The sequence below is a fragment of the Kribbella sp. NPDC104218 genome, assembly GCF_055584105.1.
The window spans coordinates 742,038-797,790 of sequence record NZ_JBVJMQ010000002.1 but is presented as its reverse complement, the minus strand read 5'-3'; the positions used below and the strand labels follow the sequence as shown (position 1 = coordinate 797,790).

General features: G+C 69.5%; 56 protein-coding genes (1 of these 56 running past the window's edge). 35 read left to right on the top strand and 21 right to left on the bottom strand.

Features of this window, described 5'->3' with window-relative positions:
• A protein-coding gene (locus ACZ6ZD_RS19650; protein ID WP_465674019.1) for a hypothetical protein crosses the window boundary here: on the top strand, positions 1–464 show its 3' portion. Its footprint begins 532 nt before the window's first position; the window shows 464 of its 996 coding nt (coding positions 533–996); its start codon lies off the left edge, out of view; it ends in the stop codon at positions 462–464.
• A gap of 69 nt (positions 465–533) precedes the next feature.
• The gene (locus ACZ6ZD_RS19645) at positions 534–1,376 is read left to right on the top strand and encodes an isoprenyl transferase (protein ID WP_465674017.1); all 843 of its coding nucleotides are present in this window, start codon (positions 534–536) and stop codon (positions 1,374–1,376) included.
• Between the two features lies 1 nt (position 1,377).
• Here ACZ6ZD_RS19645 and ACZ6ZD_RS19640 read toward each other — a convergent pair whose 3' ends face one another.
• The 4 genes from ACZ6ZD_RS19640 to ACZ6ZD_RS19625 are packed head-to-tail and all read right to left on the bottom strand — an operon-like array spanning position 1,378 to position 4,927.
• A complete protein-coding gene (locus ACZ6ZD_RS19640) occupies positions 1,378–2,019 on the bottom strand; it encodes a response regulator (RefSeq protein ID WP_465674015.1) in 642 nt (213 codons plus the stop codon).
• Complete coding sequence (locus tag ACZ6ZD_RS19635; RefSeq protein ID WP_465674014.1) at positions 2,016–3,233, bottom strand: sensor histidine kinase; 1,218 nt, start codon at positions 3,231–3,233, stop codon at positions 2,016–2,018. Before ACZ6ZD_RS19635 ends, ACZ6ZD_RS19640 begins: the two co-directional genes overlap by 4 nt.
• Positions 3,234–3,251: 18 nt before the next feature.
• On the bottom strand, positions 3,252–4,058 hold the full coding sequence (locus ACZ6ZD_RS19630; protein WP_465674013.1) for an ABC transporter permease: 807 nt from the start codon (positions 4,056–4,058) through the stop codon (positions 3,252–3,254).
• A complete protein-coding gene (locus tag ACZ6ZD_RS19625) occupies positions 4,055–4,927 on the bottom strand; it encodes an ABC transporter ATP-binding protein (RefSeq protein WP_465674012.1) in 873 nt (290 codons plus the stop codon). Before ACZ6ZD_RS19625 ends, ACZ6ZD_RS19630 begins: the two co-directional genes overlap by 4 nt.
• 233 nt (positions 4,928–5,160) lie before the next feature.
• Between ACZ6ZD_RS19625 and ACZ6ZD_RS19620 the strand changes: the two genes are divergently transcribed.
• Positions 5,161–6,255, top strand: a complete 1,095-nt coding sequence (locus ACZ6ZD_RS19620) for an S-(hydroxymethyl)mycothiol dehydrogenase (protein WP_465674010.1) — start codon at positions 5,161–5,163, stop codon at positions 6,253–6,255.
• Here ACZ6ZD_RS19620 and ACZ6ZD_RS19615 read toward each other — a convergent pair.
• From ACZ6ZD_RS19615 to ACZ6ZD_RS19595, 5 genes are all read right to left on the bottom strand, one after another.
• Entirely contained in the window at positions 6,252–6,749 is a 498-nt protein-coding gene (locus ACZ6ZD_RS19615; protein ID WP_465674008.1) for a GNAT family N-acetyltransferase, read from the bottom strand. The two genes, ACZ6ZD_RS19620 and ACZ6ZD_RS19615, sit on opposite strands and share 4 nt — an antisense overlap.
• A complete protein-coding gene (locus tag ACZ6ZD_RS19610; protein WP_465674006.1) occupies positions 6,746–7,138 on the bottom strand; it encodes a Fur family transcriptional regulator in 393 nt (130 codons plus the stop codon). The genes ACZ6ZD_RS19615 and ACZ6ZD_RS19610 overlap by 4 nt, the downstream gene beginning before the upstream one ends.
• A 64-nt stretch (positions 7,139–7,202) precedes the next feature.
• Positions 7,203–8,207 carry a metal ABC transporter permease gene (locus tag ACZ6ZD_RS19605; RefSeq protein ID WP_465674004.1) on the bottom strand — a complete coding sequence of 335 codons (1,005 nt, stop codon included), beginning with the start codon at positions 8,205–8,207 and terminating at the stop codon, positions 7,203–7,205.
• Positions 8,204–8,971, bottom strand: coding sequence for a metal ABC transporter ATP-binding protein (locus ACZ6ZD_RS19600; RefSeq protein ID WP_465674002.1), 768 nt, complete (start codon positions 8,969–8,971; stop codon positions 8,204–8,206). Before ACZ6ZD_RS19600 ends, ACZ6ZD_RS19605 begins: the two co-directional genes overlap by 4 nt.
• On the bottom strand, positions 8,968–9,915 hold the full coding sequence (locus ACZ6ZD_RS19595) for a metal ABC transporter substrate-binding protein (RefSeq protein WP_465674000.1): 948 nt from the start codon (positions 9,913–9,915) through the stop codon (positions 8,968–8,970). The genes ACZ6ZD_RS19600 and ACZ6ZD_RS19595 overlap by 4 nt, the downstream gene beginning before the upstream one ends.
• A gap of 162 nt (positions 9,916–10,077) precedes the next feature.
• Between ACZ6ZD_RS19595 and ACZ6ZD_RS19590 the strand changes: the two genes are divergently transcribed.
• Both ACZ6ZD_RS19590 and eboE read left to right on the top strand, forming a co-directional pair.
• Positions 10,078–11,250: a YibE/F family protein gene (locus ACZ6ZD_RS19590; RefSeq protein WP_465673998.1), complete on the top strand. Its 1,173-nt coding sequence runs from the start codon at positions 10,078–10,080 to the stop codon at positions 11,248–11,250.
• A gap of 108 nt (positions 11,251–11,358) precedes the next feature.
• Positions 11,359–12,510, top strand: coding sequence for a metabolite traffic protein EboE (eboE, locus tag ACZ6ZD_RS19585; protein ID WP_465673997.1), 1,152 nt, complete (start codon positions 11,359–11,361; stop codon positions 12,508–12,510).
• A gap of 91 nt (positions 12,511–12,601) precedes the next feature.
• Here eboE and ACZ6ZD_RS19580 read toward each other — a convergent pair whose 3' ends face one another.
• Positions 12,602–13,600, bottom strand: a complete 999-nt coding sequence (locus ACZ6ZD_RS19580; RefSeq protein WP_465673995.1) for a LacI family DNA-binding transcriptional regulator — start codon at positions 13,598–13,600, stop codon at positions 12,602–12,604.
• Positions 13,601–13,732: 132 nt separating this feature from the next.
• On the opposite strand from ACZ6ZD_RS19580, the gene ACZ6ZD_RS19575 reads away from it, so the two are divergent.
• The 8 genes from ACZ6ZD_RS19575 (at position 13,733) to manD (ending at position 22,499) form a co-directional block, all read left to right on the top strand.
• Positions 13,733–15,448: a galactose-binding domain-containing protein gene (locus tag ACZ6ZD_RS19575; protein ID WP_465673993.1), complete on the top strand. Its 1,716-nt coding sequence runs from the start codon at positions 13,733–13,735 to the stop codon at positions 15,446–15,448.
• 11 nt (positions 15,449–15,459) lie between these two features.
• Positions 15,460–16,692, top strand: coding sequence for a DUF1996 domain-containing protein (locus ACZ6ZD_RS19570; RefSeq protein ID WP_465673991.1), 1,233 nt, complete (start codon positions 15,460–15,462; stop codon positions 16,690–16,692).
• The gene (locus ACZ6ZD_RS19565; protein ID WP_465673989.1) at positions 16,689–17,228 is read left to right on the top strand and encodes a DUF305 domain-containing protein; all 540 of its coding nucleotides are present in this window, start codon (positions 16,689–16,691) and stop codon (positions 17,226–17,228) included. The genes ACZ6ZD_RS19570 and ACZ6ZD_RS19565 overlap by 4 nt, the downstream gene beginning before the upstream one ends.
• 9 nt (positions 17,229–17,237) lie before the next feature.
• Positions 17,238–18,002, top strand: coding sequence for a FadR/GntR family transcriptional regulator (locus ACZ6ZD_RS19560; protein ID WP_465673987.1), 765 nt, complete (start codon positions 17,238–17,240; stop codon positions 18,000–18,002).
• A gap of 322 nt (positions 18,003–18,324) precedes the next feature.
• Entirely contained in the window at positions 18,325–19,617 is a 1,293-nt protein-coding gene (locus ACZ6ZD_RS19555; RefSeq protein WP_465673985.1) for an ABC transporter substrate-binding protein, read from the top strand.
• A complete protein-coding gene (locus tag ACZ6ZD_RS19550; RefSeq protein WP_465673983.1) occupies positions 19,617–20,489 on the top strand; it encodes a carbohydrate ABC transporter permease in 873 nt (290 codons plus the stop codon). The genes ACZ6ZD_RS19555 and ACZ6ZD_RS19550 overlap by 1 nt, the downstream gene beginning before the upstream one ends.
• Positions 20,486–21,283: a carbohydrate ABC transporter permease gene (locus tag ACZ6ZD_RS19545; RefSeq protein ID WP_465673981.1), complete on the top strand. Its 798-nt coding sequence runs from the start codon at positions 20,486–20,488 to the stop codon at positions 21,281–21,283. Before ACZ6ZD_RS19550 ends, ACZ6ZD_RS19545 begins: the two co-directional genes overlap by 4 nt.
• A gap of 10 nt (positions 21,284–21,293) precedes the next feature.
• Positions 21,294–22,499, top strand: a complete 1,206-nt coding sequence (gene manD, locus ACZ6ZD_RS19540; RefSeq protein ID WP_465673979.1) for a D-mannonate dehydratase ManD — start codon at positions 21,294–21,296, stop codon at positions 22,497–22,499.
• Between the two features lie 19 nt (positions 22,500–22,518).
• On the opposite strand, the gene ACZ6ZD_RS19535 is transcribed toward manD, so the two are convergent.
• Positions 22,519–22,827: a DUF6703 family protein gene (locus tag ACZ6ZD_RS19535; RefSeq protein ID WP_465673977.1), complete on the bottom strand. Its 309-nt coding sequence runs from the start codon at positions 22,825–22,827 to the stop codon at positions 22,519–22,521.
• 60 nt (positions 22,828–22,887) lie between these two features.
• Here ACZ6ZD_RS19535 and ACZ6ZD_RS19530 point away from each other — a divergent pair, with 60 nt between their 5' ends.
• From ACZ6ZD_RS19530 to dusB, 5 genes are all read left to right on the top strand, one after another.
• A complete protein-coding gene (locus ACZ6ZD_RS19530) occupies positions 22,888–23,769 on the top strand; it encodes a PhzF family phenazine biosynthesis protein (protein ID WP_465673975.1) in 882 nt (293 codons plus the stop codon).
• 5 nt (positions 23,770–23,774) lie between these two features.
• A complete protein-coding gene (locus tag ACZ6ZD_RS19525; RefSeq protein ID WP_465673973.1) occupies positions 23,775–24,062 on the top strand; it encodes an antibiotic biosynthesis monooxygenase family protein in 288 nt (95 codons plus the stop codon).
• 75 nt (positions 24,063–24,137) lie between these two features.
• Positions 24,138–25,523 (top strand): glycine--tRNA ligase, encoded by a 1,386-nt coding sequence (locus ACZ6ZD_RS19520; RefSeq protein ID WP_465673971.1) that lies wholly within the window; start codon positions 24,138–24,140, stop codon positions 25,521–25,523.
• Position 25,524: 1 nt separating this feature from the next.
• Entirely contained in the window at positions 25,525–26,205 is a 681-nt protein-coding gene (locus tag ACZ6ZD_RS19515; protein WP_465673969.1) for a hypothetical protein, read from the top strand.
• Positions 26,206–26,207: 2 nt separating this feature from the next.
• Entirely contained in the window at positions 26,208–27,329 is a 1,122-nt protein-coding gene (gene dusB, locus ACZ6ZD_RS19510) for a tRNA dihydrouridine synthase DusB (RefSeq protein WP_465673967.1), read from the top strand.
• Positions 27,330–27,609: 280 nt separating this feature from the next.
• Here the strand turns inward: dusB and ACZ6ZD_RS19505 are convergent, their stop codons facing one another.
• The 4 genes from ACZ6ZD_RS19505 to ACZ6ZD_RS19490 are packed head-to-tail and all read right to left on the bottom strand — an operon-like array spanning position 27,610 to position 30,247.
• Entirely contained in the window at positions 27,610–28,398 is a 789-nt protein-coding gene (locus ACZ6ZD_RS19505) for a phosphotransferase (protein WP_465673965.1), read from the bottom strand.
• A gap of 18 nt (positions 28,399–28,416) precedes the next feature.
• Positions 28,417–28,800 (bottom strand): PPOX class F420-dependent oxidoreductase, encoded by a 384-nt coding sequence (locus ACZ6ZD_RS19500; RefSeq protein WP_465673963.1) that lies wholly within the window; start codon positions 28,798–28,800, stop codon positions 28,417–28,419.
• 9 nt (positions 28,801–28,809) lie between these two features.
• Positions 28,810–29,412, bottom strand: a complete 603-nt coding sequence (locus ACZ6ZD_RS19495) for a dihydrofolate reductase family protein (protein ID WP_465673961.1) — start codon at positions 29,410–29,412, stop codon at positions 28,810–28,812.
• Positions 29,413–29,422: 10 nt separating this feature from the next.
• On the bottom strand, positions 29,423–30,247 hold the full coding sequence (locus tag ACZ6ZD_RS19490) for a DUF6597 domain-containing transcriptional factor (protein ID WP_465673959.1): 825 nt from the start codon (positions 30,245–30,247) through the stop codon (positions 29,423–29,425).
• A gap of 102 nt (positions 30,248–30,349) precedes the next feature.
• Here ACZ6ZD_RS19490 and ACZ6ZD_RS19485 point away from each other — a divergent pair, with 102 nt between their 5' ends.
• The 10 genes from ACZ6ZD_RS19485 (at position 30,350) to ACZ6ZD_RS19440 (ending at position 41,697) form a co-directional block, all read left to right on the top strand.
• Positions 30,350–31,705: a hypothetical protein gene (locus ACZ6ZD_RS19485; RefSeq protein ID WP_465673957.1), complete on the top strand. Its 1,356-nt coding sequence runs from the start codon at positions 30,350–30,352 to the stop codon at positions 31,703–31,705.
• Positions 31,678–33,006 carry an extracellular solute-binding protein gene (locus tag ACZ6ZD_RS19480; protein ID WP_465673955.1) on the top strand — a complete coding sequence of 443 codons (1,329 nt, stop codon included), beginning with the start codon at positions 31,678–31,680 and terminating at the stop codon, positions 33,004–33,006. Before ACZ6ZD_RS19485 ends, ACZ6ZD_RS19480 begins: the two co-directional genes overlap by 28 nt.
• A gap of 1 nt (position 33,007) precedes the next feature.
• Positions 33,008–33,913 carry a carbohydrate ABC transporter permease gene (locus ACZ6ZD_RS19475; protein ID WP_465673953.1) on the top strand — a complete coding sequence of 302 codons (906 nt, stop codon included), beginning with the start codon at positions 33,008–33,010 and terminating at the stop codon, positions 33,911–33,913.
• The gene (locus tag ACZ6ZD_RS19470; protein WP_465673951.1) at positions 33,910–34,803 is read left to right on the top strand and encodes a carbohydrate ABC transporter permease; all 894 of its coding nucleotides are present in this window, start codon (positions 33,910–33,912) and stop codon (positions 34,801–34,803) included. Before ACZ6ZD_RS19475 ends, ACZ6ZD_RS19470 begins: the two co-directional genes overlap by 4 nt.
• Before the next feature lie 4 nt (positions 34,804–34,807).
• On the top strand, positions 34,808–35,902 hold the full coding sequence (locus tag ACZ6ZD_RS19465) for an ABC transporter ATP-binding protein (RefSeq protein ID WP_465673949.1): 1,095 nt from the start codon (positions 34,808–34,810) through the stop codon (positions 35,900–35,902).
• A complete protein-coding gene (locus ACZ6ZD_RS19460; RefSeq protein WP_465673947.1) occupies positions 35,899–36,825 on the top strand; it encodes an acetylxylan esterase in 927 nt (308 codons plus the stop codon). The genes ACZ6ZD_RS19465 and ACZ6ZD_RS19460 overlap by 4 nt, the downstream gene beginning before the upstream one ends.
• Position 36,826: 1 nt before the next feature.
• On the top strand, positions 36,827–37,672 hold the full coding sequence (locus ACZ6ZD_RS19455; RefSeq protein ID WP_465673945.1) for an acetylxylan esterase: 846 nt from the start codon (positions 36,827–36,829) through the stop codon (positions 37,670–37,672).
• Positions 37,669–38,709, top strand: coding sequence for a hypothetical protein (locus tag ACZ6ZD_RS19450; protein ID WP_465673944.1), 1,041 nt, complete (start codon positions 37,669–37,671; stop codon positions 38,707–38,709). The genes ACZ6ZD_RS19455 and ACZ6ZD_RS19450 overlap by 4 nt, the downstream gene beginning before the upstream one ends.
• 121 nt (positions 38,710–38,830) lie before the next feature.
• The gene (locus ACZ6ZD_RS19445) at positions 38,831–39,793 is read left to right on the top strand and encodes a DNA polymerase domain-containing protein (protein ID WP_465673942.1); all 963 of its coding nucleotides are present in this window, start codon (positions 38,831–38,833) and stop codon (positions 39,791–39,793) included.
• Positions 39,794–39,870: 77 nt separating this feature from the next.
• Positions 39,871–41,697: an alpha-L-fucosidase gene (locus ACZ6ZD_RS19440; protein WP_465673940.1), complete on the top strand. Its 1,827-nt coding sequence runs from the start codon at positions 39,871–39,873 to the stop codon at positions 41,695–41,697.
• On the opposite strand, the gene ACZ6ZD_RS19435 is transcribed toward ACZ6ZD_RS19440, so the two are convergent.
• A complete protein-coding gene (locus tag ACZ6ZD_RS19435; protein WP_465673938.1) occupies positions 41,678–44,959 on the bottom strand; it encodes a hypothetical protein in 3,282 nt (1,093 codons plus the stop codon). The genes ACZ6ZD_RS19440 and ACZ6ZD_RS19435 overlap by 20 nt on opposite strands.
• Positions 44,960–44,984: 25 nt before the next feature.
• Positions 44,985–45,557 carry a TetR/AcrR family transcriptional regulator gene (locus ACZ6ZD_RS19430; RefSeq protein WP_465673936.1) on the bottom strand — a complete coding sequence of 191 codons (573 nt, stop codon included), beginning with the start codon at positions 45,555–45,557 and terminating at the stop codon, positions 44,985–44,987.
• A 118-nt stretch (positions 45,558–45,675) separates the two neighbouring features.
• On the opposite strand from ACZ6ZD_RS19430, the gene ACZ6ZD_RS19425 reads away from it, so the two are divergent.
• Positions 45,676–46,605, top strand: coding sequence for an alpha/beta hydrolase (locus tag ACZ6ZD_RS19425; protein WP_465673934.1), 930 nt, complete (start codon positions 45,676–45,678; stop codon positions 46,603–46,605).
• Here ACZ6ZD_RS19425 and mug read toward each other — a convergent pair.
• The 4 genes from mug to ACZ6ZD_RS19405 form a co-directional block, all read right to left on the bottom strand.
• Complete coding sequence (mug, locus tag ACZ6ZD_RS19420) at positions 46,598–47,098, bottom strand: G/U mismatch-specific DNA glycosylase (protein ID WP_465673932.1); 501 nt, start codon at positions 47,096–47,098, stop codon at positions 46,598–46,600. The two genes, ACZ6ZD_RS19425 and mug, sit on opposite strands and share 8 nt — an antisense overlap.
• Before the next feature lie 108 nt (positions 47,099–47,206).
• Positions 47,207–47,881, bottom strand: coding sequence for a hypothetical protein (locus ACZ6ZD_RS19415; RefSeq protein ID WP_465673930.1), 675 nt, complete (start codon positions 47,879–47,881; stop codon positions 47,207–47,209).
• A complete protein-coding gene (locus tag ACZ6ZD_RS19410; RefSeq protein WP_465673929.1) occupies positions 47,881–48,165 on the bottom strand; it encodes a hypothetical protein in 285 nt (94 codons plus the stop codon). The genes ACZ6ZD_RS19415 and ACZ6ZD_RS19410 overlap by 1 nt, the downstream gene beginning before the upstream one ends.
• On the bottom strand, positions 48,162–48,476 hold the full coding sequence (locus ACZ6ZD_RS19405; protein ID WP_465673927.1) for a hypothetical protein: 315 nt from the start codon (positions 48,474–48,476) through the stop codon (positions 48,162–48,164). The genes ACZ6ZD_RS19410 and ACZ6ZD_RS19405 overlap by 4 nt, the downstream gene beginning before the upstream one ends.
• Before the next feature lie 89 nt (positions 48,477–48,565).
• Between ACZ6ZD_RS19405 and ACZ6ZD_RS19400 the strand changes: the two genes are divergently transcribed.
• The 6 genes from ACZ6ZD_RS19400 to ACZ6ZD_RS19375 are packed head-to-tail and all read left to right on the top strand — an operon-like array spanning position 48,566 to position 55,685.
• Positions 48,566–49,096 carry a hypothetical protein gene (locus ACZ6ZD_RS19400; RefSeq protein ID WP_465673925.1) on the top strand — a complete coding sequence of 177 codons (531 nt, stop codon included), beginning with the start codon at positions 48,566–48,568 and terminating at the stop codon, positions 49,094–49,096.
• Between the two features lie 10 nt (positions 49,097–49,106).
• A complete protein-coding gene (locus tag ACZ6ZD_RS19395; protein WP_465673923.1) occupies positions 49,107–50,273 on the top strand; it encodes a serine/threonine protein kinase in 1,167 nt (388 codons plus the stop codon).
• 49 nt (positions 50,274–50,322) lie between these two features.
• A complete protein-coding gene (locus ACZ6ZD_RS19390; protein WP_465673922.1) occupies positions 50,323–51,024 on the top strand; it encodes a Clp protease N-terminal domain-containing protein in 702 nt (233 codons plus the stop codon).
• Positions 51,025–51,034: 10 nt separating this feature from the next.
• Positions 51,035–52,309, top strand: a complete 1,275-nt coding sequence (locus tag ACZ6ZD_RS19385) for a serine hydrolase domain-containing protein (RefSeq protein ID WP_465673920.1) — start codon at positions 51,035–51,037, stop codon at positions 52,307–52,309.
• 29 nt (positions 52,310–52,338) lie between these two features.
• Complete coding sequence (locus ACZ6ZD_RS19380) at positions 52,339–53,736, top strand: ATP-binding protein (RefSeq protein ID WP_465673918.1); 1,398 nt, start codon at positions 52,339–52,341, stop codon at positions 53,734–53,736.
• The gene (locus ACZ6ZD_RS19375) at positions 53,736–55,685 is read left to right on the top strand and encodes a vWA domain-containing protein (RefSeq protein WP_465673917.1); all 1,950 of its coding nucleotides are present in this window, start codon (positions 53,736–53,738) and stop codon (positions 55,683–55,685) included. Before ACZ6ZD_RS19380 ends, ACZ6ZD_RS19375 begins: the two co-directional genes overlap by 1 nt.
• Positions 55,686–55,753: the final 68 nt, after the last annotated feature.

Genomic DNA, 55,753 nt, shown 5'->3' with positions numbered 1-55,753 from the left:
AAGGCATTGTGAATGTGCCGATCTGGATGTGGGTTACGGATCCTGGGGTGAGTACTACTGGGCCGCAGACGAAGACGGCGACGCTTGGTGGGGTGACGATCACGGCTACGGGGACTGTGGATCGGATCGAGTGGGCGATGGGGGCCGGTGAGACCGTTACCTGTAAGGGGGCGGGGACGCCGTTTACGAAGGCGCAGGTGGTGGGGAAGGCTTTGAAGGATGTTGCGGAGTCGCCTACTTGTGGTTACAGGTATCGGACGACGTCGCGGTGTGTGCCGGGTGGGAGTTATCAGGTTTCGGCTACGGCGTACTGGAATGTGCGCTGGGCGGGCGGCGGTAGGGATGGGGTTATTCCGCTCGACTTCACGCGGTCGGTTCCGTTGCGGGTTGTTGAGCTTCGGCCGGTGCTGGTGGACGGCGATGGGCCGGCGGTGAAGGGGACGGCGCAGCCGCGGTCCTGCTGATCGGTTCGGGGTCGCGGCTGGGCGTGACGGGTCGGTGGTCACCCTCGGTGAGGGTGGGAGGATTGGGGTATGTCGCGTTTGGGTCTTCGTCGGGGTCGTGGGGTTGAGCGGGTGGGGGAGCGGGCGGTGGTGGCGCCGGAGGGGCATCCGAGTGGGGCTCGGGCGCCGGGGGTGCCTAGGGAGTTGGTGCCTGGGCATGTGGCGATCGTGATGGATGGGAACGGGCGGTGGGCGAAGCAGCGGGGGCTGGCGCGGACGGAGGGCCACAAGGCGGGGGAGGCTTCGCTGCTGGATGTGATCAAGGGCGGGATCGAGATCGGGGTGAAGTACATCTCGGCGTACGCGTTTTCGACGGAGAACTGGGCGCGGTCTCCGGAGGAGGTGCGGTTCTTGATGGGGTTCAACCGGGATGTGATCCATCGGCGGCGGGACGAGCTGGACGCGATGGGCGTGCGGGTCGTGTGGTCGGGGCGGCGGCCGCGGTTGTGGAAGAGCGTGATCGACGAGCTGGAGTACGCGCAGGAGCGGACGAAGGACAACGACGTGATCACGCTGCAGTTCTGCGTGAACTACGGCGGGCAGGCGGAGATCGCGGACGCGATGAAGTCGATCGCCCGCGAGGTTGCCGCGGGCAAGCTCAGCCCGGAGCGGATCACCGAGAAGACGATCGCGCGGCACCTTTACCACCCCGAGGTACCGCCGGTGGATCTGTTCGTCCGGTCGTCCGGCGAGCAGCGGACGTCGAACTTCCTGGTCTGGCAGCTCGCGTACGCCGAGATGGTGTTCCTCGACACCCTCTGGCCGGACTTCGATCGCCGCGACCTGTGGCGGGCGATCGAGCTCTACGCGCAGCGGGATCGCCGGTACGGCGGCGCCGTCCCGAACGAGGTCACCCAGGGGACCGCGGAGTAACTCAGCCGGAGCGGGGGTTGGGCAGCAGGCCGAGCTCCATCGCGACGGTGACGGCCCGGGTGCGGTCGTCGACGTCCAGCTTGGTGAAGAGGCGCTGCAGGTGCGTCTTCACGGTGGCTTCGCCGATGTAGAGCTCGCGCCCGATCTCGGCGTTGCTGAGCCCGCGGGCGACCGCGGCCAGCACCTGCAGTTCCCGCGGCGACGGCTGGACCGAAACCGCGGACGGCGTCCGCAGCCGGGACATCAGCCGCGCGGCGACCGGAGGCGCCAAGACTGTCTCGCCGCGCGCTGCGGCGCGGATGCCGTCGAGCAGCTCGGCGTGCGGGGTGTCCTTGAGCAGGTAGCCGGTGGCGCCGGCCTCGACCGCGTGCAGGATGTCGGTGTCCGTGTCGTACGTCGTCAGCACGAGCACCCGCGTCGCGGGGTATCCGGCCACGATCGCCCCGGTCGCCGTGACACCGTCGGTCCGCGGCATCCGCAGGTCCATCAGGACGACGTCCGGCGTGGTCGACTCGACCAGCGCGAGCGCCTCGGCCCCGTCACCCGCCTCACCGACGACGGTGATGTCGTCGGTCACGGACAGCATGCCGATCAACCCGGATCGCACGATTGGGTGGTCGTCGACCACCAGCACCCGAATCACAAAGTCTCCTGAGACGTAGGGATGAGGACCTGCACCGTCGTACCGCGGCCCGGCGAGCTCGAGACCTGGACCGTCCCGCCGGACTCCTCGACCCGCCCGCGCATCGCGGCCAGGCCGTACCCGGGGGACGGCGCCGCCGTCGAGAATCCGGTCCCGTCGTCGTGGACGGCGATCGAGACCCCGGCGTCCGTGATCCCGAGAGTGATCTGGACCTGCGTGGCCCGCGCATGCTTACGTACGTTCGCCAGCGCCTCCTGAGCCGACCGCAGCAACACGACCTGCTGCGCCTGCGTCAGGACGGCGACCTCGGCGTCATCCAGATCCAGCGCGACCGACACGTTCACCCCGGTCTCGGCGGCGAACCGCTCGGCCTGCCGCCGCAGTACTTCGGTCAACGTTGCCTCCGACAACGCAACTGGGGTGAACGCGGCAACCAGCGCGCGGGCCTCGGCCAGGTTCTCCCGGGCGGTCGCCTCGATCTGCGCCAGCCGCGCCGCGACCCCGGCGCCGTCCCGCGACAACTCGGCGGCCGCGGTCTGCGAGAGCATCACGATACTCGTCATCCCCTGGGCCAGCGTGTCGTGGATCTCGCGGGCCATCCGCTCCCGCTCGGCCATCACCCCGGCGCTGTGGTTGGCCTCGGCCAGCTCTTCCTGCGCGGCGTGCAGCTGGTCGATCAGAACCGCCCGCTGCTCGCTCTGCGCGATGACCCGCTCGATCCAGATCCCGAACACCAGACTGACCACCAGGCTGACCAGCATCCACGGCAGGATCGCCCAGAACGCCTCCCAGCCCCACCCGGCACTCCACAGCTGAGCCGTCCCGCAGCAGATCACCAGCAGCAGACTGAGCCCGGCGCCCTCCCGGATGTCCTCGCTCAGCAGCCAGATCTGCGCCGACGCGATGAACATCAGGAAGACCGCCTGCGGCAGCAGCGCGACCAGCACCATCAAGCAGGCGAGCAGCACCAACCGGTACGCGTACGCCGGGAACCGCCGCCGCGAGCCGATCGCCGGCCGCCCCACGAACTGGTACGCCGTACTCAGCGCGACCACTGCGCCGAGCGCGAAGTACCGCTGCCCGGGCGGGAGCGTGGAGACGAGGATGAGCACGGCGTTCATCGCCATCAGCACCCAGAAGACGACGTGCCACCCGATCAGTGTCCGGGCCCAGAACTGCTCGGACCGCTCGCTGGAAGCCTCCACGACCACCATCTTCCTCCACCCCCAGGATCAGCCGGCGTCCCGGCGGGTCCAGCGGAAGACCCGCTGGGCGATCACGAGCCCGACGACCAGCCAGACGCTGAGCACGATCGCGCCGGTCCCGAGCTGCCAGGAACCGCCCGGCTCGGCCGCCTCGAACCCGTCCGGCAGGAAGACCGATCGCATCCCCTGGGCGAGCCATTTCAGCGGGAAGACCTCCGAGACGGTCCGCATCCAGGCCGGCAGGCTGCTGTAGACGAAGTACACACCGGAGATGAACTGCAGCAGCAACACGATCGGCGTCACCACCGCGGACGCCGCCTTCCCGGACTTCGGGACGACGGAGAACGCGATCCCGAGCACCGAGCCGGACGCCGTCCCGAGAACGAAGATCCACAGGAAGTTCAGCCATTTGGCCGGCTCGGTCGGGATGCTGACGTCGAGCAGCAGCCCGGCGATCAGCAGCAGTAACGCGAACTGCATGATCGACGTGGTCAGGACCAGCCCGATCTTCCCGGCGAAGTAGGACTGCGGTGACATCGGCGTCCCGCGCAACCGTTTCAGGACGTCCTGGTCGCGCTCGATCGCGATCGTGATCGCGAGTGACTGGAAACTGGTCAGGAAGATGCCGGAGGCAATCATTCCGGGGGTGAAGTACGTCGCCGCGGTGACGCCGCCGGCGAAGTCGGTGCTGCTGAAGACGGCCGAGAAGATGCCGAGGAAGATGATCGGGAAGAAGAAGGTGAAGATCAGCTGCTCGCGCTCGCGGAAGAACTCCTTCACCTCCAGCTGCGTGCGGGCCAGCGTCACCTTGGCCGTGGACGGCAGGGCGGTCATCGCAGTGCTCCTTCGAGTTCCTTCGGGGTCGACCCGATCAGTTCCAGGTAGATGTCTTCCAGGCTCGGCCGCCGTACCTGCAGCTCCGGGACCTCACCGCCGTACTCCGCGAGCAGTCGGGAGACCTCGGCCGTCGGGGTGTCCGTGCGCACCTCGCGCATCCCGTCCGCCGCCAGCCAGGACACCCGGGCGGTCCGCGCGCCGCGGCCGCCGAGCGTCTCCGGGGTCGCGACCTCGATCATCCGGCCGTCGGCGATGACGCCGACCCGGTCGGCCAGCTGCTCGGCCTCGTCGAGGTAGTGGGTGGTCAGCAGGATCGTCGTCCCGGCCGTCCGGAGGTTCTCGATCAGCGTCCAGAACTGCCGCCGCGCCTCGGGGTCGAATCCGGTGGTCGGCTCGTCCAGGAACAGCAGCTCCGGGTTGCCGATCACGCCCAGTGCGACGTCCAGCCGCCGGCGCTGACCGCCGGACAGCTTGCGGCTGCGGGTCTTGCGCTTGTCTTCGAGCCCGACCGCGGCGATCACCTCGTCCGGGTCGCGCGGCGACGGGTAGTAGCCCGCGAAGTGCCGGACCAGCTCGCTCACCGTCAGCTCCGGCTCGTCCCGGGTCGTCTGCGAGACGATCCCGATCCGCGCCCGCCACTCCCGGTCGGCCCGCCCAGGGTTGCTGCCCAGGACGTCGATCTCACCCTCGTCGGCCCGGCGATACCCCTCCAGAATCTCCGTGGTCGTCGTCTTCCCGGCCCCGTTCGGCCCCAGGAGCGCGAACACCTCACCGCGGTAGATGTCGAGATCCACCCCCGCGACCGCCACCTTGTCCGGATACCGCTTCACCAGCCCCCGGACCCTTACCGCCGTCTCTGTTTCCATACCCCAACCTTCCCGTCCGGCCCCGGTCCCGCGGGAGCACCGCCCGGTTGACTCGCTGTCCCCCGACCGGTGGACACGACGCCAAGGACATGAGGTAGTGACTGATCCAGCCCAAGTACCGGGTCGGCTGAGCGTGCCGGGAGGGTGTACGTAGATGTCTACGTCCTGTCGTTACCGACGCCGCCACGCGCGAAGTACTGCCGGGACGGGGAAAATCCGGTTAGCGTCGGGGCATGGGACAGACCGTGCGTGGTGTGGTGGCGGCGGCCAAGGGTGCGCCGGTGACGATCGAGCAGATCACTATTCCGGATCCTGGGCCGGGCGAGGCGGTGGTGCAGGTCCAGGCGTGCGGGGTCTGTCATACCGATCTGCACTACCGGGAGGGCGGGATCAACGACGACTTCCCGTTCCTCCTCGGGCATGAGGCCGCGGGGATCGTCGAGAGCGTCGGGGACGGCGTCACCGACGTCGCGCCGGGCGACTTCGTCGTCCTGAACTGGCGCGCCGTGTGCGGCAGTTGCCGCGCCTGCCTGCGCGGCCGGCCCTGGTACTGCTTCAACACCCACAACGCCAAGCAAAAGATGACGCTGGCCGACGGCACCGAGCTCAGCCCGGCGCTCGGGATCGGCGCGTTCGCCGAGAAGACGCTGGTCGCGGCTGGTCAGTGCACCAAGGTCGATCCGGCGGCGAAGCCCGAGGTGGCCGGCCTGCTCGGTTGCGGCGTGATGGCCGGCCTCGGCGCGGCGATCAACACCGGGAATGTCGGCCGCGGCGACACCGTCGCGGTGATCGGCTCCGGCGGCGTCGGGACGGCGGCCGTCGTCGGCGCGCGCCTCGCCGGAGCGGCGAAGGTGATCGCGATCGACCTCGACGAGCGCAAGCTCACGACCGCGCGCGAGCTCGGCGCGACCCACGCGATCAACTCCAAGGACCTCGACCACGACGGCGTCGTCGAAGCGGTCCAGGAGCTGACCGGCGGTTTCGGCGCGGACGTCGTCATCGACGCCGTCGGCCGCCCGGAAACGTGGAAGCAGGCCTTCTACGCCCGCGACCTGGCCGGCACCGTCGTCCTGGTCGGCGTCCCCACGCCGGACATGCGCCTCGACATGCCGCTCCTTGACTTCTTCGGCCGCGGCGGCGCGCTCAAGTCCAGCTGGTACGGCGACTGCCTGCCGACCCGCGACTTCCCGCTGCTCATCGACCTGCACCTGCAGGGCCGGCTACCACTCGACCGCTTCGTCTCCGAGACCATCCAGCTCGAGGACGTCGAAGCGGCGTTCACCAAGATGCACCACGGCGACGTCCTCCGCTCGGTCGTCATGTTCTAGACAACGAACGAGATCCAGATGTCCGGCGGGGCATCGGGCCGTCCATGTACGGCACGATGCTCCTCGGTCCAGGCGTCGCCGGCGACCGCGGTCGCGACTCGGCGCCAGAACCGGACGGCGGTCTCGTTGTTGCCCTGGAACGCGACCTCACACGGGCCCGGGTGGTGTGCCAGCACCTCGCGGACGGCGCGCAGCCCGAGCCCGCTGCGGCGGACCGGCCGGACGACGAAGAAGCTGTTCAGCACGTGCACCGGTTGCTGCAGCGCCCGCATCAGGCAGTATCCGATCGGGTTCTCCCCGAGGTGGAAGACGTAGCCCGCCCACTCCGGATCGCCGGTCAGCGCCGACTCCAGCCATTCGCTGCGGTACGTGCCGTCCGGCCGCGGCAGCTGACCCTGGAACTCCGACAAGTCGTGCCGGAACATCAGATACAGCCGCTCCAGCAGCTCCCGGTCCGCGGCGTCGAAACGCCGGACCGTCAGCTCGGGAGTCACGCGTTCTGGCACTCCTGGCAGGTGCCGAAGATCTCGAGGGTGTGGCTGATGTCGGCGTAGCCGTGTTCGGCGGCGACCTTGTCGGCCCAGCGCTCGACGGCCGGGCCCTCGACCTCGACCGTGCGGCCGCAGTTGCGGCAGACGAGGTGGTGGTGGTGACCCTTCGAGCAGCGCCGGTACGCCGTCTCGCCGTCGGCCGTCCGCAGGACGTCGACCTCGCGGGAGTCGGCCAGCGCCTGCAGTGTCCGGTAGACCGTGGTCAGGCCGACGGCCTCGCCGGAGGTCCGCAACTGCGCGTGGATCTCCTGGGCAGTCCGGAAGTCGTCGAGGGTGTCGAGCGCGGACGCAACCGCTGCGCGCTGACGGGTCGAGCGTGTTCCGATGGCCACCGTTCCTCCTGTCCGCACCGGCTTTTCCGCGGCATCGCCAGTAATTGTCTCAGAAGTCAGCAAATCAGTGTTCATCCCAGTGGTCGCCGTGCGCTGCGTGCAGGTGACCGTCGTGGACGTAGTCGACGTGATCGCCGTGCTCGACCTTCTTGTGCCCGCACTCCGGGTTGTGCGCGTGCGGGTGCGACGGGCTGACGACGTGCGGCGCCGGAGCCGGTACGCCGACCTCGGGCTCCTCGTCGTCGAGCGGCGCGATCCGGCCGGAGCGGCGGCGCAGGAGCGTCCCGACCGCGGCCGCGATCACGAAACCGCCCAGCGCGAGGACGACGATGGTCGCGCCGGGGGCGACGTTGGCGTTGTACGAGGTGATGATCCCGGCCAGGCAGGCCGCGACGCCGATCGCGCACGCGGTGACGAACGTACTGCGGAACGATCGCGTGATCTGCTGTGCGGTCGCGACCGGAACCACCATCAACGCGCTGACCAGCAGCAACCCGACGGTCCGCATCGCGACGGTGACCGTCACGGCCGCCATCACGGCGATCAGCAGGTTCAGCAGCTGGACCCGCAGGCCGGTCACCCGGGCGAACTCCTCATCCTGGCAGACGGCGAACAGCTGCGGGCCGAGACCGATCGCGATCACCAGGACGGCGACGGCGAGCCCGACGACGACGTACAGATCGCTGGTCGAGACCGTCGTCAGCGAGCCGAACAGGTAGGTGTTGAGCGTCGCGGCGCCCTGACCGGCCAGACCGATCAGCAGGACGCCGCCGGCGATCCCGCCGTAGAAGAGCAGCGCGAGCGCGACGTCCCCACTCGCTTTACCGCGAGCCCGCACCAGCTCGATCGCGGTCGCGCCGACGATCGCCACGATGATCGCGGTGAGCACCGGCGCGGTGCCGGTGAGCAGACCGAGCGCGACGCCGGTGATCGCGATGTGGCCGATCCCGTCGCCCATCAGCGACAGCCGCCGCTGGACGAGGTACGTCCCGATCGCGGGCGCGGACAGGCCGGTCAGCAACCCCGCGATCAGCGCGCGCTGCATGAACTCGAGCTCGAACAGTGTCATGAGGTCAGCCACCCCGAGTCGTTGGAGTCGGTGTGGTGGACGTGCGCGTGGGTCTGGGAGGCGTGCGGCGGGCCGTCGTACACGATCCGGCCGCGGCGCAGGATCACCGAGCGGTCGATCAGTGCGTCCATCGGACCGAGGTCGTGGCTGACCATCACCACCGTGGTGCCGCGGGCGACCCGCTCCCGGATCGCGTCGGCGAAGATCTGCTGGCTGGCCAGGTCGACCCCGGCCGTCGGCTCGTCGAGGATCAGCAGCTCCGGATCGGAGACCAGGGCGCGGGCGATCAACACGCGCTGCTGCTGGCCGCCGGAGAGCTCGGCGACGGCGTCCTTGCGCCGGTCGGCCATGTCGACGACGCGCAGCGCGTCCTCGATCGCGGCCTTACCGGCGGCGCCGAGCGGCGCGAACAACCGCCGCCGGGACAGCAGCCCCGACGAGACGACCTCGTAGACGGTGGCCGGGACGCCGCCCGCCGCGGTGATCCGCTGCGGGACGTACCCGACGCGCTTCCACTGCCGGAACCGCGGGACCGGCGTCCCGAACAGCCGAACCTCCCCGCGGGCGGCCGGCAGTAGGCCGACCACGGTCTTGATCAGCGTGGACTTGCCGGAGCCGTTGGTGCCGAGGACGGCGACCACCTCGCCCTGGCGGATCTGCAGGTCGACGCCCCGCAGCACGGGACGACCGCCCAGGTCGACCGAGAGATCGGTGACCTGGACGGTCTTCGCGGCGGTGTCGTGGTCCGCGTTCTTGGGTGTCACGCGCAGCTGTTCGCCTTCCGGAGCTCTTGGAGGTTCTCCCGCATCAGGCTCAGGTAGGTCTCTTGGGAGTTGGCGTCCGACAGGCCCTCGATCGGGCTCAGGACAGCGGTCTTGACGCCGACGTCCTTCGCGATCGTCTCGGCGACCTTCGGGCTGACCAGCTCCTCGTAGAAGATCGTGGTGACGTGCTGGGACTTCACGATCTCCTGGACCTCCTTGATCCGAGTCGGGGTCGGCTCGGCGTCCGGGGTGAACCCGGCGATCCCGACCATCGTCAGACCGTACCGCTTCGCGAGGTAGGCGAAGGCCTCGTGACTCGTCACGAACGTCTTCAGTTTGCAGTCCGCCAGCCCGGTCTTGAACTCCGAGTCGAGTTTGCCGACCTCGTCGAGCAGCGTCTTGGCGCGCGCCTTGTACCCGTCCGCGTTCGCGCTGTCGGCGGCGACCAGCTTGTCGGTGACCGCGTTCACGACCTTGGTGTAGCGGACCGGGTCGAGCCAGAAGTGCGGGTCGAGGGCCTCGTCACTGTGGGCGGCGGCCTTCGCCTCGCCCTCCTCGTGCTCCTCGAAGTCCGCGCCGGTGGCCTCCAGCTCCGCGGCCGGGGCGACGTCGAAACCGGTCTCCTTGGCGTTCTGCTCGACGGCCTCGTCGACGGCCGGCTGCAGGCTCTTCTCGTAGACGACGACCTTCGCCTGGGCGATCTCGCCGACCTGCTTGGGCGTCAGCTCCAGGTCGTGCGGCTCCACGCCGGGCGCGGTCAGCGTGGTCACGTTCACCGCGTCACCCCCCACTGTGCGGGCGATGAACTCGAGCGGGTAGAACGAAGTCACGACGTCGAGCTTGTCGCCACCGGATCCACCGGACGACGATCCGCCGCATCCGGCCAGGGTGATGGCGGCCAGGGCGGCCACGCCGGCGACAACCGCGCGAGTACAAGATCTCATGACAATCATTTTCATTTAACGGGAGATGATTGTCAAAACAGGGAGTTCATCACGATGGCCAGCCGACCCGTGGGACGCCGCCGAGCCGACCGCCGCAGTCCCCGCCGGGAGCGGCTCGACGTGCCCGCCGGGCATGGGCACGGCCATGGACACGGTGATCATGTGGTGGACACCTCCGTGGTGGACGCCGACGCGATCGTCGCGCGCCGGGTCCGGATCGTCGTCGCCGCGATCCTCGCGCCGCTCATCACGGCCGCGGTGATCACGATGATCGTGCTCTGGCCGGGCGGCGGTGTGAAGGTCGCGTCGTACCAGACCGAGACCGCCCGCGGCGAGGTGACCAAACTGGTGGCCTGCCCGGAGAAGCGGGATCAGTGCGATCTGGCGACGGTCCAGCTCAGCGACGGGCCGGACAAGGGGCAGGCGGCGCCCGTCCAGGTTCCGCAGGCCGGTAAGGCGCCGATCCCGGTCAAGGTCGGCGACACGCTGATGCTCGGCGTCCAGAGCGACGCGACGGATATCGCCGATCGCTACCAGTACGTCGATCACGACCGGACGAAACCACTGCTGATCCTGGCCGGCGTCTTCGCGCTCGCGGTGGTCGCGCTGTCGCGCTGGCGTGGGCTGGCCGCGCTCGGGGCGCTCGCGGTGACCGCGGTGATGCTGACGCAGTTCATCCTGCCGGCCATCCTCAAGGGCTCGAATCCGTTGCTGGTCGCGGTGGTCGGCGGCACGGTGATCATGGCGGTCGCGTTGTTCCTGACGCACGGGATCAGCGCCGAGAGTTCGATCGCCTTGTCGGGCACGGTCGCCGCGCTGGGGCTGACCGTGCTGCTGGGCTGGTTCTTCACCAAGCTGACGCTGCTGACCGGGATCGCGCCCGAGGGCGCCTCGGCGGCCAAGCAGTTCTTCCCGAATCTCGATCTGACCGGCTTGCTGGTCGCGGGCATGGTGATCGGCGCGCTCGGCGTCCTGGACGACGTGACCGTCACCCAGGCGGCCGCGGTCTGGGAGCTGTCGGCCGCGAATCCGGCCGCGACTCGCGCCCAGCTGATCGGCGCCGGACTGCGGATCGGTCGGACGCATGTCGCCTCCGTCGTCAACACGCTGGTCCTCGCGTACGCCGGCGCCGCGATGCCGGTCCTGATCACGTTCGCGATCCAGGGCCTGCCCGGCCAGTACGTCGTCTCGACGGAGCTGGTCGCGATGGAGATCGTCCGCGGCCTGGTCGGCAGCCTCGGCATCATCGCCGCCGTCCCGCTCACGACCGCCCTCGCGGCGATGGCGGTGGCGGACCGGTCCCGAGATCTGGCCGGGACCGAAAACAACAACTGAACCACAGCTCTTCCACCGGGGGACCGGGCCTTCTACAGTGCAATTAGGTCACGGAGAGTCCGCCAATGACTACCTTCTGTGGCCGCCCTGACGGGGTGAGGAGCGCAGATGAGATTCCGCCATCGGGACGGCTCGATCGTCCATCTGGGATATGCGGGGACAGTCCATCCGGCTGCCGATCTGGACGAGCTGGTCCGCTGGCTCGACGGCTGTGCCGGTACGGCGCGCGCCGACCTCGGCGTACCGGTGCTCGGAGTCGGGCTCTGGCTGGTCAGCCCACTCGCCGACCGGCTGGCGAACTCGCCGGTCGCGCTGCGCCGGCTGCGGCGGGCCCTGGTCCGCAATCAGCTCGAGGTCGTCTCGCTGAACGGCGTCGCGCACTCGCTGTACACCGATCCGATCGTCGGCGCGAAGGTCTACTGCCCCGACTGGACGGACGCCGAGCGGCTGCGCTACACGGTCGACCTGGTCGACATCCTCGCCGAGCTGATGCCGGCGGACGCGGAGTACGGGTCGGTCTCGACGCTCCCACTGGCCTGGCGGGAGCCGTGGTCGAAGGCGCGGGACGCCGCCGCGCGGGTCGCGTTCGACCGGCTCGAGTTCCACCTCGACCGGACCGAACGCCGAACCGGGCGCAAGATCCGGATCGCGGTCGAGCCCGAGCCCGGCTGCGTGCTGGAGATGGTCGGGCAGGCCGCGGGCTGGCTGAGCCGCTACACCAGCCCGGACGCCGGGAGGTCGAAGATCGGCCTCGGGCTGGACTCGTGCCACCTCGCCGTCCAGTTCGAGGAGCCGGACGCTGCGTTCGAAACGCTCTGGCGGGACGGCGTCGACATCGTGAAGGCGCAGCTGTCGGCGGCGCCGCAGCTCGTCGACCCGTCGGACGGCGCCGGCCGGCAGGCGCTCGCCGATCTTGGCGATCCCAAGTATTTGCGGCAGGTGCGGGAGTGGTGTGGGCCTGGGGTCGACGACGTCGGCCTGTCGTATCAGCTGTCCGGGCATGCCTGCTGGCGGATGCACGCCCACATCGCCGCACATGTCGCGCCACCACCTCCGTTGACCGCGACGAACGCCGTCCTGGACGAGTGTCTGAAACGGTTGGTGGGCGGTGGGCATCCGCTCGCACATCACCTGGAGTCGGAGACCTACACCTGGCCGCGGCCGCCGCGCACCCGAGTGCAACTCGCCAAGCGCCTGGTCAAGGAGCTGGAGTGGATGCGGGACCGCCTGACCGCTCTCGGCTTGGTCGAGGTGCTTTAACGACAGGAGGTACAGGACGCCGCGGCCGGGCGGCACGCTTGGCGGTCGGCCGGAGCCGGCGTTGCGCCGGTTGTACCTCCTGTCCTTCGTGTCAGGCGGACTCGCGGATGATCAGCTCGGTGGGGAGGACGACCGGGGCGGCTTCGCCGGTGGTCAGCAAGTTGAGCAGGAGCTGCGTGGTCCGGACGGCCTGATCGGTCATGGGGGAGCGGATCGTGGTCAGGGCGGGCGCGGTGTAGCGGGCGGCCTCGATGTCGTCGAAGCCGATCACGGCGACGTCGTCCGGGACGCGGCGGCCGGCTTCGCGCAGGGTGCGCAGGGCGCCGATCGCCATCAGGTCGTTGGCCGCGAAGACGGCGTCCAGCTGCGGGTCATCGTCCAGGAGCTGCCGCATCGCCTCGGCGCCGGAGATCCGGGTGAAGTCGCCGAGCGCGACGATCGAGCGGCGTCCGGTGTCCTTGAGGGTGTCGCGGTACGCCGTCAGCCGCTCCTGGGCCGCGGTCATGTCGAGCGGGCCGGAGATCGTCGCGATCCGGCGCCGGCCCTGGTCGAGCAGGTGCCGCACGGCCTGGGTCGCGCCGCCGCGGTTGTCGTTGTCGACCCAGGGCATCAGACCCGGCGTCGCGAGCCGACCGTGGCTGACGATCGGCAGCCCCGTGCGGGACAGGGACGCCGGGAGCGGGTCGGAACCGTCCATCGAGACCAGGATCGCGCCGTCCACATGGCCGCCGGCCAGGTACTGCTCGACGCGGCGGCGGCTCTCGTCGGAGCCCGCGAGCACGAGGGACACCTGGAACCCGGTGCGCTCCAGCTCGCGGCTCGCGGCCCGGACCACCATCGCGAACATTGGGTCGTCAGAGACCAGGCCCTGCGGGGGATCGGAGACGATGATCGCGATCGTGTTCGTCCGCTGGGTGACCAGGTTGCGGGCCGCGCCGTTCGGTACGTAGCCGAGCTCGGCGACCGCGGCCAGCACGGTCTCGCGGATGGACGGCGCCACCGTCGGCTCCCCGTTGATCACCCGGGACACGCTCGACTTCGACACCCCCGCCCGCGCCGCCACCGCGTGCAACGTCGGCCGCCTCATCATGGCTCCCTCCCTGACGTCGAGGATCTCACGGTTCCGGAACCTGTCAACTCTTGACACCGTTCCCCCCAGCGCACAATCTCGCACTCAGGGAACGTTCCCTCAGATGTGTATCCGACTGCCCCGGAGACGCCCATGCCACATCTCACCCGCCCGAGAACCGCGGCCGCGCTGGCCGCCTTCTCCCTGCTCCTCGGCCTGCTCGTCGCGCTCCCCGCGCGGGCCGCCGACGTCCTGCTGTCCCAAGGCAAGACCGCCACCGCATCGTCCGCGGAGAACGCCGTCTTCGGCGCCGCCTCGGCCGTCGACGGCGACGCCGGCACCCGCTGGTCGAGCGCGTTCGGCGACCCGCAGTGGATCCAGGTCGACCTCGGCGCGTCGGCCGCGATCTCCCAGGTGCAGTTGTCCTGGGAAACGGCGTACGCGAGCGCCTTCCAGATCCAGGTCTCCGCGGACGCCGCCAATTGGACGACCGTCCACAGCACCACGAATGGTGCCGGAGGCAACCAAACTCTGAATGTCAGCGGGACCGGACGGTACGTCCGCGTACTCGGGACGCAGCGCGCGACCCAGTGGGGTTACTCGCTGTGGGAGTTCAAGGTGTTCGGCTCCGGGAGCGGCCCGGCTCCGGGCTCGAAACTCCTGTCATACAACAAGCCTGGGGTCGCCTCGTCGCAACAGCACGACTCGAACTGCTGGGAGTGCACGCCGGCCCGCGCGTTCGACCTCGACGCGGCCAGCCGCTGGGCGACCGCGACCGACAGCGGCTGGGTCGACCCGGGCTGGATCTACGTCGATCTCGGCGCGACCGCGCAGATCGACAAGGTCGTCCTGCAATGGGATCCGGCGTCCGCGAAGTCGTACCAGCTGCAGGTCTCGAACGACGCGCAGAACTGGTCGACGATCTACACGAACACCAACGGCCCCGGTTTCAAGGAGACGCTGACCGTCTCCGGGAGCGGCCGCTACGTCCGGATGTACGGCACGCAGCGGAACACGCCGTACGGGTACTCGCTGTGGGAGTTCCAGGTCTACGGCACCGGTGGTGCGCCCAACACGCCGCCGACCCCGCCGTCCGATCCGGCCAACCCGCCGCAGCTGGTCTGGCAGGACGAGTTCAACACCCGGGCTGGTGCGAAGCCGGACGCGACCAAGTGGCGTGCTGACCCCGGCACCGGTCAGAACAACGAGCTGCAGGTCTACACCAACCACGACAACGTCCAGACCGACGGTCAGGGCAACCTCGTCATCGAGGCACGCCGGCAGGCCACGCCTGGTACGACGTGTCCCGTCGACCCGGTCAGCGGCAGCACGACGTGCCAGTACACCTCCGGCCGGATCAACACCGGGACGAAGTTCGACACGACGTACGGCAAGATCGAGGCCCGGATCAAGGTGCCGAAGGGCAACGGGCTGTGGCCGGCGTTCTGGATGATGGGGTCGGACTTCCTGACCGGACGGCCGTGGCCGTACAACGGCGAGATCGACATCATGGAGATCCTCGGCCGCGAGACCACCAAGGGCTACTCGACGCTGCACGCTCCGGCGTACAACGGCGCGGGCGGTTATGGTGGCACCTACGGCCTGCCCGGCGGCGCCGACTTCTCGAACGACTTCCACACCTGGACGATGCTGTGGAACTCCACGAGCATCACCTACCAGGTCGACGGTACGACGGTCTTCACGGTCGACAAGGCGCAGCTCGAGGCGACCCGCGGCCCGTGGATCTTCGACCACCCGTTCTACCTGATCCTCAACGTCGCCGTCGGTGGTGACTTCCCCGGTCCGCCGAACAGCGCCACGCCGTTCCCGGCCCGGATGCTCGTCGACTACGTCCGCGTCTACCGCTGAGGAGGCCGGTGATGAAACGGACCGTTCTACTGACAGTGCTCGCGGTACTCGGCGCCTTCCTGGTGACGTCGGGCTCCGCGCAGGCAGCTGAAGCGTTGCTGTCCCAGGGCCGTCCAGTCCTCGCTTCGTCGACCGAGAACGCCGGTACGCCGGCCGCCGCGGCCGTCGACGGTGACAACGGCACACGCTGGGCCAGCACCTTCGCCGACAATCAGTGGCTCCGGATCGACCTCGGGTCCACGCAGTCCATCAACCGGGTCGCTCTGCGCTGGGAGGCGGCGTACGCGCGCGGCTTCCAGATCCAGACCTCGAACGATGGCAACGAGTGGAGCGCCGTCCACACCACGACCAACGGGACAGGCGGCGAGCAGAGCATCGCGCTGACCGGCTCCGGCCGCTACGTCCGCGTGCTCGTCACGGAGCGCGCGACACAGTGGGGTGCGTCGCTGTGGGAGTTCCAGGTGTACGGCGGCACCGGCGGACCGATCGTCCGGGTGGCGGAGTTCCTCGCCGACTGCCCGTACACGCACCGGCTGCCGGACGACCCGATCGTGTTCCCGAACATGCCGGGCGCCTCGCACATGCACAGCTTCTTCGGTGCGACCGTGACGAACGCCCACACGACGGTCGAGGATCTGGCGAACTCGCCGACCAGTTGCAACCCGGCGACCGACAAGTCGTCGTACTGGGTGCCGACGTTCTACTCCAACAATCAGCCGGTCGAGCCGACCGGGACGACGTTCTATTACCTGGGTGAAGGGGTTCGGGACGACGTCATCGCGCGGACCCAGCCGTTGCCGTTCGGGCTGCGGATCGTGGCCGGGAACGCGAAGGCCAGCGGGCCGAACGACAACACCATCTCCCGGTGGTCGTGTCTGCACGCCGGTGAAGCTGGCTCCGGGCACGACTTCATCACCTGCCCGGCCGGTTCGATGCTGGAGTCGTACCTGGACTTCCCGCAGTGCTGGAACGGGCGCGACCTCGACTCACCGGACCACAAGAGCCACATGTCCTATCCGGTGAACGGCGACTGCCCGGCGACTCATCCGGTTCCGGTGCCGAAGCTGCGGCAGGTGCTGCGCTACCCGGTGAACGGGTCGACGGCCGGCTTCCGGTTGTCGAGTGGCGGTGGGTTCACGATGCACGGCGACTTCTTCAACGCGTGGCCCGTCGCCGAGATGGCCCGCCGGGTCAACGACTGCATCCGCCCGATCATCAAGTGCGGGGCGGACGGACGTCCGTGACGAAGCTTCTCGTACTGGCGTTGGTCGCCGGTGTGCTCGGAGGATGCGGTTCGGCCCCGCAGCCTCCGGCCCCGGCGGCCTCCGTCGCGACCGTGAACCCGGCGTTCAATCCCACGGACGCCGCCTGGCTCGGACTGATGATCCCGATGGACGAGCAGTTCCTGCACATCCTCGGCCTGGCGCCGACCCACTCGACCGACCCCGCCGTACGCCGCCTGGCCGCGGACCTGACCACCGGACACCTAGCCGAGCTCGAACAGCTCGTCGCCACCCGCGACCGGGCCGGCCTCCCGACCGCCAATGCCCATGCCGGCCACGACATGCCGGGCATGATGCGCACCGACGAGGTGACCGCGCTCGAGAACCTGCGCGGACCCGCCTTCGACGCCGCCCTCCGCCGCGAGATCAAGGACCATCTGACCCAATCGGCGCTGGTCACCCGCAGCGTGCTAGCGGCCGGCCAGGACGCTGGGCTGAAAACTCTCGCGGCCACGATCGAGAAAGATCGCGCCGGCCAACTCAAGCTGGTGCGGTAGCTTCGTGCTGTGCCTGCCGACGCCTTCGAACCGCCTGCTCATCGGGGACTGCTGACCGAGAGCATCGCCCGGCGGCTGCAGAACGAGATCCGCTCCGGCGCGCTCCCGGTCGGCGCCAAGCTGCCGTCCGAGCGCGAGCTCGCCGCGCAGTTCGGCGCCAGCCGCAACGTGCTCCGCGAAGTCCTGCGCCGCCTCGAGGCCCAGCACCTGATCGAGGTCGCCCCCGGCCGCGGCTCGTTCGTCATCGACCAGTCCACCGCGGACGCCCGCTCGTACGACGCCCTCTACCGCGCCGCCCGCCCCACCGTCCGCCAACTCATCGAGGCCCGCATCCCCCTCGAGGTCGAGCTCGCCGGCCTCGCCGCCGAACGCGCCACCGCCGCCCAGCTCGCCGAGCTGCGCACGATCAACGACGCGATGATCGCCGCCACCGACCCGATCATCAAAGCCCGCGCCGACCTCGAGTTCCACGACAAGATCGCCCTCGCCGCCGCCAACCCCGTCCTGTGGACCATGCTCTCCTCGATCAGCGGCATGATGTTCGAGATGATGCTCCGCTCCAACTCCGACCCCTCCATCGCCCGCCCCGGCGTCCCCCACCACCCCGAGATCCTCACCGCCCTCGAGTCCCACGACGCCCCCCAAGCCCGCCACCACATGCGCGAACACCTCTCCCTGGCCCTCCGCACCTACGGCCCCGACCTAGACGTCCCCCTGGACCTAATGGCCGCCCGCCACATCGAAACCCTCCTCCACCCCAACCCCACCCCCTGACCCACCCGCCCGGCTCACGTCCGCCACAGCGGCCGGACACTTCGCCCGGCTCGCCCAGCCAGCGGCCGCGGGGTAGTTGTCGGAGGTGTCGTACCTGAGGCTGGGTTGTGGGTTGGCCTCGGCGGCTGAGGAGTGGTCCGGCTCGGGAGATGCTCGGGCTCGCTTCGCTCTGGCCGCCGGGAGGAAGCGGGCCCCGGGGGAACAACATCGCGGCCGGTGGGTAGTTGAGCCAGACGAAGTTGGCGGCCGCTTCGGCGGACTTGAGGGAATGGGTGTGTTATGGTCCAACTGGTAGGACCAGTTGGACCGGCTGGAGGTTGGTGTGGCGGCGGTTGAGCGGGTGATGAGTCGGCGGTCGTTCGGTGGGTTGGCTGCTGGGGTTGTGGGTGGAGTCGCGCTGGGCGGGTGCGGGGCAGGGGCGCCGACGGCGAGTACGACGTTGCGGGTTGCGGCGGTGAATCATGTGTGGACTCGGGCGGTTCGGGAGCGGTTGCCGGAGTTCGAGGCGTTGGTGGGGCGGCGGGTTTCGATGTCGTTGCTGACCGGGGATCAGTTGTCGAGTAGTTACAACGTGAAGCTGAATGCTTCGGCGACTGATATCGACGTGATGATGGTGCGGCCGCTGCAGGAGCAGTTGTTGTTCGCGCACAACGACTGGCTGGCTGATCTGAGTGATCGGGTCAAGGATGCCGCGTTCGAGTGGGGTGACTTTCAAGCGCCGCCGCGGGAGGCGTCGACGACCGGCGGTCGGGTGTTGAGTGTGCCGGTGGTGACTGAGCGGCCGGTGCTCTACTACCGCAAGGACTTGGTGCCGACGCCGCCGAAAACTCTGGCGGAGTTGAAGGTTGCGGCTGCTGGTCTGACCGATCGCGGTGCGGGCCGGTTCGGGTATGTGGGTCGCGGGCAGCGCAGTGGCGCGGTCACGCAGTGGTCGAGTTTCCTGTACTCGTACGGCGGGGACTTCACCGTGGACGGGCGGTCGGCGATCGCGACGTCCGAGGCGATCGCGGCGTACGAGTACTACGGCGAGCTGCTCGGGCGATCGGGCCCGCCGGGGGCGACGAATATGAGTCTCGAACAGGCGATGCCGATCTTCGCGCAAGGCAAGGCGGCCTTCTACATCGACGCCGACGCGATCTACACCGGGCTGATCGACCCGAAGGTCTCCGCGGTCGGCAAGACGATCGGGTACGCGCCGTTCCCGACCGGCCCGGCCGGCTCCAAGCCGTACAACATCCCCTCCTGGAGCCTCGGCATCAACCGGTTCTCCCAGCTCCAGGACGACGCCTGGGAGTTCATCCGCTGGGCGGCCGGCGTCCAGCTGGTCACCGCGCTGCAGACCGCGGGGATTCCGGGCGCCCGCGAGTCCGTCTGGGCGAACCCGGCCGCCGCGGCCGGGTTCCCGCCGGAGCTGAGTGCGGCGATGCAGGTGAACGCGCGGAACGGCGTCGGCCACGACCGGCCGCAGGTGCTTCAGGTCGGCCGGGCCCGCGACATCGTCGGCCGGCCGCTGGTGTCGGCCGTCCTGCAGGAGCAGGTCGCGCCGGTCGCCCGGGACGCGGACGCCGAGTTCGCCGACTTCCTCGTCCGCGACAACCGTCACCGGGAGTCCTGATGGCCAACCGGCACCTGAAATGGCTGATGCTCTCGCCGGCGCTGCTCTTCGTCGGCGCGATGATCATCTTCCCGCTGCTGTTCACACTCAACCTGAGCACCACCGACGCGTTCGGCGCGGTGAACGCCGGTGCCGACCGCATCGGCCTGCAGAACTTCGCCGACGCGTTCGGCGACAACCGACGCTTCTGGCCGGCCGTCTGGCGGACGATCGGGTTCACCGTCGCCGCGGTCCTGCTGGAGACGGTCTTCGGGCTCGCGCTCGCGATGCTGATGCGCCGGGCCTTCCGCGGCATCCGCTGGGTGCGAACGATTCTCATCATCCCGCTGCTCGCGACTCCGGTCGCGATCGGCATTCTCTGGCTGCTCATCCTCGACCCGACCACCGGCATCGCGAACCACCTGCTCGGCGCCCTCGGCATCCCGCCGCAGGAGTTCCTCGGCTCGGTCCGCGCTTCGCTGCCGACGCTGGTCCTGATCGACGTCTGGCAGTGGACGCCGATGATGACGCTGCTGTTGCTGGCCGGGCTGTCGACACTCTCGGAGGAGCCCGAGGAGGCCGCGAGTATGGACGGCGCCAACGCCTGGCAACGGTTCCGGTACGTCGTCCTGCCGATGCTCGGCCCGACGCTGACCACCGCGCTCGTCCTGCGGGCCGTCGACGGGCTGAAGACGTTCGACATCATCTACGCGACGAAGGGCGCCGGCGGCGGATCGTCGTTCGAGGCGGAGACGCTGAACGTCTACGCCTACGGGCTCACCTTCGACTACCAGGAGTACGGTCTGGCCGCGGCGGTGCTGGTGCTGTTCACCTTGTTCATCATCGGCGTGGTCCTGGTACTGCGCCGCCGCTCGGCCGGGAGTGCGGCATGAAGACGCTTCGTGGGGTCGCGATCACCGTCGTCGCGCTGTTCTTCAGCCTGCCGATCGTCTGGATGTTCGCGGCGGCGTTCAAGACCAACGTCCAGGTGACCGATCCGTCGATCGGCCTGATCTTCCGGCCGACGCTGGACAACTTCCGCGCGGTGCTGGCCGACGAGCGGATCCTGCCCTCGATGGCGAACTCGCTGATCGTCGGCGTCACCTCGACCGTGCTGTCCGCGATCATCGCCGTCCCGGCGGCCTGGGCGGTGGGCCGGTTCCGGATGCATCGGGCCGGGTCGCTGGTGCTGGTCGCGCGGATCGTGCCGGCCATCTCGCTGCTCGTGCCCTGGTACTACCTGTTCGCGCAGGCCGGGCTCGTCGGCAGCTACACGGTGCTGATCCTGAGCCACATGTTCGTCTCGGTGCCGTTGATCCTCTGGATCATGATCGGCTTCTTCGAAGGCCTGCCGATCGAGCTCGAGGAAGCGGCCCGGGTCGACGGGCTGAGCGCCTTCGGGGCGTTCCGCCGGATCGCGCTGCCGCTCGCCGCACCGGGGACGGCGACGGCGTCCGTGCTGGCCTTCGTGGCCAGCTGGAACAACTTCATGTTCGCGCTGATCCTGTCCGACGAGCACACGATGACCGTGCCGGTCGCGCTGTTCTCGTTCATCTCGTACGCCGGTACCGACTGGGGCGGCCTGATGGCGGCCTCGACCGTGATGACGATCCCGGTCGTCGCGGTTGCCGTACTCGCCCAGAAACATCTCGTCGCCGGTCTGACCGCCGGCGCCACCAAAGGCTAGGAGCCACTCGATGAAGATCGTCGACGCGTCCGTCGTCGTCACCAGCCCGGGCCGCAACTTCGTCACCTTGCGGATCACCACCGACGACGGCGTCACCGGCCTCGGGGACGCGACGCTGAACGGCCGCGAGCTGGCCGTGGTCAGCTATCTGCGCGATCACGTCGCGCCGCTGCTGATCGGCCTCGACCCGCACCGGATCGAAGACACCTGGCAGCTGCTCTACCGCGGCGCGTACTGGCGGCGCGGCCCGGTCACGATGGCGGCGATCGCGGCCGTCGACGTCGCGCTGTGGGACATCAAGGCCAAAGTCGCGAACCTGCCGCTCTACCAGCTGCTCGGCGGCGCGAGCCGCGACCGCGTCCGCACTTACGGGCACGCGAACGGGCGCGACCTGCCGGAGCTGTTCGACTCGGTCCGGGAGCGGTTGGAGCAGGGCTACAAGTCGATCCGGATCCAGACCGGCGTCCCGGGGCTGAAACGCGTGTACGGCGTCCACGGTGAGCCGGAGGTGACGCCGAGCGGGCATCCGCGTCCGCTCGTCGAGGACTGGGACACCGCGGCGTACCTGCGGCACATCCCGACTGTGTTCGAGGCCGTGCGGAGCGAGTTCGGCGCGGAGCTGCCGCTCCTGCACGACTCGCACCACCGGCTCACCCCGCAGCAGGCGGCGCGGCTCGGCAAGGAGCTGGAGCCCTTCGACCTCTTCTGGCTCGAGGACTGCACCCCCGCCGAGAACCAGGAGGGCCTGCGCCTCGTCCGCAGTCACACGACGACGCCGCTCGCGATCGGCGAGGTCTTCAACACGATCCACGACTTCCGCACCCTGGTGAACGAGCAGCTGATCGACTACGTCCGCGCCGCGGTCACTCACTTCGGCGGGGTCTCGCCGCTCAAGAAGCTCTTCGACTTCGCCGCCCAGCAGCAGATCAAGTCCGCGATCCACGGCCCTGAGGACATCTCCCCGGTGGGTATGGCCGCCGCGATCCACCTGGATCTGGCGATCCACAACTTCGGCATCCAGGAGTACGCCGGCTACACCCCCGCCACCGAACAGGTCTTCCGGCACGAGTTCACCTTCACCGACGGCTACCTGCACCCAGGCGAAGCCCCCGGTCTGGGCATCGAGCTGGACGACGAGCTGGCCGCCGCCCACCCCTACAAACCCGCCTACCTACCGGTCAACCGCTTGGCCGACGGCACCGTCCACGACTGGTAACCCCGGACGCCGGTGCGGGTCAGTTTCCGGCCAGGCGGGAGACGGCGAACAGGAGGATGACGAGGATCGAGAAGACGCGGAGGAACTTGGCGCCGCCGGCGACCGCGGGCCAGGAGAGGAACGCGAGCCAGCCGAGCACGAGCGCCAGCAGGACGAGCGCCGGGATGCCGACCGGGATCGGAGCGAAGACTCCGACGATGGCCAGGACGAAGGTGATCGCGGGCAGGGTCAGCTTCGGGGCGGCGTGCAGCCGCGCGACGTACGGGTAGCTGATCTTGGTGATTCGCTGCCGCAGCGGGCTCACCGGCTGACTGCTGGAGGAACTCATAGCGCCATTGTTCCAGGTCATAGGGTGGTGAGATCCGGATGTGATGGAGGTAGGCGGCCGATGGACCCGAAGACGTGGGTGGTTCGGGTGTTTCCGGAGGGGCCGGGCGGTGGGAATCCGGCGCCGATCGTGCTCGCGGCGGCGGGGATGACGGACGCGGACATGCAGGCGGTGGCGCGGGTGTCGGGGCATGAGAGCGGGTTCGTGGTGTCGGCGTCCGCGGAGTCCGGGGGTGACCTCGGGCTGCGGTTCTGGGTGCCGAACCATGAGATGTCGATGTGCGGGCATGCGACGGTCGGAGCGGTCTGGCTGCTGGACCGGGAAGGGCTGCTGCCCGGCGACGAGGTTCGGGTCGAGACGTTGAGCGGGCTGGTGGATGCTCGGGTTGACGGGCCGGCGGGGGAGCGGCGGGTGCAGGTTTCCCAGCCTGCTGGGGTGGTCGAGGCGGTGCCGGACGACGTGGCGGCCGCGGTCGTCGACGTCCTGGGGATCACGGCGGCCGAGCTGGGTGCGGCGCCGATCCGGAACGCGCGGACGAGCCGGGTGAAGACGCTGGTGCCGCTGACGAGCGTCGAGGTTCTCGACAGACTGCAGCCGGACTTCGGGCGGGTGGCGGCCGTGTGCGACGCGCTCGGCTCGACCGGGCTGTATCCGTACGCCGTCGGCGACCGGGCCGCGCAGGTCTTCCACGCGCGCCAGTTCCCCCGCTCCTCGGGATACCCGGAGGACGCCGCGACCGGGATCGCCGCCGCGGCGCTCGCCTTCGGCCTGCTGGCGAACGGCTGGGTCCGCGCCGACGAGACGCCGATCCATGTTCGCCAAGGTCAGGCCATGGGTCGCCCGTCCCGGATCACGCTCCGCTTCCGGCTGTCCGGGGAGCAGATCGCCGGCATCTGGCTGGGTGGGCGCGTCGAGCTGTCACCGGGCGACGCCGTACGCTGACGGGTGTGTTCGTGGTGATCAGGTTTCGGGTCGGCGAGGCCGAGCAGGCGGAGTTCGTGGTCCGGTTGGACGCGGCGGTCGAGGTGCTGAGCCGGCAGAAGGGGTTCGTCGCGGCGCGGACCGGGCGCAACGTCGACGATCCCGAGCTGCTCGCGCTGACGCTGGAGTTCGAGAACGTGGGCAGCTACCGCCGCGCGCTGTCGCCGTACGAGGTGAAACTGGCCGCGGTTCCGCTGCTGTCGCAGGCAATCGACGAGCCCACGGCGTACGAGAGTCCGTTCGAGCTGCGCTGATGCGACTTTGACCACCAACGCCGGTTAGCCTGGACCTTTCCGTACCTCACCTGTGCCCGTTTCTGGAGTTCAAAAGTGCCCGTGGAAACCGTCGATGCCGTCGTCAGCCTCAGTAAGCGAAGGGGCTTCGTCTATCCGTGCGGCGAGATCTACGGCGGTACCAAGTCGGCGTGGGACTACGGGCCCCTCGGCGTCGAGCTGAAGAACAACGTCCGCACCCAGTGGTGGCGGTCGATGGTGACGAGCCGGGACGACGTCGTCGGGCTGGACTCGTCGGTCATCCTGCCGACCAAGGTCTGGGAGGCGTCCGGCCATCTGTCGGAGTTCGTCGACCCGCTGACCGAGTGCCAGTCGTGCCACAAGCGGTTCCGCGACGACCACCTGCGCGAGGACTACGCCCGCCGCAAGAACAAGGACGCCGACACCGTCGAGCTGGCCGAGATCGCCTGCCCGAACTGCGGGAACAAAGGCACCTTCACGCCGCCGCGGATGTTCAACGGGCTGCTCAAGACCTACCTCGGCCCGGTCGAGTCCGAGGAGGGGCTGCACTACCTGCGGCCCGAGACCGCGCAGGGCATCTTCGTGAACTTCGCGAACGTGATGGGCACCGCCCGGAAGAAGCCGCCGTTCGGGATCGCCCAGGTCGGCAAGAGCTTCCGCAACGAGATCACGCCCGGCAACTTCATCTTCCGGACCCGGGAGTTCGAGCAGATGGAGATGGAGTTCTTCGTCGCGCCGGGCGCCGACGAGGAGTGGCACGAGTACTGGCTGAAGGCCCGCTGGGACTGGTACGTCGGCCTCGGCCTGAACCCGGACAACATGCGGTTCTACGAGCACCCGAAGGAGAAGCTGAGCCACTACTCGAAGCGCACCGTCGACATCGAGTACAAGTTCAACTTCGGCGGCAAGGAGTTCGACGAGCTGGAGGGGATCGCCAACCGGACGGACTTCGACCTGTCCACGCACTCCAAGCACTCCGGCGCCGACCTGTCCTACTTCGACCAGGAGAAGGGCGAGCGCTGGACGCCGTACGTCATCGAGCCCGCGGCCGGCCTGACCCGGAACGTGCTCGCCTTCCTGCTCGACGCCTACACCGAGGACGAGGCGCCGAACGCGAAGGGCGGCGTCGACAAGCGGACCGTACTGCGCTTCGACCCGCGGATCGCGCCGGTGAAGGCCGCCGTCCTGCCGCTGTCGCGGAACGCCGACCTCTCGCCGAAGGCTCGCGACCTGGCGACCGAGCTGCGGCGGAACTGGAACGTCGACTTCGACGACGCCGGCGCGATCGGCCGCCGCTACCGCCGCCAGGACGAGATCGGCACGCCGTTCTGCATCACCGTCGACTTCGACACCCTCGAGGACCACGCGGTCACGATCCGCGAGCGCGACTCGATGAAGCAGGAGCGGGTCGCGCTCAGCGAGGTCACCGGCTACCTCGCCCAGGCTCTGGTCGGCTGCTGAGATGAAGCTGCTCAGGGGCGATCGGCTCCGCTTCGGGCTCGCGGTCTTCGGGCTGTCGGCCCTGGCCGTCTTCGTGCTGGCCGGCTGCTCGGACACCGCGCCCGAGTCCGGGAACAGCCCGTCCGCCCCGAGCAGCTCCGGCCCGACGTCGGCGCCGATCCCGACCGCATCGACGCCGACGCTGAAGCCGCTGCCGAAGCCGGCCAAGCCGTTCCCGACCCCGGTCGTCACCGGCGCCCCGGAGTCCGATGCCCCGCTCGCGACCCGGATCCGCTTCGCCATCGCCAAGCAGACCCAGCTGACCGCCGGCAAGGCGGCCAAGACCACGGTCAACTGCCCGGGGATCGACGCCGCCGACAAACCCGGCGACCACACCCTCAAGTGCACGGTGACGTACGCCGGTCAGCCCTTCACCGGCACCCTGACCGTCAACGCCAAGCCCTACACCGCGACGTACAAGTTCACCTCCGAGAACGTTGCCGTCGTCAAGGAAAAGGTCGTCGACGCCGTCCTCCGCGCCGTCCCGGACGCCGCGACCATCACCTGCACCATGCAGCCGGTCGCCGTCGTCCCGTCCACCGGTGCCGGCGTCCGCTGCGACGTCACCACCACCGCGAACGCCGTCACCCCCTACAACGCCCGCATCTCCGGCGACGGCAAGATCCTCGTCGCAAAGGCCTGACCATGTTGAAGCTCGGCAATCTGACGATCGATACGCCGGTGGTACTGGCGCCGATGGCCGGTATCACGAACGCGGCGTACCGGCGGTTGTGCGCCGAGCAGGGCGCCGGGTTGTACGTGTGCGAGATGATCACGTCGCGGGGGATCGTCGAGGGGGACCAGAAGTCGCTGGACATGCTCACGTTCGATGAGCGGGAGACTGTTCGGTCGGTGCAGTTGTACGGCGTGGACCCGGTCTACATCGGGAAGGCCGTGCAGTTGTTGTGCGATCAGTACGGCGTCGCGCACATCGATCTGAACTTCGGGTGCCCGGTGCCGAAGGTGACGCGGAAGGGCGGGGGCGGCGCGCTGCCGTGGAAGCGCAATCTGCTCGGCGCGATCCTGCAGTCGGCCGTGCGGGCCGCGACGCCGTACGGGATTCCCGTCACGATGAAGACGCGGATCGGGATCGATCGCGACCACCAGACGTACCTGGACGCCGGGCGGATCGCGGAGGAGTCGGGGGCGGCCGCGATCGGTCTGCACGGGCGGACGGTCGCGCAGGCGTACTCCGGTCAGGCGGACTGGACGACGATCGCGGCGCTGGTCGAGCACGTGAACATCCCCGTGCTCGGTAACGGCGACATCTGGGAGGCGGGTGATGCGCTGCGGATGGTCGAGGAGACCGGGTGCGCCGGTGTCATCGTCGGCCGTGGGTGTCTCGGGCGGCCGTGGTTGTTCCGCGATCTGGCGGTCGCGTTCGCCGGGGGCGAGGCGCTGAACCTGCCGACGCTCGGCGAGGTCGCCGACGTGATGCGCCGGCACGGCGAGCTGCTCGCCGACCTGATGGGGGAGCAGCGCGGCCTGCGCGACTTCCGCAAGCACGTCCCCTGGTACCTGAAGGGCTTCCCGGCCGGCGGCGAGCTGCGCGCCGCCCTCGGCATGGTCGACACCCTCGCCCACCTCGACGAGCTCCTCACCCAGCTCGACCCCACCGTCCCCTTCCCCACCGCCGAGCTCGGCGCCCCCCGAGGCCGCCAAGGCAGCCCCCGCGAGCGCGTCATCCTCCCGCACGGCTGGCTCGACAACACCGACGGCCTCACCGAAGACCTAGCCGACGCCGAAATCGGCGTCTCCGGCGGCTAACCACCCACCTTCCAAGCGTCTGGCCTATCCCCGCCTGCCCGGCGGTTGACCACCCCACCTTCCGGCGGCTTACCTCCCCCCGCCTCCGCGTTGGCTGAGCTATTCCCGCCTCCGCGGGGGTTGACTGCCTCGCCCTCCCGGTGGTTGACCTACGCTCCGCTTCGCCGGCGGCTCAGATACCTCGCCTCCCCGGGGGGTGCGGACCGCCAGCACTCACCAACCTGCTGTGGGGCGGCCAGCGGGTGGTTGGTTGAGCGTGGGGGTGGGGGGCTCTGCGTAGTTAGTGGGTGGTGGCGGTTCGCAGGTCGGCGGTCCATTCGGCGGCTAGGGCCATGCCGTTGGGGAGTTGGTCGCCGATTTCCCAGCGCCAGGTGATGACCATGGCGAGCATGAGTAGGCGGCAGTCGTGGAGGAGTGCGTGGTTGATGTTTGGGTAGTGGGCGGCGACTGGGGCGGGGGCGTGGGCGAGGTCGAACTCGATGGGGCCGTGGCACATGGTTTCGAGGTCGATGAAGAGCGGGCCTTCCGGGGTGGCGAGGAGGTTTCCGGGGTGGGGTTCGCCGTGGAGGAGTTGGGTGGGGCCGGTGATGGCTGTGCTGCGGTCGTGCAGGGTCGTCAGGAGCAGTTCGCGGTCGGCGTCGGAGACCTCTGGCGTCAGCGCTCGGTCCGACAGCTTGGTCTGGGCTTCGGCGACGCGGTCGAGGAAGTGCGGTACTGGGACGTCGGCAGCCCGCATCGCGACGTGGAGTCGTGCGAGCGCGTCGGCGTACGCGGCTGGTGAAATCGCTTGCTGGGTTGAGGTTTCGTAGTACTTCCAGAGCGTGATCGCGAAGCCGTCCTGCTCGTGGACGACGTCCGACACCGGCGGGACGACCGGGCCGCCGGCCAGCTGCCGGGCGAGCTCGAGCTCCAGCGGAAACCCGTGCTCGCCGTCGAACGCGACCCGGGCGAGGACGTCGCCGAGTCGCACGATGATCTTGTTCGAGTTGCTCAGCAGGACCGCCTCGTCAGCGGTGCCGACGATCGACGTGATGGCGGTGATCGCGCGTACGACGTCCGGGGCATCCACCCCGGCACCGTAACAACCTCAGCCGATTCCCACCTTCTGATATTCGGGCTGGACGACGAACACCACGCGCTCGTCGTCGCGCGGATAGGGCTCGTCGGTGTACTTCGCGGACAGCTCGTCGATGATCGGCCAGGCGGCGTCGCCCTCGATCCGCTCGACCACCCGGCCCCGGATGACGACCGGCTCGAACCACCGCTCGGCCGGCACGATCGACACGGCGATCCGCGGATCGCCGTCCAGGTTGCGCGCTTTGCGGGTGTTCGGCCCGGTGAAGAAGACGACCTGCTCACCTCGCGCGCCGATGTAGACGGGTGCGCTGTGCGGCGCGCCGTCCGGTCCGATGGTGGCGAGGTGGGCGAAGGACGCGGCTTCGAGAACGCTGCGGACGGCGGGATCAAGCATGACAACTCCTCATCGGACGACGGCGTAGCGCAGATGGGTGACACCTGGTGCGGGGATCGCCTCGATCAGCCGCAGGTCGATGTGTTCGGTCAGTTCGCGGAACAGCCGATGACCGCCGCCGAGCAGGATCGGCACCTGGTGCAGGACCAGCTCATCGACCAGCCCGGCCTGCAGTGCGGACGTGGTCGCGCCGCCGCCCATGATGCCGACATCTTTGCCGGAGGCAAGCTTTTGGGCGACCTCGACCGCCGCCTCGATGCTGTTCGCGAGCGTCTGCTCCGGCCCGACCTCCAACGGCTCCCGGCTCAGCACGACCAGCGGCGCGTTCGGGTGCGGGCTTCCGCCGCTGAAGTGGCTGGAGTGTTCGTACGTCGTCCGGCCGCAGATCACGGCGCCGTCGCGCCCCGCGAGCTCGTCGAAGAGCCGCGCGCTCGGCGCGCTCATCCGGAAGCCGTCGCCGAACACCGTGCTCGGAGTGTCGCCATCGAAGTACCAGTCGAACAGCCGGCCCGCATCGCCGAGCCCGCGTCCGAACTCCGCCGCGCCGGACGGCGTCCGTCCGCTGATGTACCCGTCGACCGAGACGGCCAGTGCCACCACGACTTTGCTCATGCGGCCGACCCTAGGCGCGTGCCAGCACGCGGCTCTTGAACAAATCGCGCATGCCGGCCAGGAACGGCTCGTACGAACCGGCGTGGTCGTGTCCGCAGGCGCAGCGGTCGAGGTCCGTGCCGAGCAGTTGCGTCGGCGTCAGCCCGGTCAGCCGCAGGCACTCCCGGCTGAGGTGCGCCTGATCGGCGTACCCGGCGTCGATCGCGAGCCCCGCCGTACCGTCGAGGCCCCGCCGACCGGACGGCGCAACGCCGGCCTGTGCGAGCGCGAGGAAACCTTGGAAGCGCAGGATGCGTTGCAGCACTTTCGGCGTCGTCCCAACGGCGTGCAGGCAGCGACGGCGCAGCTGGCTCGCCGAGAGCGCAAGCTGGGTGGCGACAGCGTCAACGCCGGTCGGTCGCCACGGCATCAGCGCCACCGCCGCTGCGCGAACCAGTGGATCGGCACCGACCCGAAAGCGCTTCAGCAGTTGGGTTTGCAGGTAGGCCAACGCGTACTCCGGCGTCGCGGGCAACTCATCAACCAAGCCATCCGCCCAGACCTCCGCGAGCGGAAGGCGCTGGTCGACCAGCTCGTCGAGCGCGACTGGGAGCGGCGGCGCCGCCCCAGGATGGAAGCGGACGCCGACGATCGTCGTACGGGCCGGGATCAGTTCGAGCGCCGGGCCGGTCAGCGGACCGAGGAGCTGCGGGCGGCCGCCGAGCGGGAAATGCAGCTCGACACCGCCGGTCGGCAGGTGTCGGTGCAGGTGGTCGGCAGGGCCGGTGTGCTGGATCCAAACCGTGCGGACGACGTCGGCCAGCCGCGGGTCGGGGAGGCGCTCGACGTAGTCCACTCGCGCAGTGTTTCCGGGAAATTACTTGTTGTCGATCCCTTGACCCCGGCCCCGATGACAGGACACCTTGGTCGGCATCGGATTAACGAATCATTTCCGAACATGGAGCGTAAAACGTTGTCGATCGTGATCGGTGTCGTCACCCACTCGACGCACGGGAAGCTGTTCCGCGAGGCGGCCAGCACCTTGCGTGGGGTCGATCTGGAGTGGGTCAGCTACGACCACGAGGAGAACGTCCGCGAGAAGGTCGCCGAGTTCCTGGCCAACACCCGGCTGGACGGCTTCCTCGCCGGTCCGGTGCCGTACACGGCGAGCCGCGAGCTGCTCCCGCCGGGGTTGCCGGTCGGCGTCGTCCGTCCGTCGGCGCTCGATCTGACGCTGGCGCTCTACCGCGCGCAGCAACGCGGCTGGGGCCGGACGCCGGTCAGCATCGACACGTTCCCGGCCGAAGCGGTGGACGCCGTCCTCGACGCGCTGGAGCTCGATCGGGACCAGATCGCCAGCCTGCCGTACGCGCCGACCCAGTCCGTCGAGGAGATCGTCGACTTCCATCGGACGGCGTACCAGCGGTTCGGCGATCGCGGGTACGTGATCAGCGTCCGCGCCGCCGTCCGTGAACAGCTCGCGGACGACGCGTTCGGGATCCTGAGCGGGATGCCGGTGCCGGCCACGATCCGCACCGAGCTGCACGAGCTGGCGCTGCGGATCGAGTCCGATCGCGCGAGCGCGCAGCGGTTCGCGGCCGGGGTGTTCCTGGTCTCGCGGGCCGCGGACGAGGAGCGGGCCCGGGTCGGCCTGATGAACTTGTTGCTGAACACCCCCGAGTTCGCCGGGGCCTGGATCGAGGACCGGGGCCGCCGCGGCGTCGTGGTCTTCGCGCACAAGGCGCTGTTCGAGCGTGTGACCCGCAACTGGGTCGCCGTCCCGGCGCTGGCCGAGGCCGGGACGGCGCTCGGCGCGCAGGTCTCGGCCGGGTTCGGGGTCGGGGTGTCCGCCCGCAACTGCGTGCTGCTCGCCGAGCGGGCGGCGGCCCGGGCGGAGCAGGAGGACGAGCCGTGCGCGTACCTGATCGAGGACAGCGGCGTGATCATCGGGCCGATGGGCCCGAAGTCCACCGCCGACCGGGAGGCGCTCAGCTTCTCCTACCGCGAGCACGGCGACCACGTCGAACGGCTCGCGAAATCCGTCGGTCTCAGCGCGGCGACGGTGTCGCGGCTGGCCGCGCTCGACCACGAGCTGGAAGGACGTGCGATCTCGCCTGGAGAGCTCGCCGACCGGCTCGGTATCACCGATCAGAGCGGACGCCGCCTGATCCGCACCCTCGACGCCGGTGGCCTGGTCAGCGACGAGGGGACTGCGCAGCACCACCCGAAAGGACGCCCGACGCGTCTGTACCGGCTACGCATCGCCCAATCCCTGAAGGGAACACCATGGAGCTCAACCGCCGCCAGGTCCTGAAGCTCGCCGGCCTCGGCCTGACCGCCACGGCCGCACCCGGCGTCCTCGCCGCCTGCTCGAACGGCTCCGGTGGAGACGCCGGGGACGGCAGCGTGAAGTTCGAAGGCTGGGACTACGAGGCCACGCTCGTCCAGCAGAACCTGGACAACTTCACCAAGGCCAGCAACGTGAAGGTCAACTACACGCCGATCACCAGCGCGCAGTACGTGCAGAAGGTGGTCGCGGAGTTCACCGGCGGCGGCGGTCCGGACGCCCTCTACGTGTACGACGATTCGCTCGCCGCCTGGGTCGAAGGCGAGTACCTGCAGCCGATCGACGGCCTGCCCGGAGTGGACGACGTGTACGCCGCGATCTTCCCCGGGAACGCGGAGGCGATGACCTACCAGGGCAAGCGCTACGGCCTGCCCTACTACACCGACTCGAACTGCCTGATCTACAACGCCGAGATCCTCTCGAAGGCCGGCTTCAGCAAGCCGCCGGCCAGCCTGGAGGAGCTCGAGGCGCAGGCCGCGAAGATCAAGAGCATGGGCCTGCTGGAGCACCCGATCGGGCTGCCGGCCCAGCTGTCCGACACCTGGTGGGCGTGGGTCTGGGGGCTGGTCTACTCCAGCGGCGGCGACATGTTCGACGACCAGCAGGCGCCGATCATGAACACGACCGACACCGTCACCAAGGATGTCCTGACCTGGCTGCAGGACGCGGCCAACAAGTCGAAGGTGCTCGACCCGGCGTCCCTGCAGCTGCTGCCGGTGCCGGTCGACAACGCGATGAAGGCCAACCGGTACGCGTTCACGATCGGGGCCCGGTACGCGCTGCGCGACTACAACGATCCGCAGAAGTCGAAGGCGGCCGGCAAGATGAAGATGGCGCTGGTGCCGAGCCTCGACGGCAAGGTGCACGGGACGATCAGCAACACCCGGATGTACGGCCTGGCCAAGGACACCGAGGTCAAGGACGACGCCTTCAAGCTGCTCACCTACCTGGGCGGTTTCGACGCGGACAAGCAGCCGTACACCGCGAAGTTCTGGTTCCAGCAGCGCGGCCTCGGCTTCGCCTACAAGGAGCTGGCCAAGGATCCGGAGATCGTCGCGTCGCTGAAGAAGTTCGCGGATCCGGCGATCTACGCGCAGCTGGCCGAGATCGCCCGGCCGCGGAACGTGCTCGGCGTCGCCTGGTACACCGAGTTCGAGACCGAGATGCACAAGGTCGTCCAGGGCGTGCTGAGCAACCAGACGCAGCCGGCCGCCGCGGTCGCGAGTCTCGCGCAGACGGCCGAGACGCTGAAGAAGAAGTACAGCTGACGTGACGGTCCTGACCGAACGCCGGCCGCTGGGCGACAACGCGAAGGCCTGGGCGCTGAACGCCCCGGCCATCGTGGTGATCTCCCTGCTGGTCGCCTACCCGATCGGCTACTCCTTCTACGTCAGCATGCAGCGCAACAACCTGAAACGCCCGCGGGCCAAGCGTTTCATCGGCCTGGACAACTACAAGGCGCTGCTCACCGACGACGCCTTCCTGTCCGCGCTCAAGGTCTCCGGGCTGTTCGTGCTGGTCGTCCTCGGCATGACGGTCGTGCTCGCGCTGATCCTGGCCCTGGTGCTGAACGAGCGGTTCCGCGGCCGCGGGCTGCTGCTCAGTCTCGCCTTGTTGCCCTGGGCAATGCCCGGCGTCGTGAACGGCCTGATGTGGCGAACGATCTTCGACGCCAAGACCGGCGCCCTGAACGGCCTGCTCACCCAGCTCGGCCTGATCGACAGCTACCAGGCCTGGCTCACCTCCGGCACCGGCGCCTTCCTCTTCACCGCCCTGGCCCAGGTCTGGAACACCCTCCCGTTCTCGGTGATCATCCTGCTGGCCGGCCTGTCCACCATCCCCTCCGAGCTGTACGACGCCGCCACGGTCGACCGCGCCGGCCCCTTCCGCCGCTTCACCCAGGTCACCGTCCCCTGGCTCCTCCACCCCCTCCTCATCGTCCTCATCCTCGAGACGATGAACGCCTTCCGCGCCTTCGACACCATCTACGTCCTCACCGGCGGCGGCCCCGGCGACGCCACCACCACCATCGCCCTCCTCGACGTCCAGACCGTCCTCACCTTCACCGACTTCGGCCTCGGCTCCGCCTACGCCTGGGTCATCACCGCCATCACCCTCCTCATCTCGGTCGGCTACATCGGCCTCCTCTACCGGAAGGGAAATTTCGAAGTATGACGACCGTTGTGCAGGCTCCGCTCCGGTATCGGGTTCCGTTCAAGAAGATCGGGTTGTACGTGCTGGCGGTGGCGTTCGGGTTGTATCTGGTGCTGCCGTTCTACTGGATCGTGGCGATGAGTTTCATGCACGAGGCGGATGCGATCGCGGTGCCGCCGAACTGGGTGCCGGTGGATCCGACGCTGGAGAACTATCTGGGGTTCGTGAATCCGGACGCGGCGCAGGAGCTGGTCGGTGGGCGGGCGGTGTCGGAGACGCCGTACTCGTTGCGGAACAGCTTGGTCGTGGCGTCGGCGACGGCGGTGCTGAATCTGGCGCTGGCGACGTTCGCGGCGTACTCGTTCAGCCGGCTGAAGTTCCGGGGGAGTCAGGTGCTGCTGGTGCTGTACCTGCTGACGCGGATGGTGCCGGGGATCGCGATCATCATCCCGTTCTACTTGCTGATGCGGTCGTTCGGGTTACTGGACACGTATCTGGCGCTGATCCTGTCGTACACGACGTTCGCGCTGCCGATCACGATCTGGATCCTCAAGGACTTCTTCCGGTCGGTGCCGCGGGAGCTCGAGGAGGCCGCGCGGGTGGATCGGTGCGGGTGGTTCCGGACGATGTGGTCGGTGTTCCTGCCGGTCGCGGCGCCGGGGCTGGTCGCGGCGGCGGTGTTCGCGTTCATGACCGCGTGGAACGAGTTCATGTTCGCGCTGTTCCTGACCAGTACGAAGGCCGCGAAGACGATCCCGGTGGTGGCGGCGAATTTCGCCACCGACTTCAACACCCAGTTCACGGTGATGGCCGCGGCCGGTGTGCTCGCGGTCGTCCCGCCGCTCGTCCTGGCGCTCCTCTTCCAGCGCAAGCTGGTGCAGGGGATGGCCGCCGGATCCGTGAAGGGCTGAGACGATGGCAGAAGTACGACTCGAAGGAATCACCAAGTCGTTCGGCGGCAAGACGGTCGTGGACGATCTGAACCTGACGATCCGCGACCAGGAGTTCCTGACGCTGGTCGGTCCGTCCGGGTGCGGGAAGTCGACGACGCTGCGGATGATCTGCGGGCTGGAGCGGGCGACCAGCGGCAACGTGTTCTTCGACGGCAAACCGGTCAGCTGGCTGCCGGCCAACAAACGCGATGTCGCGATGGTGTTCCAGAGCTACGCGCTCTACCCGCACAAGACCGTCCGGCAGAACATCGGCTTCGCGCTGAAGATGATGCGGGTGCCCAAGGCAACGATCGACGAGCAGGTGCTGCAGGCGGCCCGGACGCTCGACATCGAGGACTTGCTGGACCGCAAGCCGCGCGAACTGTCCGGTGGCCAACGGCAACGAGTGGCCCTCGGGCGGGCGATCGTCCGCGATGCCGGCGCCTATCTGCTCGACGAGCCGCTGTCCAACCTGGACGCCCAGCTGCGGGTGCTGATGCGGGCCGAGATCAAGCGCCTGCACGTCGACGTCGCGCGGACGTTCATCTACGTCACCCACGACCAGGTCGAGGCGATGACGATGTCGGACCGGATCGCGGTGATGCGGGACGGCGTCATCCAGCAGTGCGCGACACCGGAGGAGATCTACGAACGCCCGGCGAACCGGTTCGTCGCCTCGTTCATGGGCTCGCCGCCGATGAACTTCGTCACCGGTGAGCTGGCGGACGTCGACGGCGTCCGGATGTTCCGCAGTCCGGCGTTCAGCCAGCCGATCAGCGTGTCCGGCGACCAGCCTGCGGACGTCGTCCTCGGCATCCGGCCCGAGGACGTGTCGCTGTCGCCGACCCCGGTCGAGGGGTACCGGCAGGGGCGCGTGTTCGTCTCCGAGCCGCTCGGGCCCGACGTCCTGGTCACGGTCCGGATCGAGGACGAGCTGCTGAAGGCGCGGGTGCCGACGCCGTTCCGGCTCGGTCACGACAGCCCGGTCTACGTCGGCTTCAATCCGAACCGGCTGCATCTGTTCGCGGCGGCCGACGGCACCGCGCTGGAAGCGCCGCGACGGGAGGACGCTGCGTGAGAGACCTGGAGAACACGCCGATCGACGTCGAACGGCCCGCCGACTTCGACGCGTTCTGGGCCGCGGGCCTGGCCGACTGCGCGTCGTACCCGCTCGAGCCGCGGCTGACCGAGATGCCGACGCTGTCGACGGACAAGGTCGTCGTGTACGACGTGTCCTACGTCAGCTTCGGCGGTCTGCGGGTTTCGGCCTGGTACGCCGTCCCGCGGGCCGGCTCGGCGCCGTACCCGGGCCTGATCACGATCCCGGGCTACATCTCCGAGCCGACGATCCCGAAGGAGTGGGCCGAGCTGGGGTACGCCGCGCTCGCGGTCGCCCCGCGCGGCAAGCTCCGGTCGAACGCCGTCTTCAACCCTGGCTACCCAGGCCTGCTGACGCACAACATCGTCGACCACAACACCTACGGCTACCGCGGTTTCTATCTGGACGTCGTCCGCGCGGTCGACGTCCTGCTCGGTCGCCCGGAGGTCGACAGCGAGCGGATCGGGCTGGCCGGGTCGAGTCAGGGCGGCGGCCTCGGGATCAGTACGGCGGCGCTGCGCCCGGAGGTGATCAAGGCCGTCGCCTGCGGCGCGCCCTACCTCTGCGGCATCATGGCGGCCCCGACGCTGACGCGCTCGTACCCGTACGAGGAGATCAACGAGTACCTGCGCCTGCATCCGAAGGACGTCGATCGCGTCCGGGAGACCGTCGCGTACTACGACGGGCTGAACTTCGCGCCCGCGGTCCAGGCGCCGACGATGATCTACCTCGGTCTCGAGGACGACGTGTGTCCGCCCGAGACCGGGTTCGCGCTGCACCGCGCGCTACCCGGCGAGAAGACGCTGCACACCTATCCGAACTGCGCGCATCACGCTGGATTGCCCGGGGTGCTGCGGGTGGTCGAGGACTTCCTGGCCGACCACTTGAAACCGGGGATCTGAGATGGACTTCGACGCCTACTGGAAAGCCGTCGACGACGAGCTGGCGACGATCGCGGCCCGGCCGGTCCTCGATCCGGTCCCGGCCCGGACGACGCCGGAGGCGACGAGCTTCGCCGTCCGGCTGACGAGCGTCGGCCCGCAGCGGATCTACGGGTCGCTCAGCATCCCGACCGGAGCCGGTCCGTTCCCGGCGCTGTTGCAGGTGCCGCGCTACGGCAGTGTCAACAACATGGCTCACCTGAACGACCGCAGCCGGTACGTCGTCCTGACGTTGATGCACCGCGGACAGCGACTGGCCGACGAGACGTTCCAGGCGGCGTACCCGGGGCTGTTGACGCTCGGGATCGACGACCCGGCGGCGTACATCTATCGGGCGATCGTCGCGGACTGCCTGCGGGCGGCCGAGTTCTTGATCGGGCTGTCCGAGGTCGACCCCGGCCGGGTCGCGGTGGTCGGTAACGAGCTGGCCGTTCTGACCGCGGCTCGGCGTACTGGCATCACGGCGGCGCGGGTGTCGGATTTGGTGCTCTACCGCGCGATGGAGGCGCGGCTGCGGTCCAGCCACTACCCGCTGGAGGAGCTGAACGACCACCTCCGGGCGGGCTCCTCGGCCGAGGTCGTCGGACGGACGCTCGACTACTTCGACCCGATCCGGCACGCGCCTTCGGTGCGGGCGAACACCTTGGTCGCCGTCGAGGACGCCGACTGGTACGCGCCACTCGTCGACGCTCTCCCCGCCGGCGAGGCTTACGCCGTGACGCACCTGGACGGGACGGACGCCGACTTCTACGACGCCTGGCTCGCCGAGCGCTGCGGCGTCCCGGCGCTGTCGAAGTTCGTCCGATGAAGCTGCGCCCCGTCATCAATGCCAACGCCACGCTGACCGTCCTCGGCGGCTCGCTCATGCCGCCGCCGGTCATCGAAGCGATGGCCGAAGCGTCCCGGCACTTCGTCGACCTCCCGGGCTGCTACCTCGAAGTCGGCGAGCGTCTCGCCGCCCTCACTCGCAACGAGTCCGCCTGCGTCACCGCCGGCGCCGCGGCTGCGATCACGCTCGTCGTCGCCGCCTGTATCGGCGAACCCGCGCAGGCCTTCCCGGTCGAAGCCGAAGTCGTCATGTTCGCCTCGCAACGGAACGGCTACGACTACTCGGCTCGGCTCACCGGCGCCCGCATCGTCGAAGTGGGCCCATCCGTCGAGGAGCTGGAGGCGGCGCTGGAACGGCGTCCGGCCTGCATCCTCTGGTTCGCCGGCGCTCACTACGCCTCCGGCGCGCTATCCATCGAAGAAGTCATCCGCGTCGCCAACGGCGTCCCCGTGATCGTCGACGCGGCCGCCCAGATCCCACCCGTTTCCTCCCTCTGGCATTTCACCGCCGAGCTCGGCGCGGACGCCGCCATCTTCAGCGGTGGGAAGGGGTTGCGGGGGCCGCAGACCACCGGGTTGGTGCTGGGGCGGGAGTGGTTGGTCGATCGGTGCCGGCGACACGCTTCGCCGAACCAGGAGATCGGTCGCGGGCTGAAGGTCGGTAAGGAAGAGCTCTTCGGTCTCTTGGCCGCAGTCGAATGGACGCTGGCGCAGGACGAAACCGCGCTCCTCGCCGGCTACGAGCGTTCGGTCGCGTTGTGGGTCGACGGTTTGCAGGACATCCCCGGCATCACCGCCTACCGCGGCTATCCCAGCGAAGCCGGTCAGCCGCACGGCCGCTGCATCATCCGCCACCCCGACCGCCAAACCCTCATCGACGCCCTCTGGGACGGCGACCCGCGGATCTCCGTCGGCACCTTTGGCGTCGCCGCCGACGAGATCGCGCTGAATCCGCAGACCCTCGAACCGGGCGAGGATCGGGTGGTGCTGGAGGCTGTGCTCAGGTTGGTTGGTTGAGGCGGACGCCAGACACTCACCAGCTCCTCCCAGGGCCGCCTGGCCACGCTCAGCCAGGCGGCGCGAGCCGGTACTCCGCAAAGTTGGTGAGTGCGGGGCGTCCGGCGCTTAAGCTCGGGGGATGGCGAGGAAGCCGGATGAGACGCGTGACGGGGTCGATCTGACGAATCTGGATCAGCCGTTGTTCGACGGGGCTGAGGCGACCAAGCGGGATCTGGTCGACTATCTGGATGCGGTGCGGGAGTGGGTGCTGCCGGGGTTGCGAGGGCGGCCGTTGTCGGTGGTGCGGATTCGGCCAGGGCAGCCGGCGTTCATGCAGAAGAACGTGCCGAAGTACACGCCGGAGTGGGTGCGGACGGTGGGCGTGTGGGCGGAGGCGTCCAAACGCGAGGTGCGGTACGCGCTGTGCGACGACCGGCGGACGTTGTTGTGGTTCGCGAACCAGCGGGCGGTGGAGTATCACCCGACGTTGATGCTGGACGGGCGGGTGACGCATCTGGTGCTCGACCTGGATCCGCCGGAGGGGGAGGACACCTTCGGGAAGGCGGTGCAGGCGGCCTTCCTGGTGCGGCAGGCGCTGGCGGACGCCGGGCTCTCGGGCGCGGTGAAGACGAGCGGGGCCAAGGGCGTGCACGTGATCGTGCCGATCGACGAGTCGGTGCCGATCGATGACGCGGCCGCGGCCACCCGGGCGATCGCGGCGCGGGCGGCGGCGCTCGATCCGGAGGTCGCGACGACGGCGTACATCAAGGAGGACCGGCACGGGAAGGTGTTCGTCGACTCGACCCGCGCGGGTGGCGCGACGCTGGTTTCGGCGTACAGCCCGCGGATCCGGCCCGGGACGCCGGTGTCGTTCCCGGTCGGGTGGGACGACCTGGACCAGGTCTCCCCGCGGGACTTCACCGTGAAGACCGCGGTCGAGCAGCTGGCCGGCGTCGATCGCTGGGCCGCCCAGCTGCCGGCGCCGCAGCGGCTGCCGGAGGATCTGCTCGTGGAAGGCCGGGCGATCCCGATCGCGCGGGTGGTGGCGATGCACGAGGGTAAGCGCCGGAAACGGGAGGCGGCGAAAAAGGAGGAAACGTAGATCCTATAGGATCTAGTTTTTTCCGAATTAATCTTCTACGCTCCTGCCGTCCCGCCCGATGACGTCAGGAGACTGTCGTGAGATCACGTGGTGCCGTGCGTGCCCGCCGCTGGCTGGCCGTACTGATGGGGAGCGGTCTGGTCGCGTCCGCGATCGCCGTCCCGGCGCCGGCCGCGCCCGCGCCGGCCGATGAGAACCTTGCCCGCGGCCGGACCGCGACCCAGAGCTCGGAGTACGCGACCGCCGCGCCCGCGTCCCGCGCGGTCGACGGCAACCGGGACGGCGGCTTCTGGAACGGCTCGCTGTCACACACCGACGAGCAGGACGAGGCCTGGTGGCAGGTCGACCTGGAGAGCCGGAAGCCGATCGGCCGCGTCGCGATCTACAACCGCACCGACTGTTGTATCGGCCGGCTCGCGGACTTCTACGTGCTGGTGTCGAACGAGCCGATCACCACCAGCTCCTTGGCCGCCGCCCGCAAGCAGCGCGGCGTTTCGGCGTACCACGTGGATCGGGTGGCCGGGAAGGTCGAGGTGCCGATCGGGCGCGAGGGCCGGTACGTCCGGGTCCAGCTCGCCGGGCACAACCCGCTGGCGCTGGCCGAGGTCGAGGTCTACCGCGGCCCGGTCGAGGTGCAGAAGTACCGGAACCTGGCGCTGGCCGCGAAGACCACGCAGTCGAGTGTGCTGGACGGAGGCGTGCCGACGCGGGCTCAGGACGTCGACAAGGCCTCCCTCAGCAACACCAAGAGCGAGCACCAGCCGTGGTGGGAGGCCGACCTCCGCAGCAGCCAGCGGGTGACGACGGTCCGGGTCTTCAACCGGACCGACTGCTGCGCGGACCGGCTGCGCGACTTCTACGTGCTGACGTCGGACAAGCCGTTCGCCTCGACGGATCTGGCGCGCACGCTGCGCCAGCCCGGCGTGACCGCGACCCGGGTGCGCAACATCGGGGCGGACCGGACGATCGACGTCCGGCGAACGGCTAGGTACGTGCGGATCCAGTCCACGCTGACGAACTACCTCACGCTGGCCGAGGTGCAGATCTTCGGCGACCAGCCGGTCGGCGCCCCGGATGTCGCGCGGCACATCCGTGAGAACCAGTTCGGCATGTTCATCCACTACGGCGTCGCGACGTACACCAACGAGCAGTGGGCGACCCCCGGTACCTCGCCGTCGGTCTTCAACCCGACCAACCTCGACACCGACCAGTGGGCCGCGATCGCGAAGAGCGCCGGGATGAAGTACGGCGTCCTGACCACCAAGCACCACGACGGCTTCGCGCTCTGGGACACCGCGGCCAACGAGTACGACGTTGCCAAGAGCCCCTATCAGCGCGACGTCGTCCGCCAGTACGCCGACTCCTTCCGCGCGGCCGGTCTGAACGTCGGCTTCTACTACTCGATCTGGGACCGGACGAACGGCGAGAACACCGAGCTGGTGATCAACCAGCTCCGGGAGCTGCTCACCCAGTACGGCGCGATCGACCAGCTCTGGTTCGACGCGTGGACCTTCGCCCCGGGCTACGGGAAGATCCCGTACGACCAGGTCCGTGACTTCGTCCGCAACGTCTCGCCGAACACCACGATCGTCAACAACGACAAGAATGACAGCCTGGCCACGTCCGACGTCCTGGAGTACGAGGACGGCCGCCCGCCGGCCGGTCTGACCGACCCGATCCAGATGTCGGACATGATCAGCAGCAGCAACTGGGACTGGTTCCACAACGACCAGTCGCCGGGCCCGCGCACCCTCGACGACATCGTCGGCGAGGAGACCTACCAGCGCGACCACGGCTACCAGTACCTGCTCAACGTCGGCCCGAGCCGCGACGGCCGCATGGAGCAGCAGTACGCCGACCTCCTCAAGCAGGTCGGCGCCGCCCTCAACCCTCCGCGGCGGTAAGGATCTCCAAGGCAAGGTGCCGGACGTCGGCCTCCGGGTGGTTGCGCAGGGCAACCAGCAGTTCACGCCACGGCTGCGCCCACCCGGTCCGGCGTCCGGCCGCGCCGATGATCGCCCAGGCGAACAGCGGTGCACGGCTGACCAAATCGCGCGCGATGGGCTCCAGCTGGTCGGGCGTCCAGTGCGCCTCGGTCCGGCTCAGGCGCGCACCGAGTGCGGTGGCGGTTGTGTACGTCGTGATCGGCCGGTCGGTTGCGACCAACCCGTCGAGCTCGGTCCACTCGACGGCGCGGACGAGCAGGCCGAGCTGCAGGTTGAGAAGGTCCGGCCCGACCAGCTCGGCCGCGACGGCTCGCAGGGTCTGACGTTCGGCGGCCGTCCGGTCCGGCAACCTGGTCAGCAACACGGTCAGGCGTTGCCGGGCCGGGTGGTCGCGCTCCGGCGTCGCGTTCGGCAGGTTGGGGTCGGCTTCCAGCCGGACGAGCAGTCGCACGGTCGCGAGCAACTCATCCAGCCCGAGCTGCGGATCGGCGCCCACGATAGCGACCAGTGCGACCGTCGCCTCGTTCCACGTCCGCGCCCGTAGATCGGAGATGAACCCGGCGCAGACCGGCGCGACCGACCGACTCCACCGCGCCCAGCGCGGCATCGCCCGCAGTGCGGCCCGAACGACCTCGGGCTCGGGCCGGTTCGCGACCGCCACGAGCAGATCGGCGTACCGGGCCCGGTACTTACTGGCGAGCCCGTACGCCGGACGCTGCGTCAGAACAATCGCCGTCGCGTCGCTGTCGTGGACGGCCTGCTGCAGCAACGCCCAGCTGGCCGGCTCGTGCAGGAGGTAGAGCGAGGCCGCGCTGGTGATCGCGGCCCGCACGTCACGATGTGCCGACGCCCAAGCATCCGTGAGGACGGCGCTCGCGCCTGGCGCGCGCAGCGAGCCGAGGAGCCGCGCCGCCTCCTTGCGCGACGTCACCTTCATCCCGTCGCCGATCAGGATCGGATGCAGCAACCCCGGCAGCAGACTCGGTCGCACGAACCGCGCCGCCCGCGTCGCGGCGTACATTGCCACCCGAGCGCGGTCGTCCCCGGCATGCGTCAGCAGCACCGGCAACACGTCCTGCGGCGAGTCGGTCCACGCCAACGCGCTCAGCGCGGCCTCCTGCAACAACACGTTCTCGTCGGCCAGGAACGGCTCCAACGCCGCCCGGCCCACGCCCGGCACCCGCCCCAAGGTCGACACCGCGTTCGCCCGCGCCCACTCCGGCATCCGCTCATCCGCCGCGGCCTGCGCGACCAGCTCGGCGTACCGCCCTTGCTGCCGCGGCAACCAATGCTGGAGGGTTCGGTCGGCGACGTGCCAGCGTGCGTTGTCACGGTCGAAACGATGGATGCGGTCCGGGTCAGCGAGCACGGCGTCGAGCAGGTCGGTCCGCAGCTGGGTGACACCACCCCACACGTGATCCCACTGGGCCATGCCGACGTCGCGCTGGAGGATGCGGCCGATCCGTTCGGCGCGGGTGCGCCGGGGCCACAGCCAGAGTTCGCAGGCCTCGCCGACGGTGTACTCCTGGTTCGACCAGACTCCTGCCTCCAGCGCGTCCTGGAGGTGCTCGATCGTCCAGCCGCGCCGGTCGAACGCGCGCGCGATCGCGAACGGCAGCCGGAACTCGTTCCGGGCGACGCCGGCGTCGACGTACTTGCGGAGCGCGTCGTACACGGCCAGCTCGTGACCGTGCGGCAGACCGTCGATCAGGCCGTACAGCATGATCGAGCCTTGGTTGTCGGTGAGTCGAGCGTGCGCCTGCAGACCCCACTCGAGCAGCGCGCTCTGGTTGCGCAGGGCCCCTTGTTTGACTGCGGTCTGAGCGATCTCGGTCAACTCGTGCCGACTGCCCCAGGACAGGTCGCGTGCGTTGAGCGCATCGGTCAGCAGGGTCTGTAGCGCCTCGACGGCGCCGTCGGTCAGCCCGGAGGCGGGCAGCCCCGCCACCGCGTGCAGCACGCTCTGCCGGACCGAGTCCCGGTCGTTGCGGACTCGGGACACCCAGCTGAGTGCGGTGTTGATAGTTGCGGAGTCGCGGGAATGCCCGGCCGCCTCGACGACCGACCGGTAGACCGCGGCGCGATCGTTCGGATCGGGCCGCTGGATCTCGGGTTCGAGCAGCGCGAAGGCTTCGTCGTACGGCAGGTACGCCGTGGTCCGCCAGAGCTGCTGCGGATGGTCCGTGACCGCGGTGAGCGTCAGCATCCGGCGGGTTTGTTCGGCGCGGAGCCGGTGGGGGAGGGCCGACAGCAGGCGCGTCGGGAGGACCGTTTGGCCGAGGTCTACCGATCGGGTGACGGCGGTGAAGATCTTGGCTCGGCGGCTTGGGGGAAGGTCCTCGAGGAGAAGTGTGGGGTCGGGCCAGAGGAGGTGGCCGAGCTCGATCAGGTCGTCGTCCGGGTAGCGGTGCAGGCGGCGGCGGACGCCGGGGGTGAGGGCTTGGGGGAGGGTGTGGGCGAGGTCGGGGTCGAGGAGGATCTCGAGGACCAGGGGATCGTGGTCGAGGAGCCGGCCGACGACCTCGATGATTGCTGTCGGCAACTGCCCGGGCGGGAGCGCGCGGATCAGCAGCAGGGTGGCGGGCGCGGGCCGGCGATCGAGGACGCCGAGGACGCCGTACGCCGGTCCCTGCCACCACTCGTCGCGGTCGGGGCCGGCGGGGAGCGTGGTCGTGGCGTGGGCGAGGACGGCCTGCGGGTGGCGGGCGCCGAGGCGGTGCCATTCGCCCGGGCCGAGGCAGTAGGCGAGCTCGGGGAGGAGGCGCTCGACGGTCGCGGCGTCGGTGGCGTTGAGCAGGCCGGCGGCGGCCTGGTCGCCCCAGCGTTCGCGGTGGTTGTCGATGAGGCGGGCGGCCAGCTGGGTGCGGCGGGTCTTGCGGATGAGGTGCAGCAGCCGCGTGCGGAGGGCGGCCGGGGCGTCGTCGTACAGGATGCGGAGGTCGTCGTCCGAGACCGGGACGCCGTTGCCGACGGCGGCGAGCGCCTGGGACTGGACGGCGGGGACCGGGTCGCGGAGCAGTCGCGTGACGTAGGCGACGTCGCCGGTGGCCTGGGCGATCGTGAGGCCGAGGCCGCGTTCGAAGGGGCTGCCGGCGCCCAGCTCGGTGAGGAGGGTCTGGCGGTCGGCCGCGGGGAGACGGCGGCCTTCGACCGAGAGCAGACGGAGGCGTTCGCCGTACGGGAGATCGTCGATCGACCGGAGCAGCTCCTGGGCACGCATGGACCCATCCTGCCGAATGAGCGAGTCAGCGGGGGAGGGAGGCGTCCAGGATCAGGGTGGCGGCCTCGCGGGCGCGGAGGGCCGGGTCCGCGGAGCCGGAGATCGCGGAGCGGGTGATCGCGCCTTCGCTGAGCAGGATCAGGTGGTCGGCGAGGCGCTCGGGGTCGGTGGCGTCGGCCGCGGTCGCCAGCTTGATGAGGGCCTGGCGGAAGCCTTCTTTGTGCTGCAGCGCCAGCTCGGCGACGCGCGGCGTGACCGTGCCGAGCTCGCCGAACGCGTTGATGAACGCGCAGCCGCGGTAGTCGTGCTGATTGGACCAGGCGTAGAGGAAGTCGAAGACCGCGAGGATGCGCTCCCGCGGATCGGTCTTGGCGTCGACGTGGTCGGCGAGCATGGTCTGCCAGAGGATCTCGCGACGGTCCAGGTAGGCCTCGATCAGCACGTCCTTGGACGGGAACAGCTGGTAGAGGCGCTTCAGCGAGACGCCGGACGCCGTCCGGATCGCGTCCATCCCGACGGCCTGGACGCCGCGCTCGTAGAACAGCGCGTCGGCCGCGTCGAGCACCTGCTGCTGGGCCGTCGCCGTGTCGATCGCCATCCGTCTCCTCCTCTGTGACCCGCGCCACCTTGCGCGGAGAACCATCGTTCTCCTAGAGTACAGGACATCGCGGAGAACGCACGTTCTCCACTTTCGGACCCGCCAGGAGGAGATTGCAATGACTGTTCTGGAGCCCGCCGCGCAGGCCTTCGCCGACGCGACCGCGAAGCCGCCGTTCCTGTTCGAGCTGGCGCCGGCCGAGGGCCGGAAGGCCGTCGACGAGGTGCAGACCACCGACTACCCGAAGTTGCCGGTCGACGAGGAGTGGATCACCGCCGCGGACGGGACGCGGGCGCGGATCATCAAGCCGCAGGGCGCGACCGGCGTCCTCCCGGTCATCCTCTACATCCACGGCGCGGGCTGGGTCTTCGGCAACGCGCACACCCACGACCGGCTCGTCCGTGAGCTGGCCGTCGGCGCCGGTGCGGCGCTGGTGTTCCCGGAGTACGACCTGTCGCCGGAGGTTCGCTACCCGCACGCGCTGGAGCAGAACTACGCGGTCGCCCGCTGGATCGTTGCTTCCGGCAAGGACCACGGGCTGGACGCGTCCCGGCTGGCGATCGCGGGCGACTCGGTCGGCGGCAACATGACCGCGGCCGTCACGCTGCTCGCCAAGGAGCGCGGCGACGTGAACTTCGTCCAGCAGGTGCTGTTCTACCCGGTCACGGACGCGTCGTTCGACACGGCGTCGTACCGGGAGTTCGCCGAGGGGTACTTCCTGGCGCGGGACGGGATGAAGTGGTTCTGGGACCAGTACACGACCGATGAGGCCGAGCGGAACCAGATCACCGCGTCACCGCTGCGCGCGACCACCGAGCAGCTGACCGGGCTGCCCCCGGCGCTGGTCATCACGGGCGCGGCCGACGTCCTGCGCGACGAGGGCGAGGCCTACGCGGCCAAGCTGCTCGAGGCCGGCGTCCCGACGACCGCCGTCCGGTTCGCCGCGATCATCCACGACTTCGTGATGCTCGACGCCCTCCGTGACACCTACGCCGCGACGGCCGCCATCGAGCTCGCGATCTCGACGCTCCGCAAGGCCCTCAACTGACGTGCTCCAGCTCGGCGAACGCCGCCGCGAGCTTGGGCAACGTGTAGTGCGCATTGAGTCCACTCGGATTGGGCAGCACCCATACCCGAGTGGACCCGATCCGCTTGTCCTGCAGGCCCATCCCGGCGTCCCGCTCCCCGAATGCGTCCCGGTACGCCGTCACTCCCACGACCGCCAACCAGGCCGGCTGATGGTCGAGTACCTTCGCCACCAGTCGCTCCCCTCCCGCCACCAGCTCGGCCCGGCTCAACTCTCCGGCCTTCGCCGACGGCCGCTCCACCACATTCGTGATTCCCAGCCTCAGGTCCAGCAGCTCGCGCTGCTCATCCGGTCGGAACTGCCGCGGCGTGAACCCGCTCAAGTGCAGTGCCGGCCAGAACCGATTCCCCGGCCGCGCGAAGTGATGTCCCGTTTCCGCCGACATCAGCCCCGGGTTGATCCCGCAGAACAGCACCCTGAGCCCCGGCCCGATGACATCCGCAATCCCGTGCACCCGGCAAACGGTAGCTAACGACATGAGGTGGTGGGTGAGAGCGGAGCTCCGCACGCGGGGCGGGGGCGCGCGGAGCGGCGCTGGGTGGACTACCTCATGTCGTTAGCGTCAGTCGTTCTGGTTGTTGAGGTTGGCGGGGAGCTGGGAAGCGATGCACGAGCGGGAAACGAAGAGCCAGATGGTTTCGCCGAGGGCGTCGACGCGGATCATCGAGGCGCCGAGGTCGTTGGTGGAGTAGCGGTAGCCGCCGGTGGCGGGGAGCGGGAAGTTGACGGGGTCGCGGAGGCGGCCGGTGCTGTAGGTCGAGTCGGTGAAGTAGTTGTAGTAGCCGGTGCAGGCGGACGGGTTGATCCGGACGATGATGGCGCCGTTGCCGGTGTGGGGTGCGGCGTCGAAGTCGCGGCCGAAGGTGCGGCGATGCGAGAGGCGCTCGCTGGTGTCGGCCGAGCAGCTGGCGGCGACCGGGGTGGAGCCGGACAGATCGAGCGCTGCCGGGACGAGGACGGCGCAGAAGTTGGAGCCGTCACCGGCGCGCCAGCGGCCGAAGTGGAAGTTGTTCGGCGTGGTGGTGTGGACGTCGAAACGGGTGCCGGCGATCGCCGTCCCCATCACGTAGCCGCAGGACTTGTTGGCCAGCCAGCCGCCCGCGGGGATGGTGCCGTGGTTGTTACAGGCCGCGGGTTTGGTGACGTTGCCTTTGGTGACGTACTGGTTCACGGCTTGCGCCGGTACGCCGATGCCCAGCAGTACGACCGCGATCGCGGCCACGAGCAGCCGGCGCATCAGCAGAACCATCCGTCCTGGACCCAGCCGTCGTGGTTGATGTCGCCGTAGGCGAACCCGAAGGCCCACTCGCCGCGGATCTCCTTGACCAGGAAGGTCTGCGGTTTGTGCAGCGTGCCCATCCGGGCGCCGCCGGGTTTGACCCGCAGTTCCAGGTCGACCGCGCAGACGGTCTCGCGGACGCCGACGGTCCCGTTGGCGGCGTGGGCCGGAACCGCGGTCAGTGCGGTTCCGGCGGTCAGCAGGGCGGCGGTGAGTGCGGTGATCCGCACGGCGCGGTTCACCAGCTTCCCCAGCCGCCGAGGCACTCGTACCGGACGAAACCCCAGTCGTTCGGGCCGAAGTCCTGGATCGAGGCCCAGCCGTTGTACACCGGGTGCTTACCGCGAGTGTGGCCGACCTTGTTGCCGTTCTCCAGGGTGCGGATCCGGTTCACCGGGCCGGGGATCGCGAAGTTGTAGTTCTCGTACATGGTCGCGTCCTGGCAGGTGATCACCGCGTGCTCGGGCGGCTCGACCGCGTGGGCGGTCGCGGTGCCGGTGACGAGTGCGCCGAGGGTGAGAGCGATGAGGAAGGGGGCGGTCTTCCGTGTCATCAGAACCTCCGTTGAGTTGTCATCTCTGATGACGGTAGAACGTGTCACTCAAGATGGCAACAGGTGTCATCAGTGGATACAGTGAGCCGATGGGCGCGGACCGCAGGGCCTTCTACGGCATCGCCGAGATCGCGACCGCGCTCGGCCTGAACCGGCAGCTCGTCACCGCCTGGCGCCGGCGCCGCAGCCACGGCATGCCCGAGCCGGACGGCGAGCTCTCCTCCGGCCCGATCTGGCGCGGCGCGACGATCGAGCCGTGGATCGACGTCGTCCGCTCCCAGCGGGACGCCCCCGCCCAGCCGATCAGCCCCGAGCTCGCGCTGAAAGCCGGCCGCCGGATGCTCCGGATCGCGGCTCTCCTCCTGGAGGAGCCGATCCGGCTCAAGCTGCTCAGCCAGTCCCTCGCCGAGGCCCGCGAGCTGCTGCCGATCGTGGACGACGCCGCCGACGATCAGCTCGGGCGGGCGGTTCGCCAGCTGCTCTCCCCGCTGCGCGCAACTGGTGACGAACCGGGCAATCTGCACCGTTTCCGCCGCAAAGTTCTTGCCGAGCTGGCACAGCTGACACCCCTCACCGACCTGGCAGCAGAATCCCTTCCAGAAGCTGACAGTGCAGGTTAATGTGCCCTCCGTGATCGTCGAAGTACCTGGCTACCGCCTGGCGGAGCCGCTGGGTGCGGGTGCGACAGGGGTGGTGTACGCGGCGAGCCGGCTGGCCGATGGGGGGTCCGTCGCGGTCAAGGTTGTGCATCCGGAACTGGTCAACCCGCAGTACCGTGACCGGCTGCGCCGCGAGGCCCGGCTGGCGGCGTCCGTCGTCCATCCCGGGGTCGTGCGCGTGCACGAGGTCGGCGGTGAGCGCGACCAGGCCTGGCTCGTGATGGACCGGCTCAGCGGGCCGGATCTCCAGCATTTACTGGACGACGAGGGCCCGCTGCCGGCCGCGCGCGTCGTGGCGCTACTCGGCGCGGTCGCGGACGCCGTCGACGCCGTCCATCACGCCGGCGTGATTCATCGCGACCTCAAGCCGGCCAACATCATCCTCGACGGCGACCGCCCACTGGTCGCGGACTTCGGCGTCGCGCGTCAGCTCACGAGTCTCGAATCGACCACCGGGCTCGACCTCACCGACGACGCCTGGCTGCACAGTGCCTCCGGCCCCGCGCTCGGCTCGTTGGCCGGAACCGTCGCCTACATGGCCCCCGAACAATGGCGCGGCGAACCGGTCACCCCGGCAACTGATGTCTATGCGTTGGGCGGCACGCTCCACGCGCTCCTCACCGGAAGCCGCCCCTACCCCCAACGAACCCTCCCCGAACTCGCCTACGCCGTCGCCATGCTCCCGCCTCCCATCACCGCCACTCCATACGACCCCGTCATCCAGCGCGCGATGTCCAAAGATCCCGCCGACCGATTCCCCACCGCAGCAGCCTTCGCCACCGCACTCCGCGCGGCGGAAGGAGGCGACATCCAGGCCGATGGGTCGGCTGGTCGGCTGTCCGGGCGGGCTCGCGTCGGGAGGTTGGTAGCAGGCGCGGCGGTGCTCGCCGTTCTCGGTGGGGTCGGCGCCGCATTCTTGAGCCACGGCAACGAGCCCACCGACGAGGTGCTGACAGTTTGCGCGGAAGACGCAACCGTCCGCGAGGCACCCCGCAGCCGCGTAGTAGTAGCAACCGTCTACCGAGGAGATCGCCTGACACCGATCAAACCCCGCGACGGCGACACCTGGGTCCAAGTCCGCCTCCCCGACGGCCGCACCGGCTGGTCCCTCACCGAGTTCGTCCGCCGCGGCTGCTAATCGTCAACCCAGGGTTGACGGGGCTTGGTTGTCAACCTAAGGTTGACGCATGACTCCTGGACCCGATTTGCAGCAACTCATCACCACGATCAAGGCGGACGCCGGTAGCGACGACGAGCTGCGGCAGCTCGAGACGGCGGCGGCCACCATCAGCGAACTGACCAGCACGGGCGACGCGGCGCTCGGCTTCTTCGTCGATCGGGCGCGCGGCGCGGGGAAGTCGTGGGTCGAGATCAGCGCGGTGCTCGGCGTGAGTAAGCAGGCGGCGCACAAGCGGTTCGCGGATGCGACGTCGTTCGAGCGGTTCACGCCCCGGACGCAGGCCGTCGTCCGTGCGGCCGTGGACGTCGCGAACGGGCGCAAGCAGCATTTCGTCGGCGCCGAGCACGTGTTGCTCGCGTTCTTCACGCAGCCGCAGGCAATTGCCACGCAGGTGCTCGTCGCCCGCGGGTTGACCGAGCAGGCGCTGTATCAGGCGGTGGACGCCGTCAGTCCGGTCGGTGAAGCGGCGCCCGAGCGGCCGATGGATGCGCAGAACCCGCCGTACACGCGCGGTGCGACGCACGTCCTGCAAGGTGCGGTCGCATCGGCGCTGACGCTCGGCCACAACTACGTCGGCACCGAGCATCTTCTGCTCGCGTTCTATCGCGACACCGGCGGGGCCGCGACCAAGATCCTGCAGGAGCAGGGCCTCGACGAGGACACCGCGCTGCGCGATATTCGCACCTTCCTGGACCAGCTTGCGAAGTAGGGTCGGGGGTATGCCTGACTGGTCTGCGCGGTTGAACGAATTGGCGACGGCGGCGGCGGTGCCGGGGGCGGTACTCGGGATCTGGGCGGACGACGAGTTGGTCGTCGTTCCGTTCGGGGTTCTGAATACCGAGACCGGCGTCGAGACCACGGCGGACTCGATCTTTCATCTCGGCTCGGTCAGCAAGCCGTGGACGGCGACGATGGTGGTCCAGCTCGCGGCGCAGGGGCGGCTCGGGCTGGACGACGCGGTGGTCAAATTGTTGCCTGGGGCACCGATCGACCCGCGGGTGACCGTCCGGCACCTGCTCACCCATACCAGTGGTATCGACGGCGACATCTTCACCGACACCGGTCGCGGCGACGACTGCATCGAGCGGTACGTCGAGCTGCTCGGCGCCGCGGAGCTCCTCTTCGACCCCGGTACGGCGTACTCGTACTGCAACGCCGGGTACGTCGTCCTCGGTCGCATCATCGAGGTGCTCGACAACCGCGGCTGGGATGCGTCCCTGCGCGCCCGCCTGATCGAGCCGCTCGGCCTGACCAAGACCGTCACTCTGCCGGAGGAGGCGATCCTGCATCGCGCCGCCGTCGGCCACATCATCCCCGAGGGGACGCCGGTCCAGAGCTGGCAGCTGCCACGCAGTATCGGCCCGGCCGGCACGATCGCGGCGACTGCGGGCGACCTGCTCGAGTTCGTCCGCCTGCACCTCACCGACGACCGCTACCTCGCCATGCGCGAGCCGCAGGGCGTGACGGTGACCAGCTCCGCGGATCTCGGTCTGTGCTGGCGCCTCTACGAGTGGGGTGGTCGCAGCCTCTTCGGCCACGACGGTTCGACCATCGGCCAGAAGGCGTTCCTGCGGGTCGACCCCGAGGCCCGGGTTGCCGTCTGCGTGCTGACCAACTCCGGTAACGGGGCGGCGCTCTTCGAGCCGCTCATCTCCGAGGTCTTCACCCACTACACCGGTGTCGCGCACCCGGCGCCGCCCGAGCCGATCGACGTCCCGACCGATGATCGCCATCTCGGGTCGTACGCGCGGGCGTCCGTCCAGATCGACGTCGTCCGCCGGGCCGACGGTCAGCTCGGGATCACGTTCCGCGCCACCGGCGACCGGCTCGCCTTCACCGAGAAGGCCGTCATCGAGTACGAGCTGCGGCCCACGGCGCCTGCCGACGGCAACCACTTCGTCACCCGCGATTCACCCCAGCACCCCTGGGTGCCGATCACGTTCGCCGGCACGCACGTCCTGTCCGCCGACCGATTCACGCCGAAGCTCTGCTGAGATTGGGGTGACCGAGCTAACGTCGTCACGTGACCAGTGCACCTGCTGAACTTCCTCGTACGGCCGGTGACCTTCGGGCCGCCGGTTACCTGCCGCGGTCGGTGAAGGCCGAGCTCCGCGCCAATCTGCTGAACCACCTCCGCGCCGGGCAGGATCCGTGGCCCGGCATCGTCGGGTTCACCCGGACGGTGATCCCGCAACTCGAGCGCGCGCTGCTCGCGGGCCACGACGTCGTCCTGCTCGGTGAGCGCGGCCAGGGCAAGACCCGGCTGCTGCGCACGCTGATCGGCCTGCTCGACGAGTGGACGCCGGTGATCGACGGCGCCGAGCTCCCCGAGCACCCGCTCGACCCGATCACCCCGGCCTCGATCCGGCGCGCGGCCGAGCTCGGCGACGACCTGCCGGTGGCCTGGCTGCACCGCAGCCTCCGGTACGCCGAGAAACTCGCCACCCCCGACACCTCGGTCGGCGACCTGATCGGCGACGTCGACCCGGTCAAGGTCGCCGAGGGGCGCAGCCTCGGCGACCCGGAGACCATCCACTTCGGGCTGGTCCCGCGGGCGCACCGCGGGATCGTCGCGATCAACGAGCTGCCGGATCTCGCCGAGCGGATCCAGGTCGCCCTGCTGAACGTGATGGAGGAGCGCGACATCCAGGTCCGCGGGTACACGCTGCGGCTGCCGCTCGACGTGTTGCTGGTGGCAACCGCCAACCCGGAGGACTACACCAACCGCGGCCGGATCATCACCCCGCTGAAGGACCGGTTCGGCGCCGAGGTCCGCACGCACTACCCGCTCGACATCGACGCCGAGGTGGACGTCATCCGGCAGGAGGCCGAGCTCACCGCCGAGGTCGGCGAGCCGTTGCTGGAGGTGCTCGCGCGGTTCGTGCGGCACCTGCGCGAGTCGCCCGCGATCGACCAGCGGTCCGGTGTCTCGGCGCGGTTCGCGGTCGCGGCCGCGGAGACGATCGCGGCGGCCGCGCTGCGCCGCGGCGCGATCACCGGCGAGGAGCCGGCCGTCGCGCGTCCGGTCGACCTGGACGCCGTCCCCGCCGTCCTGCGCGGGAAGCTGGAGTTCGAGCCGGGGGAGGAGGGGCGCGAGGTCGAGCTGCTCGAGTACCTGCTGCGGCGGTCGGTGGCCGACACCGCGCGCGAGCGGTTCGCCGGTCTCGACCTGTCGCCACTCGCCCAAGCTGTTGCTGACGGCAACCTTGTGACCACCGGCGAGCGGGTGCCGGCCAAGGACGTGCTCGCCGCGCTGCCGGAGCTGCCGGTGCTGCACGACGTAGCGGCCCGGGCCGGCGTCGACGCCGACGAGTCGCCCGGCCGGATCGCCGCGGCGGTGGAGCTCGCCCTGGAGGCGCTGTACCTGTCGAAACGGCTGGCCAAGGACGCCGACGACGACTCGACGGTCTACGGGGCCTGATGACGATCCCGGAAGGCTGGTCCTACGGCCCGTGGCACGACGGGCCGGATCCGCTCGCCGCGCCCGTCGACCTGCGGGACGCGCTCGACGAGATCGGGCGCGACGTGATGAACGGGTCGTCGCCGCGGTCCGCGCTGGAGGAGTTGCTCCGGCGCGGCACTCAGCGGACACAAGGCCTGGACGACCTGACCCGCCGGCTGTGGGAGCGCCGCCGCGAGATCGAGCGGCGGCACAACCTCGACGGCACCTTGCGCGACGTGCGGCGGCTCCTGGAGGAGGCGTTGGAGGCGGAGCGGCGCGAGCTGTTCCCCAACCCGTCGGACGACGCGCGGTTCCAGGAGGCGCAGCTCGACGCGCTTCCTTCGGGGACGGCGGCCGCCGTGCGCGAGCTGGCGTCGTACGAGTGGCAGTCCGCCGAGGGCCGGCAGAAGTACGACGAGATCCGCTCGCTGCTCGGCAAGGAGCTGCTCGGGTCGCGGTTCGAGGGGATGAAGGAGGCGCTGCAGCAGACCACGCCCGAGGACGTCGAGCGGGTCAACGAGATGCTCGCCGATCTCAACGCGCTGCTCGCCGCGCATGCGCAGGGGCGGGCCGAGGTGCCCGAGCTGTTCGCGGAGTTCATGGCCAAGCACGGGGAGTTCTTCCCGGAGAATCCGCGGACCGTCGACGAGCTGATCGACGTCCTCGCGCAGCGGGCGGCCGCGGCGCAGCGGATGCTGAACTCGATGACGCCGGAGCAGCGAGCCGAGCTGGCTTCGCTGTCACAGCAGGCCTTCGGGAGTCCGCAGCTGGCGCAGCAGCTCGCGCAGCTGGATGCGCAGCTGCAGTCGCTGCGACCGGGCGAGGACTGGGCGGGCTCGGCGCAGCTCAGCGGCGACGATCCGCTCGGGCTCGCGGAAGGCGCGCGGGCGATGTCGGATCTGGCCGAGCTGGATGCGTTGGCCGAGCAGTTGTCGCAGTCGTATCCCGGGGCGCGGCTGGAGGATATTGACCTCGACGCCCTGACCCGGCAGCTGGGCGATGAGGCGACGGTCGACGCGCGGCGGTTGAGCGAGTTGGAGCGGCAGCTTCGCGAGCAGGGGCTGGTCGAGCGTGCGCCGGATGGCTCGCTGCGGTTGTCGCCGAAGGCGTTGCGGCAGTTGGGTCAGACGGCGCTGGCCGACGTACTGCGGACTGCGCGCGGCTCCGGCGAGCGGGATGCGGCGAACGCCGGTGCCTCCGGTGAGCTGAGTGGGTCGTCGCGGCCCTGGCAATTCGGGGACACCCAAGCCTGGGACGTGCCGCGGACCGTTCGGAACGCCGTACTCCGAACCGCCGGGCGCGGGCCTGTGCGGCTGGACGTCGCGGATGTCGAGATCGCCGAGACCGAGCATCGGGCCCGGGCCGCGGTCGCGTTGCTCGTCGACACCTCGTGGTCGATGGTGCAGGAGAACCGGTGGCTGCCGATGAAGCGGACGGCGCTCGCGCTGCATCAGCTCATCTCGACCCGCTACCGCAACGACGCTCTTCAGCTGATCACCTTCGGCCGGTACGCCGGTGTCGTCGAGCTACCTCAGCTGATCGGCCTCGAAGGGACTTGGGAGCAGGGCACCAACGCCCACCACGCGCTCCTGCTCGCGGGCCGCCACCTGCGCCGCCACCCCGGCGCGCAACCCGTCGTCCTGATGGTCACCGATGGCGAACCCACCGCCCACCTCGAGCCCGACGGCACGGCCGAGTTCTCCTACCCGCCCGAGCCGGCCACCCTCCGCAAAACCATCTTCGAAGTCGACCGCCTGGCCAAACTCGGCGCCTCACTCACCGTCTTCCGCCTCGGCGACGACCCCCGCTTGAACGCCTTCGTCGACCTCCTCGCCCGCCGCTCCGGCGGCCGAGTCCTCGCCCCGGACGCCGACGGCCTCGGCGCCGCCGTCGTCGGCGACTACCTCCGCACCCGTCGTTCCCTTTAGGTGCCGGACGTCCCCCACTCACCAACTATCCGCAGTACCGCCCCGCCACGCTCAGCCGCGGCGGCGCA

Excerpts from the sequence above, each read along its gene's own strand:
- ACZ6ZD_RS19495 (WP_465673961.1), bottom strand. The coding sequence starts at position 29,412 with ATGAGCAAAGTCGTGGTGGCACTGGCCGTCTCGGTCGACGGGTACATC.
- ACZ6ZD_RS19550 (WP_465673983.1), top strand. The coding sequence starts at position 19,617 with ATGGCCAACCGGCACCTGAAATGGCTGATGCTCTCGCCGGCGCTGCTC.
- dusB (WP_465673967.1), top strand. The coding sequence starts at position 26,208 with ATGTTGAAGCTCGGCAATCTGACGATCGATACGCCGGTGGTACTGGCG.
- ACZ6ZD_RS19635 (WP_465674014.1), bottom strand. The coding sequence starts at position 3,233 with ATGGTGGTCGTGGAGGCTTCCAGCGAGCGGTCCGAGCAGTTCTGGGCC.
- ACZ6ZD_RS19430 (WP_465673936.1), bottom strand. The coding sequence starts at position 45,557 with ATGGCGATCGACACGGCGACGGCCCAGCAGCAGGTGCTCGACGCGGCC.
- ACZ6ZD_RS19425 (WP_465673934.1), top strand. The coding sequence starts at position 45,676 with ATGACTGTTCTGGAGCCCGCCGCGCAGGCCTTCGCCGACGCGACCGCG.
- eboE (WP_465673997.1), top strand. The coding sequence starts at position 11,359 with ATGAGATTCCGCCATCGGGACGGCTCGATCGTCCATCTGGGATATGCG.
- ACZ6ZD_RS19405 (WP_465673927.1), bottom strand. The coding sequence starts at position 48,476 with ATGACACGGAAGACCGCCCCCTTCCTCATCGCTCTCACCCTCGGCGCA.
- ACZ6ZD_RS19625 (WP_465674012.1), bottom strand. The coding sequence starts at position 4,927 with ATGGAAACAGAGACGGCGGTAAGGGTCCGGGGGCTGGTGAAGCGGTAT.
- ACZ6ZD_RS19630 (WP_465674013.1), bottom strand. The coding sequence starts at position 4,058 with ATGACCGCCCTGCCGTCCACGGCCAAGGTGACGCTGGCCCGCACGCAG.
- ACZ6ZD_RS19400 (WP_465673925.1), top strand. The coding sequence starts at position 48,566 with ATGGGCGCGGACCGCAGGGCCTTCTACGGCATCGCCGAGATCGCGACC.
- ACZ6ZD_RS19500 (WP_465673963.1), bottom strand. The coding sequence starts at position 28,800 with ATGCTTGATCCCGCCGTCCGCAGCGTTCTCGAAGCCGCGTCCTTCGCC.
- ACZ6ZD_RS19455 (WP_465673945.1), top strand. The coding sequence starts at position 36,827 with ATGGACTTCGACGCCTACTGGAAAGCCGTCGACGACGAGCTGGCGACG.
- ACZ6ZD_RS19390 (WP_465673922.1), top strand. The coding sequence starts at position 50,323 with ATGACTCCTGGACCCGATTTGCAGCAACTCATCACCACGATCAAGGCG.
- ACZ6ZD_RS19415 (WP_465673930.1), bottom strand. The coding sequence starts at position 47,881 with ATGCGCCGGCTGCTCGTGGCCGCGATCGCGGTCGTACTGCTGGGCATC.
- ACZ6ZD_RS19375 (WP_465673917.1), top strand. The coding sequence starts at position 53,736 with ATGACGATCCCGGAAGGCTGGTCCTACGGCCCGTGGCACGACGGGCCG.
- ACZ6ZD_RS19575 (WP_465673993.1), top strand. The coding sequence starts at position 13,733 with ATGCCACATCTCACCCGCCCGAGAACCGCGGCCGCGCTGGCCGCCTTC.
- ACZ6ZD_RS19385 (WP_465673920.1), top strand. The coding sequence starts at position 51,035 with ATGCCTGACTGGTCTGCGCGGTTGAACGAATTGGCGACGGCGGCGGCG.
- ACZ6ZD_RS19485 (WP_465673957.1), top strand. The coding sequence starts at position 30,350 with ATGGAGCGTAAAACGTTGTCGATCGTGATCGGTGTCGTCACCCACTCG.
- ACZ6ZD_RS19545 (WP_465673981.1), top strand. The coding sequence starts at position 20,486 with ATGAAGACGCTTCGTGGGGTCGCGATCACCGTCGTCGCGCTGTTCTTC.
- ACZ6ZD_RS19645 (WP_465674017.1), top strand. The coding sequence starts at position 534 with ATGTCGCGTTTGGGTCTTCGTCGGGGTCGTGGGGTTGAGCGGGTGGGG.
- manD (WP_465673979.1), top strand. The coding sequence starts at position 21,294 with ATGAAGATCGTCGACGCGTCCGTCGTCGTCACCAGCCCGGGCCGCAAC.
- ACZ6ZD_RS19470 (WP_465673951.1), top strand. The coding sequence starts at position 33,910 with ATGACGACCGTTGTGCAGGCTCCGCTCCGGTATCGGGTTCCGTTCAAG.
- ACZ6ZD_RS19465 (WP_465673949.1), top strand. The coding sequence starts at position 34,808 with ATGGCAGAAGTACGACTCGAAGGAATCACCAAGTCGTTCGGCGGCAAG.
- ACZ6ZD_RS19435 (WP_465673938.1), bottom strand. The coding sequence starts at position 44,959 with ATGCGTGCCCAGGAGCTGCTCCGGTCGATCGACGATCTCCCGTACGGC.
- ACZ6ZD_RS19605 (WP_465674004.1), bottom strand. The coding sequence starts at position 8,207 with ATGACACTGTTCGAGCTCGAGTTCATGCAGCGCGCGCTGATCGCGGGG.
- ACZ6ZD_RS19580 (WP_465673995.1), bottom strand. The coding sequence starts at position 13,600 with ATGATGAGGCGGCCGACGTTGCACGCGGTGGCGGCGCGGGCGGGGGTG.
- ACZ6ZD_RS19445 (WP_465673942.1), top strand. The coding sequence starts at position 38,831 with ATGGCGAGGAAGCCGGATGAGACGCGTGACGGGGTCGATCTGACGAAT.
- ACZ6ZD_RS19530 (WP_465673975.1), top strand. The coding sequence starts at position 22,888 with ATGGACCCGAAGACGTGGGTGGTTCGGGTGTTTCCGGAGGGGCCGGGC.
- ACZ6ZD_RS19595 (WP_465674000.1), bottom strand. The coding sequence starts at position 9,915 with ATGAGATCTTGTACTCGCGCGGTTGTCGCCGGCGTGGCCGCCCTGGCC.
- ACZ6ZD_RS19620 (WP_465674010.1), top strand. The coding sequence starts at position 5,161 with ATGGGACAGACCGTGCGTGGTGTGGTGGCGGCGGCCAAGGGTGCGCCG.
- ACZ6ZD_RS19570 (WP_465673991.1), top strand. The coding sequence starts at position 15,460 with ATGAAACGGACCGTTCTACTGACAGTGCTCGCGGTACTCGGCGCCTTC.
- ACZ6ZD_RS19450 (WP_465673944.1), top strand. The coding sequence starts at position 37,669 with ATGAAGCTGCGCCCCGTCATCAATGCCAACGCCACGCTGACCGTCCTC.
- ACZ6ZD_RS19535 (WP_465673977.1), bottom strand. The coding sequence starts at position 22,827 with ATGAGTTCCTCCAGCAGTCAGCCGGTGAGCCCGCTGCGGCAGCGAATC.
- ACZ6ZD_RS19480 (WP_465673955.1), top strand. The coding sequence starts at position 31,678 with ATGGAGCTCAACCGCCGCCAGGTCCTGAAGCTCGCCGGCCTCGGCCTG.
- ACZ6ZD_RS19515 (WP_465673969.1), top strand. The coding sequence starts at position 25,525 with ATGAAGCTGCTCAGGGGCGATCGGCTCCGCTTCGGGCTCGCGGTCTTC.